Genomic DNA, 57,671 nt, shown 5'->3' on the forward strand with positions numbered 1-57,671 from the left:
CTCCGTGCCATCGGTATCGGGAAGGTCATTGGCAGGGTCGTCGATCTCGTCGTTCACATCGTAGCCGTCATCCACATCGCCGCCCTCGTAACCGTCGTCCAGTCCGTCGTCGTCCGTGTCGGTGCCCGTAAAGGACTGGTCCGGGACACCGTCGAAATCGAAGTCGTTCCCCTCGTTGTTGTCCGCAACAAGGTCGTTGTCGCTATCGTCGTCCAGGTAGTCGGGATCGTCCCCGCCGTCCGTGTTCACCGGGTCCAGCCCGCCGATATAGGCACTGTTCACACCGTCGTTGGACGCATAGGTCGCGGCATCGTCGTCGTTAGGGGCGATATAGCCCGCAGTGCTCTGCCCCTCCACGTTGTCGGGGATACCGTCGTCGTCACTGTCGATGTCCAGGTGGTCGGGGCGGCCATCGCCGTCACTGTCCAGGCAAACAAATGGCATTACGTTTAATCTAATGAAGTTTTTAAAAGTAACGTCTGTTGTGAAAAATTTTATGCCTGAGACCGTCGATAACGACTGCCATTCATAATTCTCTGAATTAAATATAGCTGAAGGAGTGGTATTGGTGACAAAAAAATCATTATTATTTATTTCCTGAATAACTCCAGAATCAAGCTGTGATAAAAAATTATAATTTACTCCATCCAAAGCAGTTATACCATCCTTGTTCATAGCAGATAGTCTTATCGAATGAGTTGCTTTAACTATTACAGGAACTTTTCCCGAGAATTCAAATCTAACCGGATGATTCTTTTGCACAACAAATTCACCATTTCTAGTATTTGCACCTGAAACATTGACTAATACGCTACCATCTGGAAGACCAAATTTTGAACTTATATCATTCGTTGTTGAAGATAGATTTATACTTCTGCTTGGAAAATTAAAATCTGACGGTGCTATTTTCACAAATGAAAATGATGGCGGACACTCTATTATATCTAAAATTCCATCATTATCATCATCTATATCATCACTGTCAAGAATAGTATCACCATCGGTATCTATATTATTAATAGAATCATTATTATCTTCGGATTTGTTATCTAAAAGAAAATTAAAATCTACTCGCCATCTTTTTTCATCACCTTTAGGACCCATCCACCCCCAACCTGATAAACCATCAGCATTAACATCAGAATCAAACAGTGCTCCTCCTTCACCTACTTGAACCCCATAATTAGGGGTATCTGAATCTTCTAAATCAGGTCTATTAGATACTTTAAAGGTACCCTCATAACCACACTGAGAACCCGTAATAGAAATATAACTTTGATTGTCATCAATTCTATAATAATCTAAGGATTGTGCATTTGCTTCTGAACAACCTTCATTTTTAAATTCACCACCGTGCGACTTCCAAGTTGACCAATCTTTTTTTTCCTTTAAAACTATGTGTAATTCAGCAATACAATTGCCAGATTTTGTCTTACCTGTTATTAAAGCTGTTCCATCTTCCAATTCCTTAAACATAAGCTCATGAATATCATCTGATGCAAAAAAACCTAGCTCAGAAAACCAAAAGTTCGCTGGGTCATAATTTCCACATCTATCGGCATTCAATACTTTGTATGTGTTATCGATTTTATTAAAACTAAAGTCATCATCTTCATGTAAAAACGCCTTTACTATGGACTTTGATAACAAGACAGTATTAACCGAAATGTTTTTAAAAGATGATGCTTCAAGCAGATTAAAAAAAGAAAAAAATAAGCATAAAACAAAAATGAGTTTGAAATCCACATTTGTTTTGATGCTAAAATTTTCAAATCTAAGTTTTCCCATAAATGAATAGTTTTATTTCAACCAATCACCATGGCATGTAGTACAATATTGTCGTAAGATGTGGGGCTCTTATGAAAATATCACGCAAGATAATTTTAAAATTACAATACTCAAATTGTTTAATACCCCATTCGGACAATAAAGGCTTTGAATAGTAAAATAATTCGTTAAACTACTTGATCGGCGTTTATTGATGTATGCATATTTTGGTGAATAGGGGCGGCAAAACCCTAAGAAATTATCAAAAAAAATGCTGAAATCTATTTAATCGACCATAGAAACCATATTCACATCGAGAGGTTCTTATGTTTTATTCAGATACCGATCAATTACCCTATTTTTGCACAAATTTTAATGAATGACTTTTGAGCAGCAAATAGAAAAAAGGCGGACTTTCGGGATAATATCCCACCCCGATGCAGGTAAAACAACACTTACGGAAAAATTATTATTATTTGGAGGTGCCATTCAAGAAGCCGGAGCGGTCAAAAACAATAAGATTAAAAAAACTGCCACCAGTGACTTTATGGAAATTGAACGCCAGCGTGGAATATCCGTTGCAACCTCTGTTCTTGCATTTATTTATGGGGATAAGAAAATAAATATTCTAGATACCCCAGGACATAAGGATTTTGCCGAAGATACCTTTAGGACCTTGACGGCCGTTGACAGTGTTATTGTAGTTATTGATGTTGCCAAGGGGGTAGAGGAACAAACCGTAAAATTGGTAGAGGTATGCCGAATGCGTAATATACCCATGCTTGTTTTTATTAATAAATTGGACCGGGAAGGACAGGATGCGTTTGACCTTTTGGATGAACTGGAACAAAAATTGGGACTGTCCGTTACTCCACTTAGTTTTCCGATCGGTATGGGGTATGACTTTAAGGGTATTTACAATATCTATGAAAAGAACATTAACCTCTTTAGCGGTGATAATAAGAAGAACATTGAGGAAACCATCGCTTTTGATGATATTGAAAATCCTGGATTAGAGGAAATTATTGGTTCGGACGCTGCTAAGGATTTAAGGGAAAATTTGGATCTGGTCCGGGGGGTTTATCCTGAATTTGATAAGGAATCTTATCTAGAGGGAAAACAACAACCGGTTTTCTTTGGTTCTGCCCTTAATAATTTTGGTGTACGGGAATTGTTGGATTGTTTTATTGAAATAGCACCAGCTCCCAAATCTAAAATGGCCGAGGAAAGGCTTGTTACTGCCAATGAAAAAGAAATGACGGGGTTTGTTTTTAAAATCCATGCGAATATGGATCCCAAACACCGGGACAGACTGGCCTTTGTGAAAATTGTTTCTGGAACGTTTGAACGAAACAAACCATACCTGCATGTCCGCCAGGAAAAGAAGTTAAAGTTCTCCAGCCCCAATGCTTTTTTTGCCGAAAAGAAAGAAATCGTGGACATCTCCTATCCCGGTGATATTGTTGGGCTTCACGATACCGGTAACTTTAAAATCGGTGATACCTTAACACAGGGCGAAGTACTCCATTATAAGGGGATTCCAAGTTTTTCGCCTGAACACTTTAGGTATATTAACAATGCTGATCCCATGAAGGCAAAACAACTTTATAAGGGAATCGATCAGTTGATGGATGAAGGAGTAGCCCAATTGTTCACCCTGGAACTAAACGGACGAAAAATAATAGGTACGGTCGGCGCACTCCAATTTGAGGTTATCCAATACCGACTGGAACATGAATACGGAGCTAAATGTTCTTATGAGAATTTCCCGGTCTACAAGGCGTGTTGGGTAGGAACCGTGGATATAAAAGATGAGGAATACAAAGAATTCATAAGAGTAAAGCAAAAATTCCTGGCCAAGGACAAATCGGGAAAACTTGTTTTTCTGGCCGACTCCCAATTCTCCCTACAAATGACCCAACAAAAATATCCTTCTGTAAAACTTCATTTCACTTCAGAATTCGATTAAAAAAACCGGCTGAAAAAATAATCAGCCGGTTTTTTTATTATGCCTCACCTGTAGGCCCAAAGTTCATGGGAATAGGTGGTTGTTCATAATCCTTTATGGTCCCGTGCGCTTTTTCAAAACGGTTTACATTATCGCTTAAAGCTTTTAAAAACTTCTTCGCATGTTGGGGTGTCAAGACAATTCTACTTTTTACCTTGGCTTTTGGGGCACCAGGCATCATACTTATAAAATCGACAACAAATTCTGAAACGGAATGATTGATTATCGCCAAATTGGAATAAATTCCTTCAGCGGTTTTCTCATCCAATTCTATATTGATCTGTTGTTGTTGATTTTGATTTTTCTTTTCGCTCATTGCTTCAACATTTATTTTATTGGAAAAATAAACCCCCAATCAAGGGGGTTTACAATTTAGAATTTCAAAGCCTCTTTTCTGGCCATGATTTCATCATATTCCTCTTTGGAGCCTACGATAATATTATCATAGTCCCGCATACCGGTTCCTGCCGGAATCTTATGTCCTACGATTACATTTTCCTTAAGACCTTCCAAGGTATCCACTTTACCACTTACCGCAGCTTCGTTCAATACTTTGGTCGTCTCTTGGAAAGATGCCGCGGATATGAACGACTTGGTCTGGAGCGATGCCCTTGTAATACCCTGCAATATTGGGGTTGCCGTAGCTGCTACGGCATCTCTGGCCTCGACCAAATTCTTGTCCGCTCGCCTCAACAAGGAATTCTCATCCCTCAACTCCCGTGGACTAACAATCTGCCCTGCTTTTAAATTTTCGGAATCACCGGCTTCCATCACTACTTTCTTTCCAAAAATTTCATCGTTCTCACGGATAAAATCATCTTTATGTATCAACTGATTTTCCAAGAAGATGGTGTCTCCCGGGTCTTCGATCCTTACTTTACGCATCATTTGTCTTACAACAACCTCAAAGTGCTTATCATTAATTTTTACACCCTGCAAGCGGTACACTTCCTGAACTTCGTTCACCAAGTATTGTTGTACGGCAGACGGCCCTTTGATCGCCAAAATATCCTCTGGTGTAATAGAACCATCGGACAATGGCATTCCGGCCCTAACGTAATCATTTTCCTGTACTAAGATCTGATTGGACAATTTCACCAAATATTTCTTGATCTCGCCCAATTTGGATTCGATAATAATCTCTCGGTTACCTCTTTTGATCTTTCCAAAAGAAACTACACCATCAATCTCGGAAACAACCGCCGGGTTAGAAGGGTTCCTAGCCTCGAACAATTCGGTAACTCTTGGGAGACCTCCTGTAATATCCCCTGCTTTAGCGGATTTACGTGGAATCTTCACCAAAATCTTACCTTCTTTGATCTTATCACCATCATCTACCATAATATGCGATCCAACCGGTAAGTTGTATGAACGCAGGGTCTCGCCCTTGCCATCCTGTATTAACAAGGTCGGAATCAACTTCTTGTTCCTGGATTCGGAAATTACTTTTTCCTGGAAACCGGTTTGTTCATCGATCTCAACTTGATAGGTGACCCCTTGCTCAATATTTTCATAAGCGATTTTTCCTGGAAATTCGGAAACAATTACACCATTATATGGATCCCATGTACATACTACATCTCCTTTTTTAATTTTAGCCCCATCTTTTACGAAGATCTGTGAGCCGTAAGGAATATTGTTGGTACTTAAAACAATACCGGTCTTAGCATCTACCACCTTGATTTCCGAGGTTCTGGATATTACAATATCCGCTGGTTTACCCTCGGCATCTTCTCCTTTAACCGTTCTTAAATCCTCGATCTCGGCAACACCGGAGAATTTCACTTCCAATTTATTCTCCTCGGAAATGTTACCTGCAATACCACCCACGTGGAACGTACGCAAGGTTAGCTGTGTTCCTGGTTCACCAATGGATTGGGCAGCTACAACACCAACGGCCTCACCTCTTTGTACCATTTTATTGGTAGATAGGTTTCTACCGTAACACTTGGCACAAATTCCTTTTTGTGCCTCACACGTCAATGCAGAACGTACTTCTATTTTCTCAACGGGGGATGCTTCTACCTTTTTAACATCGGCTTCCATAATTTCCTGACCCGCTTCCAAAAGTAACTCTTCCGTTATGGGGTCATATACATCATGTAGGGAAACACGACCAAGAATCCGTTCTCCCAAGGTCTCAACAATTTCTTCATTTTTCTTAAGAGATGCCACTTCTACCCCTCTTAATGTTTCACAATCTTCGATATTGATGATAACATCCTGCGAAACGTCTACCAAACGTCTTGTCAAGTATCCCGCATCAGCAGTTTTCAAAGCTGTATCCGCAAGACCTTTACGGGCACCGTGCGTAGAGATAAAGTATTCCAAAATGGATAACCCTTCTTTAAAGTTGGAAAGAATTGGGTTTTCAATAATCTCACCACCGCCGGCAGTGGATTTTTTAGGTTTGGCCATCAATCCCCGCATACCGGTCAGCTGACGAATCTGTTCTTTAGAACCCCTGGCCCCGGAATCTAACATCATATATACCGAGTTGAACCCCTGTTGGTCCTCTCGAATACGTTTCATGGCCAATTCTGTAAGCATAGCGTTTGTTGATGTCCAAACATCGATTACCTGATTATAACGCTCGTTATTGGTAATAAGACCCATATTATAATTGGTCATAATACCATCTACCTGACCGTTGGCATCGGCGATCATATCATGCTTTTCCTTTGGAATAATAATATCTCCCAAGCTAAAGGATAGTCCACCTTTAAAGGCAAATTCATATCCCATCGTCTTGATCTTATCCAAGAAATCGGCCGTAGTAGGCACATCTGTTACCGCCAATATACCTCCAATAATATCCCGTAAGGATTTTTTGTTCAATACCTCATTGATATATCCGGCAGCTTCCGGTACTTCCATATTAAAAAGTACCCTACCTACTGTGGTCGGTATAATTTTATTGACCAACTCGCCCTCTTCATTAAAATCTTTGGCGCGTACTTTAATCCCTGCATTAAGATTTACCATGCCCTCATTAAAGGCGATTTCCACTTCTTCTGCCGAGTAAAAGGTCAATCCTTCTCCTTTTATAGGTACTTCGGGAGTTGACTTGCGTTCCTTGGTCATATAATAAAGACCCAATACCATATCCTGGGAGGGTACTGTAATTGGCGAACCGTTGGCCGGGTTCAAAATATTGTGCGAGGCCAACATTAATAGTTGCGCTTCCAAAATTGCTTCAGGTCCCAATGGCAAGTGTACCGCCATTTGATCCCCATCAAAATCCGCATTAAATGCCGTACATACCAATGGGTGAAGTCGAATGGCCTTACCTTCTATCAATTTTGGTTGAAAGGCCTGAATACCCAGTCTATGCAATGTAGGGGCACGGTTCAATAATACCGGGTGCCCTTTCAATACGTTTTCAAGGATATCCCATACTACAGGCTCTTTTTTATCGATTATTTTTTTGGCCGATTTTACTGTTTTAACGATACCTCTTTCTATCAACTTACGGATAACAAAAGGCTTATACAGTTCTGCGGCCATGTCTTTTGGAAGACCACATTCGTATAGTTTCATTTCCGGTCCAACGACAATTACCGAACGTGCCGAATAATCCACACGTTTACCCAAAAGGTTCTGACGGAAACGCCCTTGTTTTCCTTTTAAGGAATCCGAAAGTGATTTTAATGGTCTGTTGGATTCTGTTTTAACGGCCGAAGCTTTTCTGGTATTATCAAAAAGCGAATCTACGGCTTCCTGAAGCATACGTTTTTCATTACGTAAGATGACCTCGGGTGCCTTAATTTCTACCAATCGTTTTAAACGATTGTTTCTAATGATTACCCTTCTGTATAAATCGTTCAAATCCGAAGTGGCAAAACGACCTCCATCCAACGGAACCAATGGGCGCAATTCGGGTGGAATTACGGGAATCACCTTCATAATCATCCATTCGGGCAAATTCTCCCTATTGTCCTGGGACTCACGTAACGCCTCAACCACCTGAAGACGTTTTAACGCCTCTGTTTTACGCTGCTTGGAAGTTTCGGTATTCGCCTTATGTCTTAAATCGTAGGAAAGTTCCTTTAAATTGATACGACCTAAAAGATCGATCAGACATTCGGCACCCATCTTAGCGATAAACTTATTGGGATCGGTGTCCTCCAGATATTGATTTTCCTGTGGAATAGATTCTAAAATATTAAGGTATTCCTCTTCCGTCAGGAAATCCATTTTATTGATTTCCTCTCCTTCAGGTCCTTTGGCGACACCTGGTTGGATAACTACGTAGCGTTCGTAGTAAATAATCATATCCAATTTCTTGGACGGCAGCCCAAGTAGGTATCCTATTTTATTGGGAAGCGAACGGAAATACCAAATATGTGCAACGGGAACGACCAAGTTAATATGCCCTACCCTATCTCTACGGACTTTTTTCTCCGTTACTTCAACACCGCAACGATCACAAACAATACCACGGTAGCGGATACGCTTATATTTTCCACAGGCACATTCGTAATCTTTTACCGGGCCAAAGATCCGCTCACAGAAAAGACCGTCACGTTCTGGTTTGTGCGTTCTATAATTAATAGTTTCCGGTTTTAAAACTTCACCTCTGGACTCTGCCAAAATTGCCTCCGGGGAAGCTAATCCGATAGAAATTTTATCAAACCTTTTTATTGGATTATTATCTTTAATTCTTGCCATAATAGCGTGCTGATACTGATTATAATTTTGTTTTAATAGCCTTTTGACTATTCCTATTCCTCAAGTCTAATGTCCAAACCTAAACCTTTAAGTTCGTGCATCAATACATTAAAAGATTCTGGTAAACCAGGTTCCGGCATTGTTTCGCCCTTTACAATGGATTCATATGTTTTGGCCCTTCCGATAACATCATCAGACTTGACCGTAAGAATTTCACGTAAGGTAGCGGAAGCTCCATAAGCTTCCAATGCCCAAACTTCCATCTCTCCAAAACGTTGACCACCAAACTGAGCCTTACCACCCAATGGTTGCTGTGTAATCAATGAATAAGGACCTATAGAACGTGCATGCATCTTATCATCTACCATGTGTCCCAATTTCAACATATAGATAACTCCTACGGTTGCGGGCTGATCAAATCTTTGACCCGTACCTCCATCATATAAATAGGTATGACCGTATCTTGGGATTCCAGCTTCGTCCGTAAACGTATTGATTTCCTCTAGTGTAGCTCCGTCAAAAATCGGTGTCGCATACTTTCTGCCCAATTTTAATCCTGCCCAGCCCAATACGGTCTCATATATCTGACCAATGTTCATACGGGAAGGTACACCTAATGGATTCAATACAATATCCACAGGGGTCCCATCTTCCAAGAACGGCATATCTTCTTGACGTACGATCCTGGATACGATACCCTTGTTACCATGACGACCCGCCATTTTATCACCTACTTTTAACTTACGTTTTTTGGCAATATACACTTTGGCCAGTTTCATGATTCCTGCCGGTAATTCATCTCCTACGGAAATCGTGAACTTGTCCCTTCTCAGGTTTCCTTGAAGGTCGTTCAACTTGATCTTATAGTTATGAAGCAAATCCGCAACAGAAGCATTGGTCGTACTGTCCGTTGTCCAGCTTCCACCTACCAAATGCGCAAAGTCATCTACGGAGTTCAACATCTTCATGGTGTATTTCTTACCTTTTGGTAAAACTTCCTCACCTAAATCGTTCAATACCCCTTGGGATGTCTTTCCGTTGACGAGCGCAAACAGTTTTTCAACTAGAATATCCTTTAGTTCCTGGAATTTTACTTCATATTCCAATTCCAATTTTGAGAGTTCCTCTTTATCTTCGGAACGCTTACGTTTATCTTTTACGGATCTGGAAAATAACTTCTTATCAATAACCACACCACGTAACGAAGGTGAGGCTTTTAATGAGGCATCCTTAACATCTCCCGCCTTATCACCAAAAATAGCTCTAAGTAATTTTTCTTCGGGTGTTGGATCGGATTCTCCTTTAGGCGTAATCTTACCTATTAAGATGTCTCCGGGCTTTACTTCCGCACCAATACGGATCATTCCGTTTTCATCCAGATCCTTGGTAGCTTCTTCGGATACATTCGGAATGTCATGTGTCAATTCCTCCGCTCCCAGTTTCGTATCACGAACTTCCAACGAATACTCGTCTACATGGATGGAGGTAAAAATATCCTCGCGTACCACCTTTTCGGAGATAACGATAGCATCCTCAAAGTTATACCCTTTCCATGGCATAAAGGCCACCGTAAGGTTTCTACCCAATGCCAATTCTCCTTTTTCGGTAGCATAACCTTCACAAAGGACCTGGCCTTTCTTCACCTTATCGCCACGTTGAACGATCGGTTTCAAGTTGATACTTGTACCTTGATTGGTTTTTCTGAATTTTACAAGAGAATACGTCTTTTCATCCTCATCAAAACTGATCAGTCGTTCAGCATCGGTACGTGTATATTTTATCGTAATCTTTTCGGCATCTACGTACTCTATTACACCATCACCTTCCGCATTGATCAGCACCCTGGAATCCGAGGCAACCTGCCTTTCCAAACCGGTACCTACAATTGGGGACTGGGGTTTTAACAATGGAACTGCCTGGCGCATCATGTTAGATCCCATTAAGGCACGGTTGGCATCATCATGTTCCAAGAAAGGAATCAAAGAGGCCGATATTGAGGCAATTTGATTCGGGGCAACATCCGTATATTGAATCTCGGAAGGATCTACTACCGGGAAATCCCCTTCTTCCCTTGCAATTACCTTATCCGTATCAATCTGTCCGTTTTCCTTCAGAGGAATATTCGCTTGCGCTATTTTCATTCCTTCTTCCTCTTCGGCACTCAAATATATATACTCTTCCGTATTTACTTTAGTGTTATCCACTTTTCTATAAGGTGTCTCCAGGAATCCCATAGGATTCACTTTGGCAAATACCGAAAGTGATGAAATCAGACCAATATTGGGCCCTTCAGGTGTTTCAATCGGACAAAGACGACCGTAATGTGTATAATGGACATCACGAACCTCAAAACCGGCTCTTTCTCTTGAAAGTCCACCTGGTCCCAATGCCGACAACCTTCTTTTGTGTGTTATTTCCGCCAATGGATTGGTTTGATCCATGAACTGGGACAATTGGTTGGTACCAAAGAATGAATTGATAACGGAAGACAGGGTCTTTGCATTGATCAAATCAATGGGTGTAAACACCTCATTGTCACGAACGTTCATTCGCTCACGAATAGTACGTGCCATACGTGCCAACCCAACGCCAAATTGGGAGGATAATTGCTCGCCTACTGTTCTCACACGACGATTGGAAAGGTGATCAATATCATCAATCTCAGCTTTTGAATTGATCAGCTCGATCAAATACTTGATTATAGTGATGATATCCTCTTTGGTCAGGACCTGCTTGTCCATGCCGATATCCAACCCTAACTTTTTATTCATCCTATACCGTCCAACTTCACCCAAATTGTAACGTTGATCGGAGAAGAACAATTTATCTATAATGCCACGTGCGGTTTCCTCATCTGGTGGTTCCGCATTACGTAACTGACGGTAAATATGTTCTACCGCTTCTTTTTCAGAGTTGGTAGGATCCTTTTGAAGTGTATTATGAATAATGGCATAATCCGATTGCGCATTATTTTCCTTGTGTAAAAGAATGGTCTTTACATCCGCATCAATAATTTGGGCAATGTGTTCTTTTTCAAGAATGGTATCCCTATCCAGAATAATTTCATTCCGTTCAATGGAAACTACTTCACCTGTATCTTCATCCACAAAATCCTCGTGCCAGGTATTCAAGACCCTAGCGGCCAATTTACGGCCCATTACTTTTTTAAGTCCGGCATTGGAAACTTTTATTTCTTCCGAAAGATCAAAGATTTCCAAAATATCCTTATCGCGCTCAAAACCAATGGCCCTGAACAAGGTAGTAACCGGTAATTTTTTCTTTCTATCGATATAGGCATACATTACGCCATTGATATCGGTAGCAAATTCTATCCAAGAACCTTTGAACGGTATTACCCTGGCAGAATACAATTTAGTTCCATTGGCATGGAAAGACTGGCCAAAGAAAACTCCTGGAGAACGGTGTAATTGGGATACAACAACACGTTCGGCACCATTGATGACAAATGTACCACTAGGGGTCATATAGGGAATGGTACCTAAATATACGTCCTGTACAATGGTTTCAAAATCTTCATGTTCCGGATCGGTACAATATAATTTTAACCGCGCTTTTAAAGGAACGCTATAGGTAAGACCTCTTTCAATACATTCTTGAATGGAATATCTTGGCGGATCTATGAAATAATCTAAAAATTCTAGTACAAACTGATTTCTGGTATCAGTTATCGGGAAGTTTTCCATGAAGGTATTGTACAAACCTTCATTGCCCCTTTCATCAGATTTGGTTTCAAGCTGAAAAAAGTCTTGAAAGGATTTAATCTGAATATCCAAGAAATCCGGGTAGTTTGGAGTATTCTTGGCCGAAGCGAAATTTATTCTTTCAGTCTGATTTGTGAACATCTACGGACAGTGTTTTGATCGTGAGTACTAATGGGTAGTGCATTTCTTAATACACTTAATTCTATAAAAAGGCTTAGGTCTAACCGCTAAAAAGCGAAAAGACCTAAACCAAATGTGCTATGGTCGTTGTTCTTATTTAAGCTCAACTTCCGCTCCTGCTTCTTCCAAAGATTTTTTGATTCCTTCAGCTTCGTCTTTAGCGATACCTTCTTTTACAGCTTTAGGTGCGCTATCAACGATATCCTTAGCATCTTTCAATCCTAAACCAGTCAATTCCTTAACCAATTTAACGACTGCCAATTTGGAAGCTCCGGCCGCTTTCAAAATTACATCGAATTCTGTTTGCTCCTCAGCAGCTTCACCGCCTTCGGCAGCTCCACCACCAGCGGCAACTGCAACTGCGGCAGCAGCTGGTTCAATACCATATTCTTCTTTTAATATATCGGCCAACTCATTTACTTCTTTTACCGTAAGGTTAACCAATTGTTCTGCGAAATCTTTTAAATCTGCCATTTTCTATCGTTTAATAAAATTTTAAAATATTTAGTTTTTAGTGCGTACTTATTTTTCGGATAATGTCTTTAGGATCCCGGCCAGTTTACCTCCACCGGATTTAAGTCCAGAAATAACATTTTTGGCAGGGGATTGTAACAATCCGATTATTTCGCCAATCATCTCTTCTTTAGACTTAATGCTTACCAAAGCATCCAGGTTTTCATCACCTATATAAACCGCCTCTTCTACAAAAGCACCTTTTAATAAAGGTTTATCCGACTTCTTTCTGAAGTTCTTGATCAATTTTGCAGGAGCGTTTCCAACTTCTGAAAACATCAAAGAGGTATTTCCCTTTAACACTTCCGGAAGCTCTCCAAACTCCTTTTCAGAGGCTTCCATTGCCTTTGCAAGCAATGTATTTTTAACTACCGCCAGTTTAACATTGGCCTTAAAACAAGCTCTTCTCAAATCTGAAGTAGTTCCGGCATCTAAACCGGAAATATCTGTTAGATATATTGTAGAGCTATCCGCCAACTGCGCAGTCAAATCTTGTATAACCGTTGCTTTTTCTTCTCTTGTCATAATATAAATTATTAACTAGCAGTATATTAAACTGATTTTGGGTCCAATTGAACACTGGGACTCATGGTACTGGACATGAAAATACTTTTCATATACACACCCTTTGCGGCCGTAGGTTTCATTTTATTCAATGTATCCAATAACTCTTTAGCGTTACCCGCAATTTTATCGGAAGAAAAAGAAGCCTTTCCAATAGCGGCGTGAACGATACCGGTTTTATCTACCTTGAAATCAATTTTACCCGCTTTAACCTCGGATACCGCTTTGGCGACATCCATGGTTACGGTTCCCGTCTTTGGATTGGGCATTAAACCCCTTGGTCCCAAAACCCGGCCCAAAGGTCCTAATTTACCCATGACACTTGGCATTGTGATGATAACATCAACATCTGTCCAACCGCCTTTTATTTTCTCCAAATATTCATCCAACCCAACATAATCCGCACCAGCATCCTTTGCTTCCGCTTCCTTATCCGGGGTTACCAAAGCCAAAACCTTAACATCCTTACCTGTTCCGTGTGGTAAGGTTACCACACCACGAACCATTTGATTCGCTTTTCTAGGATCTACCCCCAAACGAACAGCGATATCTATGGATGCATCGAATTTTGTATTGGTTATCTCTTTTACTAAAGCTGAAGCCTCCTCCAAGGAATATAATTTATCCTTTTCAATTTTGGAATGGGCCTCTTTTTGCTTTTTTGTCAACTTTGCCATTTAAATTGCTTTATAAGATTTTAAAAAGGTCTTTTTCCTGCTACTTTAAGACCCATTGATCTAGCTGTACCAGCGACCATACTCATTGCGGATTCTATGGTAAATGCGTTTAAATCTACCATTTTATCCTCTGCGATGGTCTTCACCTGATCCCAAGTAACATTACCTGATTTTACTCTGTTAGGTTCGCCAGATCCTTTTTTAATCTTAGCTGCTTCCAATAGCTGAACTGCCGCTGGTGGTGTTTTTACGACAAAGTCGAAAGACTTGTCCTTATATACCGTGATAACAACTGGTAAAACCTTACCTGGTTTGTCCTGCGTACGTGCATTAAATTGCTTACAGAACTCCATGATGTTAACGCCGGCAGCACCTAAGGCGGGTCCAACCGGTGGCGATGGATTCGCTGCACCTCCCCTAACTTGTAGCTTAACTACTTTACCTACTTCTTTTGCCATTGTTTAAAATTAAATTGAAAGTGTGTCAATGGAAGCAACACAACTTTTAAATATGTAACAATTATCTTTAAATCTTTTCTACTTGCATATAACTGAGTTCCAATGGTGTTTTTCTTCCGAAAATCTTCACCATTACCTCCAGCTTACGCTTTTCTTCATTAATTTTTTCGACCGTACCGTTGAAACCATTAAATGGACCATCTATTACTTTTACGGTCTCCCCAAATACAAAAGGTATGGCCACACTATCCGTATTCACGGCCAACTCATCAACCTTACCGAGCATTCTATTTACCTCTGATTTTCTCAAGGGTACGGGATCACCTCCCTTTGTCTCACCTAAAAAACCAATTACATTGGTAATGGAACGAATAATATGAATCATTTCCCCTCCCAAATTGGCCTTTATCATAATATATCCAGGAAAGTAAACCCTTTCCTTATTCATCTTTTTCCCGTTCCTTATCTGGATAACTTTTTCCGTCGGAACCAGAACATCTTCTAAATAATCGGAAAAACCATGACGCTCCACCTCACTCTCAATATAGCCCTTGATTTTATTCTCCTGACCGCTAACAGCCCTTACCACATACCATTTCTTTTCCAATACTTCTGACATAGTGATCAAAATTAGTTTAGGACGTAATTGAAATACACTTTTATAATCTTACTGAAAACAGTGTCCACACCCCACGTAGCAAGAGCGAACAAAATAGAAAAAACAGCAACCACGACCATTAAGTTTGAAGACTCCGCACGAGGTGGCAATGTTACATTATTCCTTAACTCTTCGTAAGATTCCTTTATATATGTTAACATTTCAACTGTTTTTAATTTAGCTTCAGATGGTTTACATCTTTTACTTAAAATTAGCACGGGAGGAGAGACTCGAACTCCCGACACCTGGTTTTGGAGACCAGTGCTCTACCAACTGAGCTACACCCGTTTTTACAATGTACTATCTCCCGATAACCATCAAGAGAATCGCATCTTCATTATGATGAGCAAACTTTTTAAAAGCACACTCCTTTATATTTACATCGAAAGGTATCCGCCAATGGCGGACACCCTTTAGATGTAACACTATTTTAATACCGAAAGATATTAATCCAAAATCTTGGTTACCTGACCGGCACCTACCGTTCTACCACCTTCACGGATAGCAAAACGCAGACCTACACTTAATGCAATAGGCTGAATCAATTCTACGGTAATCGTTAAGTTATCACCAGGCATAACCATTTCAACTCCGCTAGGAAGTGCAATGTTCCCTGTTACATCCGTTGTCCTAACATAGAACTGAGGACGATAGTTGTTATGGAACGGTGTATGACGACCACCTTCTTCTTTTTTCAAGATGTATACCTCTGCTTCAAATTTAGCATGCGGTTTAACGGAACCTGGCTTACAGATTACCATTCCACGGCTAATTTGCGATTTTTCAATACCTCTCAACAAGATACCTACGTTATCACCAGCTTCACCCCTATCCAATATTTTACGGAACATTTCAACACCTGTAATGGTAGAAGCTAATTTTTCGGCCCCCATACCAATGATATCAACAGCATCACCTGTATTTGCAATACCAGTTTCAATACGACCCGTAGCAACTGTACCACGACCAGTAATGGTAAATACATCTTCAACAGGCATCAAGAAATCCTTATCCACATCTCTTTTTGGAAGCTCGATCCAATCATCGACCGCGGCCATCAATTCCATAACCGTATCAACCCATTTTTGCTCACCGTTCAATGCACCCAAGGCAGAACCGGAAATCACAGGTCCATTATCCCCATCATATTCGTAGAAAGAAAGCAATTCCCTTACTTCCATTTCAACTAGCTCCAAAAGCTCATCATCATCCACCATGTCAACTTTATTCAAGAAAACAACAATTCTTGGAATACCGACCTGACGACCCAACAGGATGTGCTCACGGGTTTGAGGCATTGGACCATCCGTAGCGGCCACAACAAGGATAGCACCGTCCATTTGGGCAGCACCGGTAACCATGTTCTTTACGTAATCCGCGTGACCAGGACAGTCAACGTGCGCATAGTGACGGTTAGCCGTTTGGTACTCAACATGAGACGTGTTGATCGTAATACCTCTTTCTTTTTCTTCAGGGGCATTATCAATCGAGTCAAAGCTTCTAAGCTCAGACAAACCTGCATTTGCCAATACTGTAGTAATAGCAGCAGTCAATGTAGTTTTACCGTGATCTACGTGTCCAATGGTACCAATATTTAAGTGCGGTTTGGAACGATCAAAAGTTTCCTTTGCCATTTTTATTGAATTTTAATCTTAGTTTATATTAGTGTACAAATTTATACCTTAATTGAGCCAATGACGAGATTTGAACTCGTGACCTCTTCCTTACCAAGGAAACGCTCTACCCCTGAGCTACACCGGCATGCTGTGTTTCAGGTTCATAGTTTAATGTTGCAAGCTAGTCCATCGAACTTTAAACTTTTACAACTTGAAACCTTAAACTTCAAATTTTGAGCGGGAGACCGGGTTCGAACCGGCGACATTCAGCTTGGAAGGCTGACGCTCTACCAACTGAGCTACTCCCGCTTATTTTATTATCAATATTTCAATTCAATACCACCTTCTTAATGTTAAAGTGGGGAGAGCAGGATTCGAACCTGCGAAGACATAGTCAGCAGATTTACAGTCTGCCCTCGTTGGCCGCTTGAGTATCTCCCCCGATAACCAGTATTTTCAGAACTTTCGAGCCGATGGAGGGACTCGAACCCACGACCTGCTGATTACAAATCAGCTGCTCTAGCCAGCTGAGCTACATCGGCAATTTTTACACTTTTTAAGCATAAAAAAGTCCGCTATTTCTAACGGACTGCAAATGTATTGATTTATTTGTTTAATCAAAATAAATTTTAAAAAATTTTACTTAGATCTATAAACGCAATTTTTCCTTTCTTTTTATCAACTTTCGTTCCAATGAATTACAGGCCGAATCTACCGCTTCTTCAAAAGATTTGCATTGCTTTTTAACAATGAACTTATCTTTGGGCACATTCACCTTGATCTCCACGATCTTATTTTCCTTTGCACTTGTATTTTCAACTTTAAGATAAACATCGGAACTTATGACCTTATCGTAAAAAGTCTCCAACTTATCCAATCTGTTCTGTAAGAAATTAATCAATTTTACATCTGCATTGAAATTCACGGATTGTGCATTTACTTTCATAGGTTGAAATTTTAAGGTCTTAATAATTAAGACAGGTTATACAAATACAATTACTTTTCTTTATTCCTTGGATGCGATGCCGCATGCACCCTTTTTAGTTCCGCTATACTATTATGTGTATAAATCTGAGTAGAGGCCAAACTTGAATGGCCCAATAACTCTTTAACCGAATTCAAATCCGCACCTTTGTTTAAAAGATGCGTAGCAAAGGTGTGCCTTAAAATATGTGGACTCCTTTTTGTCTTTGTGGACACCTCTCTAAAGTACTTATTAATAATTCTATAAACAAGGGTTTCGTATATTTTATTCCCCGATTTTGACAGAAAAACAAAATTTGCACCTGATCCTTTTTGAAGTTTATCTCGTTCTTCCAGATAATCCATAAGCAATTCCTTTGTTTCTTCCAACATAGGTACCATGCGCTCCTTATTTCTTTTTCCCAGCACTTTTATGGTATCGGCGGACAGATTAAAATCCGCCAACTTCAAGTTTATGAGTTCCGCCCTACGCATCCCCGTACCGTATAGGATATGAATTATAAGTCTATCCCGCTTACCTTCAAAGTCATCGGCATATACTATTGAAAACAGCACCTGCTCCATTTCTTTTTCGGAAAAGGGGGTTTCAATTTTTTTTGAGGTCTTTAATGCTTTGTGTTTGGCCAATGGACTAATTTCGATATCGCCTATTTTCTGAAGAAACTTATAATATGCTTTAAGTGAAGCTATTTTCCGATTTATGGTCCTATTGGAAATAGCATTCCCCGACATGGATACTACCCAACTTCTTATCACGCTATAGGGTATTTTAGCAATATCTTCCTCATTGTAATTTTTTGAACAAAATTGCTGGAAGCCTTCAATATCCTTCCTATAGGCACCTACCGTATGTACGGAATAGTTCTTTTCCAAGGAGAGATATGAAATAAACTGTTCTACTACCATACTCAAAGTTACCAAACTTAATTTTCGTTTTAGGATCGGACATAAAAAAATCCCTTTCGATAGTTATCGAAAGGGATTTTATAATTTATTCGAATCAAAAATTAAATCTCTTCTTGATCTCTTAAACCTTGAATATATTGTGCTTTTTGTATTTGCGCTCTACGTTCTACTGAAGGTTTTGTAAACTGCTGACGTTTTCTCAACTGCCTCATCGTACCTGTTTTATCAAACTTTCGCTTGAAGCGCTTTAAAGCCCTATCTATATTTTCTCCTTCTTTTACTGGTATTATTAACATTGGCTACAACCTCCTTTCTTTAGTGATTAGGGCTGCAAATATAAAACGAATAAATTAATCCCCACCCAATTCATCAAAAATATTTTTGAACTCCCTATTTGTAATCCAAGATTAGGACATGGTACACCCCCAAAAACTATTTTAGCGAACCGGAAAAACGGTTTTCGCTAAAATTCCAGGACATATCAGGATCTGGGGGAACGATATTCCTTCTTATCTATAACTATTTTAGCGATAATCTCTTTTAAAATTTCACTAGTACCACCACCAATAGGGCCTAATCTGCTATCACGTAATAGTCTGGCCATTGGATAATCTTCCATATAACCATATCCACCAAGAAACTGCAAACAGTCATAAATAACCTCGTCCGCCATTTTAGTCGATTTCAGTTTTGATATGGTGGTTTCCCGAACAACGTAATCGCCCTGATCCATTCTGTCCACAACGGCATAATTATAATGTTTGCACAATTCCAAATCGGCATACAGATCAACAAAACGATGACGCAAAGCTTGATATTGGTCAATTGGTTTTCCAAAGGTCTCCCGTTCGGACATATATTGAAGTGCATATTCCAATGCATATTCAGCCCTGGCATGGGCATTGATCCCCATTATTAAACGCTCCAAGGCAAAGGCTTCCATTATAAAGGCAAATCCCTTTCCTTCCCGACCCATTAAATTAGCGGCAGGAACTTCTACATTATCAAAAGCCAACTCGGCCGTATCGGATGCCCTCCAACCCAATTTGTTCAATTTATTGGCGGAAACCCCCGGACTATCAAGATCCACGATAAACATACTAACACCTTTATTTCCTGCGGCCGGATCTGTTTTGGCAGCCAGGATTATATAATCACCATACACCCCGTTGGTAATAAAAGTCTTGGAACCATTTATAATATAAGAATTTCCCTTGCGCGTAGCCGTTGTTCGCATTCCCGCTACATCACTACCACCAAAAGGCTCCGTAATCCCTAAACATCCTATTTTCTCACCATTGACACTAGGCGTTAAATATGTGTCTTTTTGTGCATCATTAGCATTCTTGTTCAAATGGGTCATTGCGAGATAGGCGTGTGCCCAAATTGCAGCAGCAAAACCACCTGAATTGATTTTCTGCAGTTCTTCAAGCAAAATAACGGTATAGAAAAGATCCAATCCTAAACCTCCATTGGTTTCAGGGGTTGCCAAACCAAAATAACCCATCTCCCCGAACTTTTCCCAAATAAACCGATCAATGGCACCCGTGGATTCCCATTTCTCAATATGGGGAACTACTTCTTTTTGTAAAAAATCCTTTAAGCTTTGTCTAAATAATTGATGTTCTTCAGTGAAGTACATACTTTGCATAACATTATTTTTTGAGCGTCAAATATAGTTTAATTCTCTCAATCTTATCAACTGGAAAATCCTTAATCTTTAGCAATTCATCAAAAGAATTGATGGTTTTATTAACATTTCTATAATTAATTATAGCTAATGCAACTTGTTTTTGAATATATAACAATTTTGACAGTTCTTCTACTGTTACCTCATTCAAGTTCATTTTTGTTATGGATGGAACCTTAAGAACTTTAAATTTCAATAAAACCCTATCCGCAACTTCTTTTTCTAGCGCATAGGTATCATACAACTGTTCATTGATTATAAAACCTCCTAAACGATTTCGAAATTTTATGATCCTGGAGGACAATTTATCCCCTATTCCCCTTACACTTTTTAATTCTTCAGCGGTGACCGAGTTCAAATCCCTTATTTCAATCACTGCATTTGTGGTCTTCCTGGATTTGTTTTTCACCCGATTATCGTTGACCACGATTTGCCTATTCTTAAGAATCCAATCCGGAAACTTAAAATAAGGTGCAATACGATGTAGGAGCGCATCCGAAATATGGGTAACCTTCTGAAATTCTTCTGCAGAATTGACGAATTTATCCTTAGCCCTAAAAGCCTTTAATCTATCTATCTCCCCCAAACTCATTCCCAAAGTATATCCCTTGTAATCCGAAATGAAATTAGGATTGAAAGGATACATCCGAACGGTATCCTTAGCGGCCGCTATCTTCAGCTCGTCTATCTCCCGTTGTGTCTCGGTCTGCAATACCAATTGTCCTTGATCGGTATACCGATATTTCTGATATAGAAAATAAGTTGTTTGCACAAGAACAAGTAACAAGAGTAAATAGAAAATCCCACTCCGTTCCTGTTTATTGAACTTAAAGTGGGACAATTTCATCTATCTCTGAAAAATCAGTTTTATGAATGTATATTTTTTATGGCCTTCAAATATTTGTTAAGCTCATCCTTTACCTTTGGGGCCAAAATTATTATTCCGACCATATTAGGAACCATCATGGCAAAAATCATAGCATCCGAAAATCCGATTACCGAGCCCAAACTCGCCGCAGCACCTATGATCACAAAAATGCAGAATATGATCTTATAGGTGTATTCCATTTTTTTTGATCTTCCAAATAAATATGCCCAACCTTGAAAACCGTAATATGACCAGGAAATCATAGTGCTGAACGCAAATAAAACTACCGCAATAGTAAGTACATATGGGAACCAAGAGATAACAGATTCAAATGCTCCCGATGTGAGCAAAATTGCTTGCGCATCGTTCAAGGTAGCGTTATCAGCTGATACGTTCCCGGTAATGATCAATACCAACGCCGTCATAGTACATACCACGACCGTATCAATAAACGGCTCCAACAAGGCCACCATACCCTCACTTGCAGCATATTTGGTTTTAACGGCAGAGTGTGCAATCGATGCAGACCCAACACCCGCTTCATTTGAAAATGCCGCACGCCTAAATCCTTGGACCAAAACCCCAACGGCTCCCCCCAAAACACCTTCTGGACTAAAGGCTCCATTAAAAATTTGCAGGAACGCATCTCCGATCATATCATATTTTGCAATAAGCACAAAAAGAGATGCCGCTACATAAACGACCACCATAAATGGCACGATCTTATCCGTTACTTTCGCTATTTTCTTAATACCGCCGATTATGACTATACCTACCAATATGGCCATAACAACGCCAAACAACCAACCTTTACCATACAAGATAGAATTTTCCCCTCCGGTTATATTTTCCACTAATTGAAAAGCCTGGTTTACTTGAAACATATTGCCTCCTCCAAAAGAACCACCTATTACAAAAATGGCGAAAAGACTCGCTAAAACTTTTCCTAAACGAACTAGCCCCTTGGATTTCAATCCCTTGGTAAGGTAATACATAGGTCCGCCATATACAGTACCATCTTCGGCAATGTCACGATACTTGACCCCTAGCGTACATTCCACAAATTTAGAAGCCATTCCCAATAGCCCCGCTACTATCATCCAAAAGGTCGCACCGGCACCACCGATCGATACGGCAATTGCAACACCTGCAATATTCCCAAGACCAACCGTAGCCGATAATGCCGCAGTCAAAGCTTGAAAGTGCGAAACTTCACCATCATGACCTTCAACCGCTATGGTCTCAATAGCATCTCCACCCGGTGTGGAATCACCGGCCGCAATTAACGATTCATGATGATCTATGGCATCATACTTGCCCCGAACAATATTGACAGAAGTAAAAAAACCTCTAAAATTTATAAACTTGAAATATATTGTAAAGTAAGTAGCTCCTAAAATCAATGGAAATAAAACCCAATAAACTTTAATTTCTTCCGTGAAGGGAATCTGATAAAAAATGAAATTCACAAACCAACCCGTGGCATTACCAAAGGCCTGATCTATTTTTTCATCAACACCCATTTCCGCAGCCTCTTGGGCAATACTTAAAAAAGGCAAAAACAGTGTAAAAAGAGTAAGAAGTCTATACTTCATAAATTTAAGTTTAAAGTCAGTAATTAGTCCGTAAAACTGGCAATATCCTAAAAATTATGTAGGCAATCAAAAAAATCTTCAAAAGATGCCTATCCAATGTGGAACATTTCATTAAGCTTTTTTATCTGTTCGGGCCTTCCCAACACGATAACCTTACTTTTGGGCTGTAGTTTTAAATCCGCTTCGGGATTTATAATATACTCACCATCTGGTGCTATATAACCTATGATGGTGCATCCCGTTCTTTTTCTTAAATCCAAATCCCTTAAGGAATTACAATCCATCTGATCTGTAAAGTCCTCTATGGAAACTTCTTCCAGATTAATGGTATGTTCGCCTTCCATGGACAGTTTATCCATAAACGTTATCAAATCGGGCATCAAGACCAGGGAAGCCATATGATCACCTCCAATTTTATCGGGCATGATCACCTTATTAGCACCGGCGAGTTGTAATTTCTTTTGCGAGGTCACTAATGATGCCCTACTGATAATAAACAGTTCATTGTTCAATTGTCTGGCGGACAGGACTACGAACAAATTAACGGCATCATCGGGAAGGGCCGTAATCAAATATTGGGCACGGTTTATTCCACTGGACAACAATACATTGTCATCATTGGCATCGCCCTCTACGAACAGCACCTCATCCTCATACTTTTGGATCAGTTCTTTATTCCGCTCAATAACAACAAATGGCCTTTTATAGGCTGTTAATCTTTCGGCGGCCTGCATCCCGTTACGTCCAAAACCACAGACAACCACATGACCGGACAGGTTTTTAATTTTATTCTTCACTTTTTTCTTTTTTAGGATTTGAAGGGAATTTCTGCTCATTACATACTCCGTAAGTACCGAAATGGCAAAACCCAATATAAACACACTCGCCAAGATTAAAAATACCGTAAAGATCTTGGCCGTATCATCTAACGGCTGCACTTCTTTAAAACCTACCGTAGCCATGGTTATAACCGTCATGTATAGCGCGTTTATCCAAGAATAATCGGAAATATAACGGTATCCAAAAACCCCAAAAACAACGACTGCGGCCATTAAGAACAAAGCCAGGTAAATCTTGGAACGGAAAAGTTTTATCATATTTTAAAGGTCAAAAACGGAAGTTCGTTTGGTATAGATCAAATCCTTGATTTTTAGCCAGAAAGCAAGAAAAAGATATAATGCGAATCCAAAGCCCAGGGTCACAAAGGTCAGGTAAATAAATGATGTACGAACTATGCGCGCCCTTATCCCCAATCTTTCCGCTATTCTACCACAGACCTCAAAGCCTCTTTTTTGGAGATAATGCAGTAAATCATAAAACCTGTTCATAGTTATAAAATTAAGATTTTAAATTCAATAATTCCGAACCCACTGCACATTGCAAACATTTATTTTTAGAACAATATTGATTGTACAACTGTAACAATGACTGGCTATCTTTAGCACTTTTTACAGGTACTCCCAACTCTTCATAACCCTTAACAATACTATTGTCCTCACTGTTCACACCCTCAATTAGCGTAAGCAATTCCCACTCCCGGGCAATTCCCCTGCTCTTTAAATAACAAAATCTCAAAGGAAGTATCGTATTGATAACCAATAGGTCTATAAACTTTTGGGAAATGTTCTTTTTCCTTTTTTTAGATCGTTTCCCAAAGGTATAATGGTCATCCCAAAATATGTGTGTTTCCGTCTTGAAGATGAATTTCAAATCTTCATCATTGTTTACAATAGCCGAATTGAACAAATTGTTATTGGCAGCATACAGACCGGCCAACTGCGCCAAACGCAAGGTGGGAAAATTAGACGGCCTCAATTTAAAAAAATCCGGAGGCCCCATAGGTACCGTAGCCAGTTGAAATTTATTTTTCAAGAATTTAAATTCTTCCTTCAATCGTATATAATGGGAATCTATAATTTCATCGGATTCGAGTAATCCTGATACGCCCATAAGGAGAGCTTCCATCTGGATCGGTTTCCGATACAGTTTCCGAACGATAGAAAAATCTAGGGAGTTTCCCACCTCAAAAAATAAATCACCATTAATTTTGGATCCAAAATTTTTCAGCAATAAAACGAACAAAACTTTTTCCCAATCATTTTTAGAGGCTTTCAACAGCTTTAAGATGACCTTTGCTTTTTGTTCCAAGCGTTCAAAAAAAAGTCGTTCCATCCAATTGGCAAAAGTAAATTCCGGTATGCCATTTATCTCTTTTCCGCAAGCAATAAACCGCTGTTCTTTATTCTCAAATAGGTTTTTATAGGTTTGTAACAATTTTTCGGGAATACAATCTTTAAGTTGTAGCGCAGGTATTTCCGAGTTATCTTTTCTAAAAACGGAAACATCATTTTCCCAGACTACATGAAGAATAACATTATCATAATTTTCATCATTTTCATGTTTATGCGCGTACCAATCCGATGATTTTATATGAACCTCCACGTTCCCTGCCCACAATTGACCTCCAATCTTTAATTGTGCATTAAAGAAATCAGGGCCGCTCAAATGGTTATGGTTTCCAACATGGAGAACTTCAATGGTTTCGTTCTCGGAAGTCATAAGGCCATTTACAGGAAATTTTTTATACTTCCATATATAATGTAACAATTCTTCCCTCACGGCCTAAAAATAAAAAACCCGCTGCAAAGCGGGCAATTATTGTCGTATTTAAAATATTTTATTCGGCTACCTCACCTGTCCAGTTCATAAAACCTCCTTCTAGATTATAGGCATTTTCAAAGCCCATATCATCCATAATAACGCAAGCCTGACCACTACGGTTACCACTTCTGCAATACACGTAATAGTTCTTTGTCTTGTCCAATTTCCCCAATTCATCAACAAATTCCTCGCCCAGATAAAAATCAATATGGACGGCATTGGGAATATAGCCTTCTTCTATTTCCTCTTCCGTCCTAACATCGAGTATAACCGCATTGTCATCATTTTCTAATTGCTCCTCCCATTCTTCCTGTGATAAATCTGCCATAGTTTTCTGTTTTAGCATCACAAAAATAATCGATTTTAAACAAATGGGGCATTTAAAACTTTTAACAAATTTTTAATCCCCATATATGGCTAATGTCCATTTCATCCACTTACATTTGTATGTACAATTGTTGTAACAACATGAATGTTGAGAAAATTATAAAGACAAATTCCGAAATTCCTTTAAAAAAGAGGACAATTATTCATTTGGCCCTGGTATCCAACAAAATAAACGAAGCGGTTACCAATGCCCTAAAGCCCTTTGAAATTTCGACACAACAATTTAATGTATTACGTATCTTAAGGGGGCAACAGGAGAAACCGGCCAATTTGTCGACCATAAATGAACGTATGGTTACCAAAATGAGCAATACCACAAGATTGGTAGATAAGTTATTGTCCAAAGGTTATGTAAACAGAACGATTTGTCAACACAACAGGAGAAAGGTAGAAATACAGATTACAAAAGAGGGACTAACACTTTTAAACAGATTAGACGGCATATTATATGAGACCGAAGAAAGGGTTTTAAGGCGTTTTAAGGAAACCGAACTTATAGAATTAAACAGATTATTGGATAAATTTTAATACATTATGAACAAAATACTTGACAAATTAAATTGGCGTTACGCTACAAAGAAATTTGACAGCTCCAAAAAAGTAAGCAATAGCGATTTGAATACTTTGTTGGAAGCAACACGTTTAAGTGCTTCTTCCTATGGCCTGCAACCTTATCATATTTTTGTTGTGGAACAAAAAAACATAAGGGAACGACTAAAACCTGTGTCCTGGGAGCAGTCTCAAATTACAGATGCGTCCCATTTGATCATATTTGCCAACAAACCGGATTTCGGCGAGGAATTGGTAGACAATTACCTAAATAACGTAAGCGCCGTTAGAAGTGTACCCCAAGAAGACCTGAAGGGATATTCGGATTTTATGAAATCTAATTTAATGGGACTTTCCCATGCCCAAAAAGATGCATGGACGGCAAAACAAGTATACCTGGCATTGGGAAATGCCATGACCATTGCAGCGGAGCTAAAAATAGATACCTGCCCTATGGAAGGTTTTGAAGTGGACAAATATGATGAAATTTTAGGTCTTGCGGACAAAAATCTAAAAACCTCCGTAGTGTTGGCCATAGGATACCGTTCAGGTGAAGACGACACCCAACATTATCCTAAGGTGCGCTATGCCCAGGAAAAGCTTTTTACACACTTATAAATTAACTATAACACAAAATGAATATCATGAAAAAAGTAGCTTTAAATGTGGTTTTAACCTTTATATTCGGGGTTACGGCCAATGCGACAACCCCTGTAGACGGGGAGAAAAAAGAAGTAAACGTAAGCAAGAGTACCATTACCTGGAAAGGGTATAAGGTAGGTGGATCCCATGAGGGGACCATAGCTTTAAAATCCGGCCATTTAATGGTGGAGGGTAAAAAATTGACCGGTGGGGAATTCGTTGTGGATATGTCCACAATTTCCAATTCCGATATGACAGCGGGGAACGGGAAAGAAAAACTGGAAGGACACTTAAAATCAGATGATTTCTTTGGTGTGGAAGCACACCCCACAGCAAAATTGGTCTTTGCCTCTGCCAAACCGTTTAACAAAAATTCCTATACCGTAACCGGTAATCTCACCATTAAGGGAATTACAAAACCGGTTACCCTGGTAGTTTCCCTATTTGAAAATAAGGCTACGGCCACTTTAAAAGTGGATCGGGCCAAATACAATGTCAAGTATAACTCAGGAAGCTTTTTTGACAATCTTGGCGATAAATTAATTTATGATGAATTTGACCTTGTAGTTAATTTGGCCCTATAACAACAAATTATGTTAACAGGAACCAAAGCATACTTTCAGGTCATGGTTAGTGTTTATTTATCCCCTTGAACTTCATCAAGGGGATTTTTAATTGAAATCATTTTAAAAAGGAAAGTTTGCAAGTTAAAAATTCCTTCATATATTTGGTGACTAATGTTTTTTATAAAAGCAAATACTTGGTGGTGGAACAACTTACGACGGATATCGTGAGCTGAGCATCATTGTAGTAAAACTATATAAAGGCTTGTCATCACGACAAGCCTTACTTATTTCTAAGAATTAAAACATATTATTTTGAAATTTAAACTTGACACACACCATAAAAAAATCCTTGCGGACACTATTACTCCGGTAAGTGTCTATCTAAAGATACGGGATCGGTTTCCCAATAGTATTCTCTTGGAAAGTAGTGATTACCATGCCAATGACAATAGTTTCTCCTATATCTGTTGCAATCCTATTGCTTCGATCAAGATAGAGAACGAAGGGATACTACAGCAATTTCCGGACGGCTCATCAAAAAAAACCTCCATCGATCCACAAACAGATGTTGTAAAGATCGTTCATGAATTCAGTCAAAAGTTTGAAGTTGGCCAGAACGGTTTTAAATTTATAAACAATGGTCTGTTCGGATATATGGCCTATGATGCAGTACGGTATTTTGAGGACATTACAATAACACAGAAAGAAGATTCCGTTCAGATTCCGGATATGTACTATGCCGTATATCAAAATATTATCGCCATCAACCATTTTAAGAACGAGGCGTATATTTTTGCACATTGTTTCGAGTCCGAGAATAATATTTCAGAATTGGAGCAAATTCTGAATATCAGGAATTTTGCTTCCTATAATTTTAGTACCGAAGGGGAACCAACATCAAATTTAAAGGATGAAGAATATCGTGACCATGTAGCTTTGGCCAAAAAACATTGCCAAAGGGGCGATGTCTTCCAACTGGTACTGTCCCGTAGATTTTCCCAAGGTTTTAAAGGTGATGAATTTAATGTATATCGGGCATTGCGTTCCGTAAACCCATCGCCTTACCTCTTTTATTTCGATTACGGGGATTTTAAGATTTTTGGCAGTTCTCCAGAGGCACAGCTTATCGTAAGCGATGGAAAAGCGGAGATACATCCTATTGCCGGTACTTTTAAAAGAACGGGGAACGATGAACAAGATGCGGAACTGGCTAAAAAATTAAAGGTGGACGATAAGGAAAACAGCGAACATGTTATGCTGGTGGACCTGGCCCGAAATGACCTCAGCAGAAATGGAAGTGTCGTTCAAGTAGAGAATTATAGGGAAGTACAATTCTTTTCCCATGTTATCCATTTGGTTTCCAAGGTTACCGGGCAGAAGAAAGCGGATATCCCCACTATGAAAGTGGTAGCGGATACTTTCCCTGCGGGAACCTTAAGCGGTGCACCAAAACATATGGCCATGCAGCTCATAGAAAAATATGAAAAAACCAGTCGGGGTTATTACGGTGGCGCCATAGGTTTTATGGATTTTAAAGGCAATTTTAACCATGCCATAATGATCAGGACCTTTTTAAGTAAAAACCACCGATTGCATTATCAGGCAGGAGCAGGTTTGGTCGCGGCCTCCGATCCGGAAACCGAATTACAGGAAACCTACAATAAATTAGGTGCTTTGACCAAAGCATTGGAAATAGCTGAGGGGATATAATCCCTAATCCCTGAAAGGGAAATTTAAACGAGATTAAAAAAATGAGTAAAAGTAAAAATTCATATAAACAAGCTACCTCTCCTTCATTTGGGGAAGAACGTGGAACTTCCGTATTGGTCATAGATAATTATGACAGTTTCACTTATAACCTGGTGCATTATTTGGAGGATTTGGATTGTACGGTAACCGTAAAGCGAAACGATCAACTGACTTTGGATGAGGTGGATGCTTTTGACAAGATCGTACTTTCTCCGGGTCCAGGAATTCCCGATGAAGCTGGATTGTTAAAGGAAATCATTGCCAAATATGCCCCTACAAAGAAAATCTTTGGAGTATGTTTGGGGCAGCAGGCCATCGCCGAAGTTTTTGGAGGCTCGTTAATTAACTTGGAGGAAGTGTATCATGGCATTGCCACTAAAATCAATATCACGAAGAACGACGCCATTTTTAACGATATGCCTGAGGCCATAGAAGTGGGGCGTTACCATTCCTGGGTGGTACATCCGGATATGCCGGAAGTTCTAGAGGCTACTTCCTTTGACGGAAATGGGCAAATCATGTCCCTGCGCCATAAAACCTATGATGTTCGTGCCGTACAATTTCATCCGGAATCCGTGTTAACACCGGAAGGAAAAAAAATATTGGAAAATTGGTTAAAAAGCTAGAGCGGGGCATCCTGTAATCCCCTATTCAGCTGTCAGAAAATGGTCAAGTCTAAATACCGTTAAAAATGAAAGAAACATTAAACAGATTAATAAATCATGAAATTCTAGCCAAAGAAGATGCAAAACGGATATTGGTGAATATTGCCAAAGGCGATTACAATACCAGTCAGATTGCGGCATTCTTAACGGTCTATATGATGCGGAGTATCACTATAGAGGAATTGGAAGGTTTTCGCGATGCACTTTTGGAGCTTTGTCTGGCCGTGGACCTATCCGATTACAACCCTATTGACCTGTGCGGTACCGGCGGAGACGGAAAGGATACCTTTAATATTTCCACTTTAGCTTCTTTTGTAACGGCCGGTGCAGGCATAAAAGTGACCAAACACGGTAATTATGGGGTCTCGTCCAAATGTGGCAGTAGCAATGTCATGGAATTTTTAGGTGTTAAATTCAGTAACGAAGCAGATTTCCTGAAAAAATCCATAGATCAGGCAGGGATTTGTGTATTGCACGCCCCACTCTTTCACCCTGCCATGAAAAACGTAGCACCCATTCGTAGAGAACTGGCCGTAAAAACTTTTTTCAACATGCTGGGACCCATGGTAAATCCTGCCTTTCCCAAAAACCAAATGGTAGGGGTCTTCAATCTGGAATTGGCCAGAATGTATGGGTACCTATACCAAAATACGGATAAGAACTTTACTGTACTCCATGCTTTGGACGGTTACGATGAGATTTCATTGACGGGAAATACAAAGACCATTTCCAATAATTCCGAAAGTATCATAAAACCTTCGGATTTTGGACTGAAGGCCATAAAACAATCCGAAATCGTTGGTGGGGACTCCATTGAAGAATCTGCACAAATATTCCTTAACGTCCTTCAGGGAAAGGGAACCGAAGCTCAGAACAATGTAGTTTGTGCCAATGCGGGCATAGCCATAGCTACCGTAGAAGGCACTTCGGCAAAAGAGGGGTTCGAAAAGGCAAAAGAATCACTGGTAAGTGGTAACGGATTGCAAGCATTGAAAAAATTACAAACGCTAAGTGTCTAATGAATATATTGGATAAAATAATCAGGGACAAACGTAGGGAAGTCGATTTAAAAAAATCGATACTCCCTATTTCTCAATTGGAAACATCGGTGCTTTTTGAAAGGCAGACTATTTCTTTGGCAAATGCTCTAAGAAATAGCCATACGGGCATTATTGCTGAACACAAAAGGCGTTCTCCATCAAAATCCACCATAAATCAAGATACCAATGTAGCCCAAGTGGCCAAAGGTTATGAAAAAGCAGGAGTTTGTGGTATGAGCGTTCTGACCGATATTAAATACTTTGGTGGTTGCTTAGAAGATCTTCTGCTGGCCAGGGCATCGGTCAACATGCCCTTGCTCCGCAAAGAATTTATAATCGATGAATATCAGGTCGTTGAAGCCAAGGCCCATGGTGCGGACGTAATTTTATTGATCGCGGCCGTATTGACCCAAAACGAAATCAAGCTTTTGTCCCAGTTGGCCAAAAGTCTAGATCTGGACGTATTGCTGGAAGTACACAATAAAGAAGAATTGCAAAAATCCATTATGCCAAGTCTGGATATGCTAGGAGTAAACAATCGAAATCTAAAAACATTCAAGGTTAGTTTGGAAACCAGTAAGTCCCTATCCCGATTGATCCCGAACGATTTTGTAAAAGTATCCGAAAGTGGCATCAGTAGTATCGAGGCCATTAAAGATTTAAAAGAATTTGGCTATCGGGGTTTTCTTATCGGAGAAAATTTTATGAAGACGGAGAATCCGGGCAAAAGTGCAACGGAATTCATTCAAAAACTAAATTAAGGTGGATTACTATTACACCCATAAGGATAACGGATCATCAGCCAGAAAATATACATTCCCTAAGCTGAAGGTTTGTGGTATGAACAAAAATACCCGGGAGGTAGCATCCATACGGCCGGATTATCTCGGGTTTATTTTTTGGGAACCCTCAAAGAGATATTTTGACGACACTTTACCCGACATACCCCACAGTATTCAAAAAATAGGTGTATTCGTAAATGCGCCTCTAGAAGAAATTGTCAAAAAAGTAAACCGTTATGGGCTATTGTTGGTGCAACTGCACGGAAAAGAAACAAAGGAATACTGTAACGCATTACAAAAGAAAGTGCCACAAATAGAGATCATAAAGGTATTCACCATAAAAGATGATTTTAACTTTAATGTCTTAAAAGAATTTGAAGAGGTCTGCGATTATTTTTTGTTCGATACCAAGGGAAAGTTACCCGGCGGTAACGGCTATACTTTTGATTGGAAAATATTGGAACAGTATCCATCTACCAAACCTTATTTTTTAAGTGGTGGAATTGGTCTGGAAGAGATCGATGCGCTTACCGAATTTTTACGGACCCCTACTGCGAGATATTGTTATGCCATTGATGTGAACAGTAAATTTGAAACCGGACCCGGTTTAAAGAATATCAAGAAATTAAAGGAATTTATGGCATTGTTAACGGACAACAATCAACTTAACACGAACGATAATGAGCTATCACGCTGACGAAAAAGGTTATTACGGGGAATTTGGAGGGGCTTTTATTCCAGAAATGCTCTACCCTAATGTAGAAGAGCTACGCCGCAGCTATCTGAAAATCATGTACGGGGAATCTTTTCAAGAGGAATTCCATCAATTGCTCAAGGATTACGTAGGCAGGCCGTCCCCGCTCTATTATGCCGAGCGTCTTTCCAAAAAACACGGGGCAAAAATTTATCTAAAACGGGAAGACCTTAACCATACCGGTGCGCATAAGGTAAATAATACGATCGGTCAGATCTTAATGGCCAAAAGATTGGGCAAGACCAGGATTATTGCGGAAACAGGTGCGGGTCAACATGGGGTGGCAACTGCCACCGTTTGTGCTTTAATGGGAATAAAATGTGTGATCTATATGGGCGAGATAGATATTGCCCGCCAGGCACCGAATGTTGCCCGCATGAAAATGTTGGGGGCGGAAGTACGCCCTGCCCTGTCCGGCAGCCGTACCTTAAAAGATGCAACCAATGAAGCCATCCGGGATTGGATCAATAATCCTGTAGATACACATTACATTATTGGTTCCGCTATCGGGCCGCACCCATATCCGGATATGGTGACAAGGTTCCAATCCGTCATTTCAGAAGAGATCAAATGGCAATTAAAAGAAAAAGAAGGGCGTGAAAATCCAGATTACGTTGTTGCCTGTATCGGTGGCGGTAGTAATGCGGCCGGTACCTACCATCATTTTTTAGATGACCCAAGGGTAGGCATCATCGCCGTTGAAGCTGCGGGAAAAGGTGTAGAATCCGGTGAAAGTGCCGCTACCTCTGCATTAGGCAAGATAGGAATCATACACGGTTGTAAAACCATGCTTATGCAAACGGCCGATGGTCAGATTACGGAACCTTATTCTATTTCGGCAGGTTTGGATTATCCCGGTGTTGGTCCAATGCACGCACATTTGCACAAATCCAGCAGGGCGGAATTTTATTCCGCTACGGATGATGAAGCGATGACCGCCGGTCTGGAATTATCCCAATTGGAAGGAATAATCCCAGCTATAGAAACAGGCCATGCCTTTGCTATTTTTCAGCATAAAAAATTCGCCCCCAATGATGTTGTGGTGATTAGTTTGTCCGGTCGCGGGGACAAGGACCTGCAAACGTATATCGATTATTTTAAACTCTAAGTTAGAAAATGAACAGAATCAATCAAAAACTACAAGAGGACAAAAAACTCCTATCCATATATTTTACGGCCGGTTATCCGTCTTTGAACGATACCGTGAAAATCATCCAGGATTTGGAACTAAACGGTGTGGACATGATCGAAATAGGCCTCCCCTTTAGTGACCCCTTGGCAGATGGTCCGACCATTCAAGAGAGCTCTACCGTAGCCTTAAAAAATGGAATGACCACGGATATTCTTTTTGATCAATTATCGGATATCCGTAAATCTGTTTCCATTCCTTTGCTGATTATGGGGTATTTTAATCCCATACTACAATATGGTGTAATGGATTTTTGTAAAAAATGCCGCGAGATAGGCATTGATGGATTGATAATACCAGACCTGCCCTTAGACGTGTATGAGGAAACGTACGAAGATATATTTAAGGAGTACGGACTTATCAATGTTTTTCTGATCACCCCTCAGACCAGCATTGAACGTATCCATCAAATTGATAATGCCTCGGACGGATTTATCTATATGGTGAGTTCAGCAAGCACTACAGGAGCAAAATCAGGTTTTGGAAACGAACAAGAAGACTATTTTAAAAGAATCGCATCCTTAACGCTTAAAAATCCACAAATTGTCGGTTTTGGCATTAGCAATTCTGAGACCTTTCAAGTTGCCACCAAAGCGGCAAAAGGAGCTATCATCGGTTCCGCATTCATTAAACATATAATGCAATATGACGTAAACGCTATTTCAGGATTTATTAAAAAGATTCGATAGCATTAATTATCCGGTAACATTCAAGTTTTTATTCGGTGAATAAAAACTTGATTTTCCTATTTTTTCAGTTTAATCTTAATGACTCCATTGCCCCCACGAATACCGTATAAAGTAGAATTGACACTTTTCAGGATTTGGATGGACTTCACCCGATTTGGGGGAATAGAAGCAATACTGGATACTATAGACCCATCTACTTCATACAAAGGCTCATTACTCACCCTGTCAGAAATCGAAGAATTTGCAGAACCTCTAATGCTTACAGTTTCACCTATTACATTAACCCCTGAAAAACGTACCCTGAGTAATTGAAAAATAGAACTGTAACCATTTACGGAAGGGTCATTTTCAAAGTTAATTTCCCCCGAACCACTTACCAATTTTGGGGGATTTCTATAACCAAGTTCAAGTACATATGCCTCGCTAACTATTTTATCCGAATGTTCAGGAAAGGAAAAATTCATTTCTTGTTGCCCTTCATAAGTCATATTATAAATACCGTGTTCGGAGGAATAGAAAGAAATTAAATTGATTCCTCTGGTCACCCTCAATTTATAAAGCCCTTTCTTATTTGTTTTTTTATTGGTATTTACAGAATCAACGTATATAATGGTTCCTTTAACAGGTTTTCCATTAAAATCCGTAACCAATCCTCTAAGTCCTATTTTTTTAGAATCAATTTCTTGAGCAATAGATATATCACAACACATTGCAAATAATACAAAAAGTAATGTAAAGCTTTTAGCCATGAGGTTTGTTTTTTCTGAAATCATAAGATACGAAGTATTTTAAAAATCAGGCGTATGAACTTCTATCCATTCCTTAACATTCCATAAAAAACCTCATGAGGTTCTTTCAGAAAAACCGGATTTGAAAGTGGCAGGTTATATGTTGAACCCATATTGACAAAAGGCATAGAAAAAATTATCGAACACCCATTAAAATCTTAAACCCAAAAGGAGGCATAATTTCATTTTTTTATTCATAGGATACTTCTCACAATCACTGAAAATGCCACGATCCCGTTTCCAATATATCCTGAAAATATCACGGTAAATATCACAAAATGTTTACAACGTCGTGACTTTTCTGTTATGCAATCTTTCTTCATTTGTTTAGAACCTTTAAAAACAGAACTATGAAAAAATTCAAACTCTTTTTTATTCCCATGCTCTTGCTTTTACTGGCAGGTTGTGTGGACGATGACAGCGATACAACAGTGGCAAGAACCATTGTTCCCGCATCAGGAACCATTGCCGGTGGCCCCTTTGTCTTTTGCGTAGATGGTGAAGCCGACATGGTATCGGGCATTACTATTGACAATTCCGAAAGTGCTGGCACCAATAGTACTTGGGTAATTACGGATGCGGACAGGAATATTCTTGGACTGCCCTCCACCCTAGAAGCGTTGGAAGGTGTTAATTTTGATGAAGCCGGGGCAGGAACCTGTTTCATTTGGTATTTACGCTATGAGGATGGATTGGAAGGAGCAGAGGTAGATATGAATACAGATGATCTTTCTGGTGAATTTGATTTGTCCAACTCTATTGAAGTCGTAAGAAATGAAACCAATGCAGGTGAAATTTCGGGCGGCCCTTATGAATTTGTAGTGGACGGCAATCCTGATTTTGTTACTGAAATTACGCTCAATTCGGAAAACGCCAAAGGTACAAACAGTACTTGGGTCATTACGGATGACGAGCGTAATATACTTGGGCTCCCTCCTACCTTGGATGCCGTAAAAGAAGTAGATTTTGACCAGGCCGGAGCCGGTGTTTGCCTTATTTGGTACTTGCGCTACGAAGATGGCCTGGAAGGGGCGGAAACAGGGAAAAATGCGGACGACCTTTCCGGATGTTTTAGTCTTTCCAATTCTATTCAAGTTACAAGGTTAAAGGCCGCCAATGCAGGTACAATAGCAGGGGGACCTTTTAACTTCTGTGTGGATGGCACTGAGGATTTTGTATCGGATATTACTTTAGATGCGTCCGAGGCATCAGGTAGCCTTAGTACCTGGGTAATCACCGACGATCAAGGGAAAATCCTAGGTCTGCCACCAACTTTGGAGGCCGTTAAGGGCGTAGATTTCGATGCCGCCGGGGCAGGTACCTGTTTCATTTGGTATTTACGTTATGAGGACGGGCTGGAAGGACTGGAAGCCGGCATGAACACCAATGACCTAAAGGGCAACTTCGGGCTGTCCAATTCCATAGAAGTGGTACGGAGCAAAACCGAGGCCGGAACGCTTTCAGGCGGTCCCTATACTTTCTATGTTGATGGAGAGGCGGATTTTGTAAGCGGGATTTCCCTGGATAGTTCAGAAGCGTCCGGAACCAATAGCACTTGGGTAATCACCGACGATCAAGGGAAAATCCTAGGTCTGCCACCGACCCTAGAGGCCGTTAAGGGCGTTAATTTCGATGCCGCCGGTGCCGGGACCTGCTTGATCTGGTATTTACGATACGAGGACGGACTGGAAGGGGCGGAAATGGGCATGAACGCCAATGACCTCAAGGGCTGCTTCGACCTTTCCAACTCCATTGAAGTCACAAGGTTAAAGGCCGCCAATGCAGGTACAATAGCAGGGGGGCCTTTTAACTTCTGCGTGGATGGCACTGAGGATTTTGTATCGGATATTACCCTAGATAGTACGAATGCATTTGGAAGCGGGAGTACCTGGGTAATCACCGACGATCAAGGGAAAATCCTAGGCCTGCCACCAACTTTGGAAGCCGTTAAGGGCGTAGATTTCGATGCCGCGGGGGCAGGTACCTGTTTCATTTGGTATTTACGTTATGAGGATGGGCTGGAAGGACTGGAAGCCGGCATGAACACCAATGACCTAAAGGGCAACTTCGGGCTGTCCAATTCCATAGAAGTGGTACGGAGCAAAACCGAGGCCGGAACTCTAAGTGGCGGTCCCTATACTTTCTATGTTGATGGAGAGGCGGATTTTGTAAGCGGGATTTCCCTGGATAGTTCAGAAGTGTCCGGAACCAATAGCACTTGGGTAATCACCGACGATCAAGGGAAAATCCTAGGTCTGCCACCAACTTTGGAGGCCGTTAAGGGCGTTAATTTCGATGCCGCCGGTGCCGGGACCTGCTTGATCTGGTATTTACGATACGAGGACGGACTGGAAGGGGCGGAAATGGGCATGAACGCCAATGACCTCAAGGGCTGCTTCGACCTTTCCAACTCCATTGAAGTCACAAGGTTAAAGGCCGCCAATGCAGGTACAATAGCAGGGGGACCTTTTAACTTCTGCGTGGATGGCACTGAGGATTTTGTATCGGATATTACCCTAGATAGTACGAATGCATTTGGAAGCGGGAGTACCTGGGTAATCACCGACGATCAAGGGAAAATTCTAGGTCTGCCACCAACTTTAGAGGCCGTTAAGGGCGTAGATTTTGATGCCGCCGGGGCAGGTACCTGCCTTATCTGGTATATGCGCTATGAAGGAGAGTTAAATGGTCTTGAGGCCGGAAACAACACTGCAAATCTCTCTGGAAACTTTGATCTTTCCAATGCATTGACCGTGGTGCGGAACAAACCCAATGCCGGAACCCTTTCAGGTGGCCCTTTTAAATTTATCGTAGATGGAACCGCAGATTATGTTTCAGGAATTACATTGGACAGCTCCGAAGCATCCGGTTCCAACAGTTCTTGGATCATAACCGATGAATCTGGAAAAATCTTGGGATTACCACCAACATTAGCTGCTGTTGAAGGTGTTAATTTTGATGCTGCCGGAGAAGGTACATGCTTTATCTACTATATTAGATATGAAGACGGATTGACCGGTTTAAAGACAGGGTGGACATTTGATGAGTTCAATGGTTGTTATGATATTTCCAATGCGATTAAAGTAGTACGAAAAGTACACTGATAAAATTCGGATTTGATTTGTATCATTGTTTGCAAAAGGCGGCAGAGGAGATTTCCCTGCCGCCTTTTATTTTAATTTAAGCGGAATTTCTACTGGCGTTTATGTTACCATATAGAGATCGGGTCACGATCTTCTCATAAAGTTCCCTATAATCATTGTTCTCTCCAATTTTTTGCAAAGCATATTGTTGAATTACCAACAGCGGCAGCACTATATTTTCCCTGATTTTTATGGACTCCCTGGAAACGGCTTCTTTCTCCATTAAAATTTCCATACCGGAAAGTTCCAACAGCATCTTTTTGGATAACTGATATTCCTCATGTAAAATATTCCAAAATTCACCGTATTCATCATTCTCCTTCATATAACTCGTAAGTTCAAAATAGCACTTGGAAAGGCTCATCATACTATTCATCATAAGGGCCTGAAAAAATGGGACATCATTGTATAATGCCACGGCCTCTTCAAACCTACCTTGGTCCTTAAGATACTTTAGAGCGGTACCTATGCCAAAATAACCGGGCACATTTTGTTTTAATTGGCTCCACGAACCCACAAATGAGATTGCCCTAAGATCGGTCAATTCCAATTTGGCCTTGTTGCCACGTTTTCCGGGCCTACTGCCAATATTTGCCTTTGTATAATATTTGAGCGTACTCATATGCTCCAAATAGGGCATGAATTTTTCATGATGCTTTAAGGCATCGTACTTTTCAAAACTCCGTTCGGACAATTCCTCGATCAGTTCTCTAGAAGCTTCTGAAATGGTTACTTCTTTTTTTAGAATGGTATTGGACAGACCGGCCGTGAGCAACTGCTCGCTATTATTAATAAACTGTTCTTTTGTACCATAGGTACTGGTAATGGTCTGCCCTTGAATGGTCAATTGAATTTCATTATTGGCCACATTGTCCGTTTGCGCCGCATAAAAACGATGTGTTTTACCACCGCCCCTTGCCGGTGGGCCTCCCCTACCATCAAAGAAAATAGCGGAAATAGCATTCTTTCCACACACTTTGGACAATACTTCCTTGGTCTTTAATATGGACCAATTGGCCTTTAAATAACCACCGTCTTTGGTCCCATCGGAAAAGCCGAGCATAATCGTTTGTTTGTCCTCCCTGTTTTTTAAATGGCCCCTATACTCCTTTAAGTTGAATAGTTTCTGCATAGTAACCTCGGCATTCTCCATGCCGTTCATTGTTTCAAAAAGCGGTACAATGTCAAACGTAATGTTCTTGTCGTTCCAACCACACCAACGGAACAGTCCATACACGAACAGGATCGAGTAGATATCTTCGGAATTACTAATAATATACCGGTTACACCCTTCTTCCCCGTTACGTCGTTGAATAGTCTGCAGTTGACCTATATTCTTAATGGTATCTTTTACAATGTCCTCATCATAATCCTTGGGCGACAGTGAAATATCTTCGTTCAATAAAATGGAAACCAGCTTATCCTCGGAAAGTTCGGAAAGATCCTCTTTTACAAAACCGTTCTTTTTTAGGACCTCACAAACCACTTTGGTATGAATACTGTGATCTTGCCTAATATCTATGGTGGCAAAATGGGTCTTAAAGATTTTTACTTTATCTATAAAACGATCTAAATCCTTTAGATATAAGTTGTGGTATTTCTCCTTTAACAACGCCCTGATTTGGTTCAGTGGCCCAATAATCTCATCGTATCCTACTTCCTTCGTAGTATCGAACATAGATGTATAAAGATTGGACCGTAGTTTGTTCAACGGGGCCTGAACTTCTTTAAAGGTCAATTTATGCTGTAATACCTTTAGATCATTATAATAACATTTCATGAGGGTCACCCGTAGTTCATTCATTACATCCTCAGTAATATCTGCTGTAACAAAGGGGTTTCCGTCTCGATCTCCTCCCGGCCAAAATCCTAATTTTACAATATCATGATTTTCAAATTCAACATTGTTTATGCTGCTTTTTATGTATGCGTATAAATCCCCGATGGCATCATAATATACATGTCTTAACGTATAGATAATATTTTTGGCCTCGTCCAATGGCGTGGGTTTTTTGGCATTGATCAAGGAAGTAAGGCCTAACTGCTGTAACGCAACATCGATCTCGTCTATCCTGTCCTCTAAGATCAATGACCTAAGGTTGGTAATAATATCCAATATTGCCGGGGTATAAAATTGGGTAGGGTGCGCCGTAAGTACTATTCTGGCACTAAAGGTGGCCAACTTATCCGCTATATCGTCCCAGGTGTTGTTCTTTTCTACAATTTGAAAATAATCTTTTAAGGACAATGAACTGGTATGCCGATGCAGTTTGGGGAAAGCCGCATCTTCAACACTATCATAAAGCACTACTTGGCGCTCTACATATTGTATAATACGGAACATAAAATCTATCCTGTCTTTTTCGGATTCGATATTTACATAGTTCTGAAAAAAGCCTTCCAGAATTTCCTTTGGATTCAGACCGGATTTCAAGCCTTTTTCCGATTGGTCCATCAACAATGGAATCAACATTCCCACATTCTCTATATTCCTATATGGTAAGTTTAAAAAGAGACTGTTGTAAACATTGAATTTATTCTGTACCGATTTTTTGAATTCCTCTAATCTTTCTAACTGCTGCATACATCAATTACTTTAACATTGGGGTCATATAAATGAATAATCAGATAACCCCTCTAGATTTCGGTTGTAAATATCGGTATTCTTATAGAATGGAGAACATCAATTTATCTAAATAACAAAATAGGTCTGGTACGCCACAAAAACAACAGCATTGACAACAAAAGATTATAGGGTTCAAAAGGAAAATATATTTTTATACCATAAATAAGCAATTAAATTTTTTCATTTTCATATAGTGTTCTCGTAAAAGGGTCTTGTTTCTAAAGCAGGGCTCTTTTTGGTTTAACGTAAATGGGAATGTATCGATTCAATGGCATATCATGTATAGAATTGACGAATTTTGTACATCCGGAGGAAACATAATCACCTTTGATCGGCTTTAGAAAAACTCCCGATACTGCATCACCCTATAATCCAATGTATTGAATGTTGGATTTTCCAACTTCATTTTCTTATATGCCATTAAACTGCCCACAGCCCTATTGGCCGCACCCGAAGGTGCAATTAAGGAAACAGTGCTGATTTTCTTTTTGCCGGTTGGATGGACGAATTCATGAATTCTCGGAATTTCAGAAGAGATTACCTCTAAGGAAATCCCATATTCCCTTATATGTCTCCTAAAAAAATATTCCGGTCCGTTTTTACTGTTTCCTCCCATAAACAATAAGGTTTTAATACTTGGATACCGGGATAGGTGATGAAGCAAGTTTCGCAATTTCACGTGCTGCATTCCTAAATCCGAAGCATCTATTTTATCCCTTTCGGCGGAGGCAACAATGTCACAAACGCCAATTTTTCTTTCCAATAGAAAATTCCTTCTTTGGGTTACGGCATATTCGGTAGTTTCATATTTTAAATCAAGATTAAAAATCCTATCCAAAATAGGCCACAACAGCCCATTTCTACTGCCATAACAAAAATCCACATCATCGGGCTTTAAGTCCCCAGTTGTAAACCTTGGTGGTGGCAACGTGCCCACGATCAGTTTCGTAGCTTCAGGAAAAAGAAAAGGTTTATAGGGATGGGTATGAAGAAACATTATACGTTAGCTGCCAAAATCTCCCTGGCTTTTTTTATCCATACTCTATTTTGGCGATAACCGGTTTTGGACATTCCCTCGGATTCTTTTATTATTTCTTCCAAAATAGTTTTTGATTCATCCGTTTTTCCAGCTCTAACATAGAATTTTGCCAACTCCAACCTTTCCCGATATCTGCTGTAGGGGGTATCAAACTGCATCAAATACTCTTCCGCCATCTCCTTGGAACCACCACTCTTTTCAATGGCCAGGGCAAATAAGAATGCGGTCTCGGATTTTTTGAACTTTGAATTATCCTTAATTTTATTGGAAATATGGATTGCCTTATCAAAATTCGATGAAAAATAATAGGCCCCGACCAGTTTTGAGTGGACATAAAAATCATTTTCAAAAACGTCCTTTAAGGATGCTTCATAATTTTTAATCGCTTCTTCGTACATCTGCCCCTCTAAATAAGCATCTGCCAAGGCCACTTGATTTTCAAAGGTATCCGAAAATTTGAATTTTTTTTCAAGGTCTTTTATCTTTTTTGAGGGATTTAAAACAGAAACCACCCCATCTTGAAGCTGTTCAATATCCTTTTTTTGAAAAACATGCACAAAAAGATAAATTGCCGACCCTATAACGGGTAAAAATATAATCAGGAAAATCCAATAATAATCGTTCTTATGGGTATAACAGTGATAGACACAAAAAACCTGCAAGGCCAATATGAGATAAAAATACATGGCCCTAAAATACGATCTTAATTTCTATTTGATCAATTACAACTTGCAGAATTTACCATAGTCGTACATAAAACGCTTGACGGTATTATGAAATTGGATCTGGTTCTTTAAAAAAGGATCAAGACGGGGAAAAGAGTATATTAATCGTCCAATTTAAACGTAAAGGTAATTTCACCTTCTTCCGTTATATCCAGTTCATAAGTGTATAACCCGATAGGCAGTGGGTCTGAAGTTTCGGAGGGAACAAAATTAAATTGTCCCGAATCCGTATCTATTTCAATAGAGTCCGATTCAAAAGCCACTTCAAATTCCAAATAATCGGAAAAACTATCCGCCGCTACATTTTCAAAGACCAATGAGTCTACCCGTACCTGAACACGATTGAAATTTATGTTGCTTTTATTGCTTATCCTAATATTCGCCCTAGTAAGATTATCATCCCGATCTTCACAGGCAAAGAGCAATATAGCGATCAATAAAAAAGAAAGTATTCCATTTTTCATCATTATGGTCTTTAAAGTAAAAAACGTGGAAAAAGAAAAATTATTCTGAACTCGTTTAAACTTTTAGGGTTTAAGCGAACCCACCTGCCAGACGGACAGATAGCACTACGGAATGAAAAAAACAAATGCCAGGTGCAAAAGGGCAATTTTATGCCAATTAAAGAAAGTTTAAATAGATTCTCTATCTAACAAAAACGGGTTCGTTTTCTTTTAACGTATGTTCTTCGCTAAATTGATAATCGTCCAAATTGAATCCTTTAAGATCATCTAAAGTACTGGCATTGGAATCCAGAATATAACGGACCATAGAACCCCTGGCCTTTTTGGCAAAAAAACTCACAACCTTTAATTTATCATTCTTCCAATCCTTAAAAATTGGAGTTATAACAGGGACTTTCAAGGATTTTGCATCAATGGCACCAAAATATTCGTTACTTGCAAGATTAACAAAAAGTTCCCCGTTCTCCAATTCGGCATTTATATGGTCGGTCAAGGTTTTCTTCCAAAACTCATATAGGTTTTTCTTGCGACCTATCTTTAAATTGGTCCCCATTTCCAGTCGATAGGGCTGTACCAGATCCAAAGGCTTCAACACACCGTACAGTCCGGAAAGTATGCGCAGGGTGTCCTGCAAATCATCCAGTTTATTTTCCGGTATGGAATAGGCATCCAGCCCCTGATAGACATCCCCATTAAAGGCATACATTGCAGGTCTGGCATTTTCGGCGGTAAAAGGAACCGTAAATTTTTGGTTGCGCTCCCAGTTCAATTGCGCCAATTTATCTGAAATATCCATTAAACTGGACAATGCCTTGGGCTTTTTCTTCACTAATACTTTGTTCAGTTTTTGTGCTTCTTCTAAAAAAAGAGGTCGGGAATACCTGGAGCTTGGCAGTTGGCTCTCAAAATTCAGCGACTTAGCAGGAGAAATGACAATTTTCATTTAGCAATTATTTTAGGTAAAGTAAAAATAAAAAGGTTTTGGGGCAATACCTATTTTGACCTAAAAAGAGTTCCAATAGTTGTATTGGAAAAAACTATTCTAATGGTCGCTCTTACTATAATTTTGCCATTTTTCAATACAATCGGACATATCTTTCGGAATTTCAGAATCGAATTGCATTTGTTTCCCCGTAACCGGATGCACAAATCCCAGGGTTTTAGCATGCAATGCCTGTCTGGGAAGAATTTTAAAGGCATTTTCAACAAACTGTTTGTACTTGGTAAATGTAGTTCCTTTTAAGATCCTATCTCCACCATAACGCTCATCATTAAAAAGGGTATGCCCAATATGTTTCATATGTACCCTTATCTGGTGTGTTCTTCCTGTTTCCAATTTACAGGAAACCAAAGTAACATACCCCAAACGCTCCAAAACCTTATAATGGGTCACGGCATCTTTGCCTTCGTTTCCTTCTGGAAATACGGACATCTGGAGTCTGTTTTTTGGGTTTCTTCCTATATGGCCTTCCACGGTTCCTTGATCTTCTTCAACATTGCCCCAAACCAATGCAATGTATTCACGTTCCGAGGTTTTATCAAAAAATTGTTTGGCCAAATGGGTCATGGCCATCTCCGTCTTGGCAATAACGAGCAATCCAGAGGTATCCTTATCTATGCGGTGTACCAAACCTGGCCGTTCATTGCTATTACTTGGTAGATTATCAAAATGGTAGATCAAGGCATTGATCAACGTTCCCGAATAATTACCATGACCTGGATGCACCACCATTCCCGCCGGTTTGTTTACGACCAAAAGTACATCGTCCTCATAAACAATATCCAAGGGAATAGCTTCGGGAACCAATAGATATTCATGAGGTGGATGTTCAAATAATACCTTTACCTCATCTTCGGCCTTTACCTTATAATTGGATTTTACAATGGTATCGTTAACCCATACATGACCGTCCTTTGCCGCTTTCTGGATTTTGTTACGCGTGGCATTTTCAACAAAATTCATTAAAAATTTATCTACCCGCAACGGTTCCTGCCCTTTGGAAGCTTTAAAACGGTAGTGTTCAAAAAGTTCGTTTTCTTCCGGTTCCCGATTTTTTTGAGAAGACATATTTATTCGGAATCGGCTTTAATGATCGCTCTCTCGGGAATATTCCCATTACCACAAATTAATTCTATTTTTGAAGTCTTGGGCAATTTGTCTCCCGGCTTAATGTATTTCCCCTTATACTTTAATTGATAGACCATATCCTTTCCTAATTCATCCACATAAGTAACGCGCCGCACATCAAGTCCTACCGCTTTGAGCATAGATGAGGCATTGCGTTTGGTTACCTGGATTATTTTAGGAACGGTAACTTTTTTATAGCCAGAAGGGTTTACCGTAAAATATATTTTTCTATTGGTCTTTACTTTAGAGCCGGCCAATGGATTTTGCTCAATGATGGAAAACCTGGGATAGTCGGGATCATAATTGGCAGAATCCAAAACTTCATAACGCAAACCGGCATCCTCGATAGTTTTACGCATTTCCATAACGGACAATTTAGAGAAATCCGGTACTTCTACAAATTCACCGTGATTGGTACTTTGTTTCAACCATTTCAGAACACCAAAGACCAAGACAATGAAAACTATCAGGGCCAAACCTATTTGGATCAAAAAAGTCCTGCTTCTTAAAAAGTTAATGAAATTGCGCATCGTTACGTTTTAACGGACAAATATATGAAATGCCATTTTATCGGGTAATCCCGTTCAATAATTCTTATCCCTAAAAAGATATGGTAAAATAGACCGCTCAATAACGGGAATCCCTTTTTTCTTTGAACGGAATACCACATCTTTGTAGGAACAAGGTTGTTGTATATACGATGAAAAAACGAATAGCGATTATCATGGGGGGGTACTCTAGCGAGTACAAGATATCACTAAAGAGCGGAAATGTTGTCTACCGGTATTTGGATCATGATAAATTTGATCTATATCGCATCCATATTTTTAAAGATAAATGGGTATATGTAGATGACCTTGAAAAGGAGCATACGGTTGACCGCCATGATTTTTCCATCGTTTTAAGAGGAACTAAAATCTCTTTTGATTGTGTATTCAACGCTATTCATGGTTCTCCCGGTGAGGATGGTCTAATGCAATCCTATTTTGAATTATTGGAAGTTCCCCAAACTTCATGTGGATTTTATCAGGCCGCACTTACTTTTAACAAAAGGGACCTTTTAAGCGTTTTAAGACCATATGGTATTAAATCGGCTCCGTCCTATTATCTGAACAAGGGCGACGAAATAAATGAAGATGCCATTATTGAAAACGTAAAACTGCCTTGTTTTGTAAAAGCGAATAAATCCGGAAGCAGTTATGGCATTACCAAGGTCTATAAAAAAGAAGAATTGAAAAAAGCCATAGAAGTGGCCTATAAGGAGGATGATGAAATTATTATAGAAGGGTTTTTGGATGGTATCGAAGTTTCTGTAGGCGTAATCAAGTATAAGGGAAAAATCAAGGTATTGCCCATTACGGAGATCGTTACGGAAAATGATTTCTTTGACTACGAAGCCAAATATGAAGGAAAGTCCCGGGAGATTACCCCGGCCAGAATATCCCAAAAACAGGAAGATAACGTTATAGGGGTTGCAAAAAAAATGTATGCTCTTCTAAAAATGAAAGGTTTTACCAGAAGTGAATTTATTTTCTTGGGGAACGAGCCCTATCTGTTAGAAATGAATACCACACCAGGATTGACTACGGAAAGTATTCTGCCCCAGCAAGCACAGAAGGCCGGGATATCTTTAAACGAACTTTTTGAAAATGCCATAAATGAAGTTTTACCTTAAATTACCTATCTTACAATTGATTATCATACAACTATGAGACGTGCAATTTTCCCCGGTTCTTTTGACCCATTAACGTTGGGCCATCATGATATTATTTTAAGAGGTATTACGTTGTTCGATGAACTGGTCATCGCCATCGGAAAAAATGCCGAAAAAAAATACATGTTTTCTTTAGAACAACGTATGCGGTTCATTACCGATGCATTTAAAGGCGAATCAAAGATCAAAGTATTGACCTATGAGGGCCTAACAGTGGATTTTTGCAAAAAAATAGAGGCTAGTTTTATTCTCAGGGGACTAAGAAATCCGGCGGATTTTGAATTTGAAAAAGCCATTGCCCATACCAATCGCAGTTTGTCCGAAATCGAAACCGTCTTTTTATTGACTTCCTCGGGCAAATCCTTTATAAGTTCCTCTATTGTACGGGACGTCATTAGAAATGGGGGGGACTACAAAGGTCTGGTTCCGGATTCCGTTAGAATTATTTAAAAAATTCTCTTTACTTTATCTCACGGTACTCCAACAGTACTTTTAACATTTATTTTATGGCAAAGGGTACATACGGATTAAAGATGGGAAACTATGAACCTGTGTTCCGTAAAGAATAAAATAAGGACATACGACGTTTTTATAACAAATAACCCTTTAGAGTTTAATTCAACATATTTTGATTATTTCAAATTTACAAATCCACGTAATACAACAATATTTGGAACATTCACAACAAAGATAGATGCAAGTTAGATAATCTTCATATTTTAGTAGGAAATTACAACAAATGTTAAAAGACCCCCAAATTTTTTCAACATCATATCTCATAAAGCAGCTCCCTACTTGCGCTATCTTTATAGATAAAAAGTTTAAAATAATACATGCATCGGATAAATGGATAAATACATTTAGCCAACACAAAATAGATGTATACGGCAAAAGTCTTTTTAGAATATTCCCCGATCTCGATAAAAAATGGAAAGTAGTTATAGAAGATTGTTTTAAAGGCCAGCCCAAGCCCTTGGGACTGCAAAAAGCGCTAGAGGAACACAACAATGAAAGATGGTATGAATGGACAGGGACCCCCTGGTTCGATACGGATGAAAACGTTATTGGATCCATTATTCAAATAAACGATGTTACGGATCAAATAAAAACCGAAATAAAACTAAAAAAAACAGAGACGCTTTTAAATCATCAATCGGAAATATCAAAAATAGGATGCTGGGAATATGATGTGATCCACAATAAGCTAAAATGGTGTAGTATGATCAATACTATACATGAGGTAGGGCATGATTATGAACCCACTGTAGAAACAGCCATGCAATTTTATAAAGAAGGTCATAGTAGAAATGCCATTTCCATGGCTTTTTATGAAGCTGTGGACAAAGGGGTCCCATGGAACTTAAAGCTACAGATAATCACGGCCAAGGGTAATGAAAAATGGGTTATAGTCGCTGGAAAACCTATTTACGAAAAAGGGAAAATGATCAGTATTCTAGGAACTTTTCAAGATGTTCATGAACAAATGGCAGCGGACATAAAGACCAAGGAGAATGAAAAACTGCTAAAAACCCTCATAGACAATCTACCCCTAAACGTATACATAAAAGACAGCGAATCCAAAAAAATACTGGCAAACAAATCCGAATGCGATTATTTGGGGATAAATGATTCCAATAAAATCTTGGGCAAAAGTGACTTTGACCTATATCCTCATGAATTTGCTATAATATCAAGAGAAGAAGATTTAAAGGTAATGGAAACCTTAGAACCTATTCTGGGCAAAGAAACTGTAATTACTAAAAAAGATGGTACAGAAACCACATTTTTAACTTCTAAAATCCCCCTTGTAGATTCAGAAGGGACCGCCAATGGACTTGTGGGCATAAGTCTAGATATTACCAATCTGAAACAAAAAGAAAGGGAATTAAGAAATTTAATCAACGTTACATCATTACAGAATAAAAAACTCATAAATTTCGCACATATAGTATCACACAACCTAAGATCTCATACAGCAAATTTCTCGATGTTATTGAGCTTTTTGGTCGACGAAAAAAACGAAAAGGAAAAAGCCAAAATAATAGGTATGCTCACCAGCGCTTCCGATGATCTATTGGAAACATTGGACAACCTAAATGAGGTAGTCGCCATTAGCACAAATGCTATTGGAGAAAAAGAGCCCGTTCATTTAAATAAAAAAATCAATTTTGTGCAACGCAACCTCTCCAATCTCCTGATAAAGAGTAGAGCCAAAATAATCAATACTATTACCGATGATGTATACCTTCAAGTAATACCGGAATATTTGGAAAGCATTCTTATGAACTTCCTGACCAATAGTATAAAATATAAACACCCCGATCGAGACCCCATCATAAGACTAAGTACAAAAAGAGAAGATAATTATGTTATATTATATATAGCGGACAACGGATTGGGAATAGATTTGCAAAAATATGGCAACAAGCTTTTTGGCATGTACAAGACCTTTCACACTCATGGAGATGCCAGGGGTATGGGACTCTATATTACCAAAAATCAAGTAGAAGCCATGGATGGGAAAATAAAAGTAGAAAGTGAAGTTGGGAAGGGGTCTAGATTTAAGATTTATTTTAATGAAAAAAATTAACTTAATAGGCATTGTGGACGATGATCCAATTACGGTTTTTGGGATACGAAAAATGCTAAGCCTTTCAATAAACTGTAAAACCATCGAATCGTATGCCAATGGCAAATTGGCCTTTGATAGCATTGTCCAAAAAATCAAAGATAGCAAACCGATACCCGAGATTATCTTCTTGGATATTAATATGCCCATTATGGACGGTTGGCAGTTCCTTGATGAATTTATAGCACTTCCAATTGAGCAAAAAGTGCGGATAAATATTGTCACCTCTTCTATTGATCCACGGGATAAACAGAATTGGGAGTCTTATAGGGACAGAACGCATCATACGATTACTTTCAACCACAAACCCATCAAAAAAACGGATATAGAACAAATTACCAAAGTAGCGTAATTGGTTTTATTCCAAATAATTACCAAATAGCCCCTATACCTGGTGAAGTTCGGGTCTTGCTTCCCGTAAAAGGGGCAAAATGGGTCTTCCACAATTTATGGTTCCAGTCTAGGAATACTCGGTTTCAAGAAATTTTTTATTTATTTTTATCCTTGATTTTTTTAAACCGAAGTGGTTCAATATATGAGACCTTTACTCCTGTTAATTTTAATTCTGTTGATTTCATGTGAAAAGAAGACAGCGGAAGCAGAAATTGACTTTCCGACCCCTTTTGAAACTTCAAAAGGTAAACATACGGCCAATTATACCGAGACCATTGAGTTCTATATGCAACTCGCCAAGGAATTCCCTGAAATTAACATACAAACGATCGGAGAAACGGACAGTGGAAAACCGTTACATATAGTGACCTATAATATTGAAGGCAATTTTAATTTTAAAAAAATAGGAACGGATAAGACCATTGTTTTAATCAATAATGGTATCCATCCAGGTGAAAGTGATGGTATAGATGCCACTATGCTCATGTATAGGGATTTGGCCAGTGGAAAAATTACCGCCCCAAAAAAGACTGTCCTTGTTACCATTCCAATATACAATATAGGTGGGGCACTTAACAGAAATTCTACTTCGAGGGCAAATCAAAATGGCCCCAAATCTTATGGGTTTAGGGGAAATGCCCGTAATTTTGACCTTAATCGGGATTTCATTAAAAACGACACCAAAAATGCGAAGACCTTTTCCCAAATCTATCATTTGACCAATCCCGATATTTTTATTGACAACCATGTAAGCAACGGTGCCGATTATCAATATACATTGACCCATTTATTTACCCAACACGATAAGCTTGGTGGAGATTTGGGCAGATATTTATATGAAACCCTAATGCCCGCATTACAGGATTCCCTGGCCAATAACAATTGGGATATTACACCCTATGTAAATGTTTTTAATCAACCTCCAGAAGTAGGATTTGACCAATTTATGGACCATCCCAGATACTCTACGGGCTACACCACATTATGGAATACATTTGGGTTAATGGTAGAAACACACATGCTCAAACCCTATAAAAAACGAGTGGAAGGCACCTATGAACTCATGAAGAAGGTTATGGCCATTGCCGAACTGGAAGGTGCCACGATCAAAACCTTACGAAAGAAAGCGTTTAAGAGGCATGAAGACTGGAAATATTACCCCACTTCATGGAAAATAGATACCACCAGAGCATCCATACTCAACTTTAAAGGATTTCGAGCGGATACCGTTACCAGTAAGGTTACAGGTTTACCAAGGTTAAAATACGATAAGGACAAACCTTTTACCGAAGAAGTAACGTATTATGATCATTACATTCCTTCGGATTCTGTTAAAATCCCCAAAGCCTATATTATCAAAAAGCCCTGGTCCAAGGTAATAGAACTATTGGAACTGAACAATATTCGTTATAAAATCATAAAGAAAGACACGCTTATTCCGGTAGAATCCTATAAAATAAAGGATTTTGACACCAGTAAAAATGCATACGAAGGCCATTATGTACATTCCAACACAACCGTGGATAGGAATCAAAAAGAAATGATTTTTAATCCAGAAGATATTTTGGTGCCAACCGATCAGGCCGGGTTTAGATATATTATGGAAACTTTAGAACCACAGGCTATGGATTCTTTCTTCAACTGGAATTTTTTTGATTCCATCCTGCAGCAAAAAGAGGGTTTTTCTCCCTATGTTTTTGAGGATACCGCCCTAAGGCTTTTAGAAAACGATAGTTTGCTCAAACACGAATTTCTGAAAAAAAAGAAAGATGAGTTACAGTTTTCCAAAAATTGGTATGCACAACTGGATTGGCTCTATAAAAAATCGGCACATTATGAAACGGCCCATTTACAGTATCCTATTTATCGGATTGCCAAATAATAACGATTCCTAAGCCCAATTTTAATCTCCCTCGAATAAAATTTTGATATTGGCATAAGAATTCTGTAGTGCTTTTTGGATTTTTTTGGGACCTTTCCATCTTGCCTTAACAATGCCCTCCTTTTTTTCAGGTTTTAGTTTACCCTCAAATTCGGTTTTCATAGCATACCAATGCACTTGTTTTAACGTATAGATATCGCTATTGACAATAACGTGATAGGTCGTTCTTAAAAAATTTTCGATCCGCAGGTCTTTCACTCCCGTTTCCTCCATAACTTCCCTTATGGCGCAATCCTCTATAGATTCCCCTTTATCCAATTTACCTTTTGGCAAATCCCATTTATCATTTCTATAAATAAAAAGTACCTTCCCCTCAGCATTGGTCACAACACCACCTGCCGCCACTACTAGAGGTATTTCCTGAGTGAATTTTTTTAATATCTCCTCATGGTTGGGATGATATATGTACGCTTCTAAAAGTTTCTTCTTCCTCAAGGATCGTATCGCGGTCCGTATCGCATCTTTATTGAGCAAGAAATACTCGCCATTAGCCGTTTCCGAAACTTTATTTGTTAAGATCAGGGGCAACTCATTAACAAAAACTTTATACATTTGCGTCATGGTTTTAGACAAGCATACAGCTAAAAAAACAGCGGAGCTTCTGCTGCAAATTAATGCAATAAAATTGAAACCGGAAAATCCTTTTACTTGGGCTTCCGGATGGAAATCGCCCATATATTGCGACAATAGAATCCTTCTCTCCTATCCCATAATCCGGAACTTTGTAAAAGATGAAATGGCAAAGCAAGTTGAAACGCTCTATGGGAAACCGGATGTAATAGCCGGGGTAGCGACAGGTGCTATCGGGATGGGCGCTTTAGTAGCGGATGCCCTGGGCCTTCCTTTTATTTATGTGAGGCCCCAACCAAAATCGCATGGCCGTAAAAACCAGATCGAGGGCCATTTGGAAGCCGATCAAAATGTTGTGGTAATCGAGGATTTGATAAGTACAGGTATGAGCAGTCTCAATGCGGTGGAAGCCTTAAGGTCCGGGAATGCAAATATTAAAGGTATGTTGGCTATATTTACTTATGGTTTTGAAATTTCAAAATCCAATTTTGAAGAAAAAAATATTGAACTGCACACCTTGAGCAATTATGAATTTCTCATAGAACAGGCGTTGGAAACCGGCTATATAAAAGAGGATCAATCCATGACCTTAACAGCATGGAAAAAAAATCCGTCCCAATGGCAACAATAGAATTATGTTTATAGAAACACCCGCTACAAGCGTGTCCAAAAACGGACAGGAAACTTTCGATTTTTTAATCGATTTGGCCAACTTTGAAAAGCTAATGCCAGAAAACATAGCTAAATTCGAGGTACTTGATGCGGACAAGTTTCTTTTCGCATTAAAGGGAATGCCGGAAATTGTTCTGGAACGCAAAGAACAGGTTCCAAATAGTAAATTGGTATTGGGAGCCGTAAATGACAAATTACCCTTTACCCTTACCGCAGATATTTCCGAGATGAATGAAAATACCAGCAAAGTCGTTTTGAGCTTTCAAGGGGAATTTAATGCCATGATGGCCATGATGGTCAAAACGCCCATTGCCAATTTCATGAATACATTGTCACAAAATCTCGGGAAGCTTTAATACAGCAATTTCACTTCTTTAAAATTGAATTCTAGCCGTTCATCATTTTCCAAGTGTATTTTTAACATGCCGTTCTGTGTAATCCCCTGAATTATACCGGTAAAAAAAGAGCCGTCGGGCTTTTGGAAAGTAGAAGGCATATCTTTCCTGAACATTTCTTTTTGATAGCGTTCATATAAGGATTTCCATTGATGAACATCAACTTGGGAGAGTGATTCCTTTAGCATACTCAAAATTAACTCCAATAACTCTTCTTTATTTACTTCCATACCCAACTGAAGTTTTATCGAGGATGCGTTCAGCCCTTTTGAAAAGACAGTTTGGTTTACATTAAGTCCAATTCCGATAATGGTTGATTTTATTTCCTGTCCAGAAATCAGATTTTCAATAAGAATACCACAAATTTTAGAAGCACCTGACAGAATGTCGTTGGGCCATTTTATCGAAAGTCTTGGCACTCCTACCGCAGCCAAGGCATCATAGATTGCCAATGACACACAAACATTAATGAGAAATTGATGTTGTGGCCCAATGCCATTAAAAAACTTCAAAACACTGAAAGTTAGGTTCTTACCCGGTTCAGACGACCAAGATGCATTGATTTGTCCCCTGCCTTTCGTCTGATTATCGGTCAACACCACTGTAAAATCCCCGAGTTCATCATGACCCAATAATCCCTTCAAATAACTATTTGTAGATTCCGTGGCATCAAGTTTGATTAACTGCATATATCCAAGCTTTTGGCAATCTTTAATCTATTGTTAAAAACTAGACCTAAAAGAACAAAAAAATAATAACTTTGTAGAAACTAAAATTTTTGAATGCAGAAAAGGAAAGCTAGTGCAGATGAGCTGATTGCATTAATTTTACAGGGAATAGAAGAAGTAAAAGGGCAACATATAAATTTACTCGACCTAAGGGAAATCGAAAATACCGTTTGTGACTACTTTATAATTTGTAATGGTACTTCCAATACACATGTGAGTGCCATTGTAGGATCTATCCAAAAAACAGTTAGCAAGGCAATTAAAGATAAGCCATGGCATGTTGAAGGTGAAGACAATGCCGAATGGGTTTTAATGGACTATGTGAACGTAGTAGTACACGTATTCCAAAAACAAACCCGGGAATTCTATGATATTGAAGGGCTATGGGGAGATGCAAAGTTTACGACTATAGAAAGTAGCATAAATCAATTAAAAAACTAAAATGGCAAAAGACAATAATTCAAATCCTAAAAAACCAAGGTTTAGTTCATGGTGGATATACGGGTTGATAGCGGTATTACTCATCGGCTTTCAACTTTTCAACAGTGAGGATTTGGCAAGTACCGATAAGACTACTACCTCAGATCTACAGGACTACTTGCGCAATGGGGATATCGAAAAAATATTGATTATCACCAACACCAATCAGGCCAAAGTTTTCCTTACGGACGAAGCACTGGCCAAAGATGTCCATAAAGAAGTTACGGACAGGTCCATTCTTCCTTCAACGGGCAGTGTACCCCAATATATTTTGGATTACGGGGACCTACAGATTTTTCAAAATGAAATCACCGAAATAAAAAAAGAGAATAATCTGGACACCATTGTGGAGTTCGATAAGGAATCGACCGCAATTTTCGATTTCCTCTTATCCTTACTCCCATTTGTCCTAATTATAGGAATATGGATTTATTTGATGCGGAGAATGTCCGGTGGCGGCGGTGGCGGTGCCGGAGGTCAGATTTTCAATATAGGAAAATCCAAGGCCAAACTTTTTGATGAAAAAACGGACACCAGAACTTCTTTTAAAGATGTTGCAGGACTAGAGGGCGCCAAAGAAGAAGTGGAGGAAATCGTGGAATTCCTGAAAAATCCGGACAAATATACATCCTTAGGAGGTAAAATTCCTAAAGGTGCCCTATTGGTGGGCCCTCCGGGAACAGGTAAAACCCTATTGGCCAAAGCAGTTGCCGGTGAGGCCAAAGTACCTTTCTTTTCACTTTCAGGATCGGATTTTGTTGAAATGTTCGTAGGTGTAGGTGCATCCAGGGTGAGGGATCTTTTTAAACAGGCCAAGGATAAATCACCAGCCATTATATTTATTGATGAGATAGATGCCATAGGCCGTGCCCGGGGCAAAAACAATTTTACGGGTTCCAATGACGAACGTGAAAATACCCTGAACCAGTTATTGACCGAAATGGACGGTTTTGGCACCAATACCAATGTTATTGTACTAGCGGCCACGAACCGGGCCGATGTTCTGGACAAAGCTCTGATGAGAGCAGGTAGATTTGATCGTCAGATCTATGTTGATCTTCCGGATATTCGGGAGCGAAAGGAAATATTTGAAGTACACCTAAGACCTATCAAAACCTCCGAAACCTTGGATCTGGATTTCTTGGCAAGGCAAACACCCGGATTTTCAGGAGCGGATATTGCCAATGTCTGTAACGAAGCTGCCCTGATCGCCGCTCGTAAAGAGCAAAAGGCGGTAAACAAACAGGACTTTCTGGATGCGGTAGATCGGATAGTAGGTGGTTTGGAGAAAAAGAACAAAATAATCACCCCGGGAGAAAAAGAGACCATTGCCTACCACGAAGCCGGCCACGCCACGGTGAGTTGGATGCTGGAACATGCTGCGCCCTTGGTCAAAGTAACCATCGTCCCTAGGGGGCAATCATTAGGTGCCGCATGGTACCTTCCGGAAGAACGTCTTATTGTAAGACCCGAACAAATGTTGGACGAAATGTGCGCTACCATGGGTGGTAGGGCAGCGGAAAAAGTGATTTTTGATAAAATATCTACAGGTGCGTTGAGCGATTTGGAAAAAGTCACGAAACAGGCACGGGCCATGGTCACCATTTACGGTTTAAATGACGAAATAGGCAACCTTACCTATTACGATTCTTCAGGTCAGGATTCTTATGGTTTTTCAAAACCCTATAGTGAGGAAACCGCCAGAAAAATAGACGAGGAAATTTCCAAAATTATCGAGGCGCAATACCAACGTGCAATTCAGGTACTCATGGATAACAAGGACAAACTTACAGTTTTGGCAGAACGCCTATTGGAGAAAGAAGTTATCTTTAAAGAGGATTTGGAAAAAATCTTTGGAAAAAGACCTTTTGAAAAAGATTTTTTGGAAGAGAAACAAAAGGGAGAGGAGACTAAAACGGCAGCTACTGTAGATGATGGGGAGAAAGAGGTAACGGAGAAATAATTGAGCGATTTCTACGTTGTGATTTTTGATGAACGGATATAACAACAGTATTTTTAATAATTAATGGGGCTTTTAAACTTATTATTTGGTGGCGGGAAAAAGAAAGTTTCAAAAGAAACCGTAGAGACCCGAGGCCAACATATGCCCGATTTAAATATCCCGGTGGACGAAAAGTTTACCATTCATTTTAAAAAAAATGGCGGGAAATTCCTTTATTGCATCTCCCAAGAAGAGATTTCAAAGACCCTTAGGAATATTATTGAAGAAAATAATTGGGAGGACCAACCTTTCTTTGCAATGGATGAGCGGCTTGTTCAAAAATTCAATGAAGAAAATATTTCTTTTACGGACCGGGTCAAAGAAAGTGAAGTCTTCTTTACGACCTGTGAGCATTTGGTGGCCCAAAATGGGAGTATCCTAGTATGCTCCAATCAACTTAATGAAAGAAAAATAAATGAACTGCCAAGTAACGTAGTGGTCTATGCGACCACAAGCCAATTGGTAGAGTCCATAGGTGAAGGGTTAAAGACCATCAAGAAAAAGTATGGCCCAAAAATCCCTGCCAATATTACCACCCTAAAACATTTTAAAGCAACAAAAGAAAATTCCGATGATTTCCTGACTTACGGAAGTAGCACCAAAAATCTTTATCTTTTACTTCTGGAAGATTTATAATATGAAGGAAATTTTACGCAGGGCATTGACTGGAGCGGTTTATATTA

At 39.5% G+C, this 57,671-nt stretch carries 53 protein-coding genes, 5 tRNA genes and 1 pseudogene (1 of these 59 running past the window's edge); 23 read left to right on the forward strand and 36 right to left on the reverse strand.

All coding sequences use genetic code 11. The features are described 5' to 3' along the window. Positions 1-1,788, reverse strand: a pseudogene (locus tag ACKWB9_RS13955) (hypothetical protein); the annotation flags it as partial. A 358-nt stretch (positions 1,789-2,146) separates the two neighbouring features. On the opposite strand from ACKWB9_RS13955, the gene ACKWB9_RS13960 reads away from it, so the two are divergent. Beyond that, positions 2,147-3,736: a peptide chain release factor 3 gene (locus tag ACKWB9_RS13960; RefSeq protein ID WP_414003639.1), complete on the forward strand. Its 1,590-nt coding sequence runs from the start codon at positions 2,147-2,149 to the stop codon at positions 3,734-3,736. 37 nt (positions 3,737-3,773) lie between these two features. On the opposite strand, the gene ACKWB9_RS13965 is transcribed toward ACKWB9_RS13960, so the two are convergent. The 25 genes from ACKWB9_RS13965 to ACKWB9_RS14085 all read right to left on the reverse strand — a co-directional run bounded on the left by ACKWB9_RS13965 (position 3,774) and on the right by ACKWB9_RS14085 (position 25,866). Next, a complete protein-coding gene (locus tag ACKWB9_RS13965) occupies positions 3,774-4,091 on the reverse strand; it encodes a DUF3467 domain-containing protein (protein WP_414003640.1) in 318 nt (105 codons plus the stop codon). A 56-nt stretch (positions 4,092-4,147) separates the two neighbouring features. Then, entirely contained in the window at positions 4,148-8,446 is a 4,299-nt protein-coding gene (gene rpoC, locus ACKWB9_RS13970; RefSeq protein ID WP_414003641.1) for a DNA-directed RNA polymerase subunit beta', read from the reverse strand. 53 nt (positions 8,447-8,499) lie between these two features. Next, positions 8,500-12,309: a DNA-directed RNA polymerase subunit beta gene (gene rpoB, locus ACKWB9_RS13975; protein ID WP_414003642.1), complete on the reverse strand. Its 3,810-nt coding sequence runs from the start codon at positions 12,307-12,309 to the stop codon at positions 8,500-8,502. 132 nt (positions 12,310-12,441) lie between these two features. Continuing rightward, positions 12,442-12,822 carry a 50S ribosomal protein L7/L12 gene (gene rplL / locus ACKWB9_RS13980; RefSeq protein WP_414003643.1) on the reverse strand — a complete coding sequence of 127 codons (381 nt, stop codon included), beginning with the start codon at positions 12,820-12,822 and terminating at the stop codon, positions 12,442-12,444. 48 nt (positions 12,823-12,870) lie between these two features. Then, positions 12,871-13,386: a 50S ribosomal protein L10 gene (rplJ, locus tag ACKWB9_RS13985; RefSeq protein WP_414003644.1), complete on the reverse strand. Its 516-nt coding sequence runs from the start codon at positions 13,384-13,386 to the stop codon at positions 12,871-12,873. Positions 13,387-13,412: 26 nt separating this feature from the next. After that, complete coding sequence (gene rplA, locus ACKWB9_RS13990; RefSeq protein ID WP_414003645.1) at positions 13,413-14,102, reverse strand: 50S ribosomal protein L1; 690 nt, start codon at positions 14,100-14,102, stop codon at positions 13,413-13,415. A 20-nt stretch (positions 14,103-14,122) separates the two neighbouring features. After that, positions 14,123-14,560, reverse strand: a complete 438-nt coding sequence (gene rplK, locus ACKWB9_RS13995) for a 50S ribosomal protein L11 (protein ID WP_414003646.1) — start codon at positions 14,558-14,560, stop codon at positions 14,123-14,125. Positions 14,561-14,627: 67 nt separating this feature from the next. Then, complete coding sequence (gene nusG, locus ACKWB9_RS14000) at positions 14,628-15,179, reverse strand: transcription termination/antitermination protein NusG (protein WP_414003647.1); 552 nt, start codon at positions 15,177-15,179, stop codon at positions 14,628-14,630. An 11-nt stretch (positions 15,180-15,190) separates the two neighbouring features. Beyond that, on the reverse strand, positions 15,191-15,379 hold the full coding sequence (gene secE, locus ACKWB9_RS14005) for a preprotein translocase subunit SecE (protein ID WP_414003648.1): 189 nt from the start codon (positions 15,377-15,379) through the stop codon (positions 15,191-15,193). A 54-nt stretch (positions 15,380-15,433) separates the two neighbouring features. Continuing rightward, positions 15,434-15,506, reverse strand: a tRNA-Trp gene (locus tag ACKWB9_RS14010). A gap of 158 nt (positions 15,507-15,664) precedes the next feature. After that, positions 15,665-16,852, reverse strand: coding sequence for an elongation factor Tu (gene tuf, locus ACKWB9_RS14015; protein WP_414003649.1), 1,188 nt, complete (start codon positions 16,850-16,852; stop codon positions 15,665-15,667). A 55-nt stretch (positions 16,853-16,907) separates the two neighbouring features. Further along, positions 16,908-16,979 (reverse strand) — tRNA-Thr (locus ACKWB9_RS14020). 91 nt (positions 16,980-17,070) lie between these two features. Next, positions 17,071-17,143: transfer RNA gene (locus tag ACKWB9_RS14025), tRNA-Gly, on the reverse strand. A 50-nt stretch (positions 17,144-17,193) separates the two neighbouring features. Next, positions 17,194-17,275: transfer RNA gene (locus ACKWB9_RS14030), tRNA-Tyr, on the reverse strand. 27 nt (positions 17,276-17,302) lie between these two features. Beyond that, positions 17,303-17,376: transfer RNA gene (locus ACKWB9_RS14035), tRNA-Thr, on the reverse strand. Positions 17,377-17,483: 107 nt separating this feature from the next. After that, positions 17,484-17,780: a ribosome hibernation-promoting factor, HPF/YfiA family gene (hpf, locus tag ACKWB9_RS14040; protein ID WP_414003650.1), complete on the reverse strand. Its 297-nt coding sequence runs from the start codon at positions 17,778-17,780 to the stop codon at positions 17,484-17,486. A gap of 50 nt (positions 17,781-17,830) precedes the next feature. After that, positions 17,831-18,724, reverse strand: a complete 894-nt coding sequence (locus ACKWB9_RS14045; RefSeq protein ID WP_414003709.1) for a tyrosine-type recombinase/integrase — start codon at positions 18,722-18,724, stop codon at positions 17,831-17,833. A gap of 101 nt (positions 18,725-18,825) precedes the next feature. Beyond that, positions 18,826-19,020: a 30S ribosomal protein S21 gene (rpsU, locus tag ACKWB9_RS14050; RefSeq protein ID WP_047244701.1), complete on the reverse strand. Its 195-nt coding sequence runs from the start codon at positions 19,018-19,020 to the stop codon at positions 18,826-18,828. A gap of 185 nt (positions 19,021-19,205) precedes the next feature. Continuing rightward, positions 19,206-20,375, reverse strand: a complete 1,170-nt coding sequence (locus ACKWB9_RS14055) for an acyl-CoA dehydrogenase family protein (RefSeq protein ID WP_414003651.1) — start codon at positions 20,373-20,375, stop codon at positions 19,206-19,208. A gap of 4 nt (positions 20,376-20,379) precedes the next feature. Further along, complete coding sequence (locus ACKWB9_RS14060; RefSeq protein WP_414003652.1) at positions 20,380-21,261, reverse strand: ComEA family DNA-binding protein; 882 nt, start codon at positions 21,259-21,261, stop codon at positions 20,380-20,382. 20 nt (positions 21,262-21,281) lie between these two features. Further along, the gene (locus ACKWB9_RS14065; RefSeq protein WP_414003653.1) at positions 21,282-22,877 is read right to left on the reverse strand and encodes an alanine/glycine:cation symporter family protein; all 1,596 of its coding nucleotides are present in this window, start codon (positions 22,875-22,877) and stop codon (positions 21,282-21,284) included. 89 nt (positions 22,878-22,966) lie between these two features. Next, the gene (locus tag ACKWB9_RS14070) at positions 22,967-23,974 is read right to left on the reverse strand and encodes a potassium channel family protein (RefSeq protein WP_414003654.1); all 1,008 of its coding nucleotides are present in this window, start codon (positions 23,972-23,974) and stop codon (positions 22,967-22,969) included. A gap of 3 nt (positions 23,975-23,977) precedes the next feature. Then, a complete protein-coding gene (locus ACKWB9_RS14075; protein WP_414003655.1) occupies positions 23,978-24,205 on the reverse strand; it encodes a PspC domain-containing protein in 228 nt (75 codons plus the stop codon). Positions 24,206-24,215: 10 nt separating this feature from the next. Continuing rightward, a complete protein-coding gene (locus tag ACKWB9_RS14080) occupies positions 24,216-25,496 on the reverse strand; it encodes a DUF2851 family protein (protein WP_414003656.1) in 1,281 nt (426 codons plus the stop codon). A 58-nt stretch (positions 25,497-25,554) separates the two neighbouring features. After that, on the reverse strand, positions 25,555-25,866 hold the full coding sequence (locus tag ACKWB9_RS14085; RefSeq protein WP_414003657.1) for a rhodanese-like domain-containing protein: 312 nt from the start codon (positions 25,864-25,866) through the stop codon (positions 25,555-25,557). A gap of 140 nt (positions 25,867-26,006) precedes the next feature. Here ACKWB9_RS14085 and ACKWB9_RS14090 point away from each other — a divergent pair, with 140 nt between their 5' ends. The 10 genes from ACKWB9_RS14090 (at position 26,007) to trpA (ending at position 34,550) form a co-directional block, all read left to right on the forward strand. Next, complete coding sequence (locus ACKWB9_RS14090; protein ID WP_414003658.1) at positions 26,007-26,453, forward strand: MarR family winged helix-turn-helix transcriptional regulator; 447 nt, start codon at positions 26,007-26,009, stop codon at positions 26,451-26,453. Positions 26,454-26,459: 6 nt separating this feature from the next. Then, on the forward strand, positions 26,460-27,092 hold the full coding sequence (locus ACKWB9_RS14095) for an NAD(P)H-dependent oxidoreductase (RefSeq protein WP_414003659.1): 633 nt from the start codon (positions 26,460-26,462) through the stop codon (positions 27,090-27,092). Between the two features lie 26 nt (positions 27,093-27,118). Continuing rightward, entirely contained in the window at positions 27,119-27,700 is a 582-nt protein-coding gene (locus ACKWB9_RS14100) for a YceI family protein (RefSeq protein ID WP_414003660.1), read from the forward strand. Between the two features lie 294 nt (positions 27,701-27,994). After that, a complete protein-coding gene (locus ACKWB9_RS14105) occupies positions 27,995-29,392 on the forward strand; it encodes an anthranilate synthase component I family protein (RefSeq protein WP_414003661.1) in 1,398 nt (465 codons plus the stop codon). 41 nt (positions 29,393-29,433) lie between these two features. Then, the gene (locus tag ACKWB9_RS14110; protein WP_414003662.1) at positions 29,434-30,057 is read left to right on the forward strand and encodes an anthranilate synthase component II; all 624 of its coding nucleotides are present in this window, start codon (positions 29,434-29,436) and stop codon (positions 30,055-30,057) included. Positions 30,058-30,122: 65 nt separating this feature from the next. After that, entirely contained in the window at positions 30,123-31,115 is a 993-nt protein-coding gene (trpD, locus tag ACKWB9_RS14115) for an anthranilate phosphoribosyltransferase (RefSeq protein ID WP_414003663.1), read from the forward strand. Beyond that, positions 31,115-31,897 (forward strand): indole-3-glycerol phosphate synthase TrpC, encoded by a 783-nt coding sequence (trpC, locus tag ACKWB9_RS14120; RefSeq protein ID WP_414003664.1) that lies wholly within the window; start codon positions 31,115-31,117, stop codon positions 31,895-31,897. Before trpD ends, trpC begins: the two co-directional genes overlap by 1 nt. Before the next feature lie 79 nt (positions 31,898-31,976). Continuing rightward, a complete protein-coding gene (locus ACKWB9_RS14125) occupies positions 31,977-32,615 on the forward strand; it encodes a phosphoribosylanthranilate isomerase (RefSeq protein ID WP_414003665.1) in 639 nt (212 codons plus the stop codon). Then, entirely contained in the window at positions 32,599-33,780 is a 1,182-nt protein-coding gene (gene trpB, locus ACKWB9_RS14130) for a tryptophan synthase subunit beta (RefSeq protein WP_414003666.1), read from the forward strand. Before ACKWB9_RS14125 ends, trpB begins: the two co-directional genes overlap by 17 nt. A gap of 8 nt (positions 33,781-33,788) precedes the next feature. Beyond that, on the forward strand, positions 33,789-34,550 hold the full coding sequence (gene trpA, locus ACKWB9_RS14135; protein ID WP_414003667.1) for a tryptophan synthase subunit alpha: 762 nt from the start codon (positions 33,789-33,791) through the stop codon (positions 34,548-34,550). 56 nt (positions 34,551-34,606) lie between these two features. Here trpA and ACKWB9_RS14140 read toward each other — a convergent pair whose 3' ends face one another. Then, a complete protein-coding gene (locus ACKWB9_RS14140; protein WP_414003668.1) occupies positions 34,607-35,299 on the reverse strand; it encodes a TonB-dependent receptor plug domain-containing protein in 693 nt (230 codons plus the stop codon). Between the two features lie 389 nt (positions 35,300-35,688). Here ACKWB9_RS14140 and ACKWB9_RS14145 point away from each other — a divergent pair, with 389 nt between their 5' ends. Next, a complete protein-coding gene (locus ACKWB9_RS14145; RefSeq protein WP_414003669.1) occupies positions 35,689-38,442 on the forward strand; it encodes a hypothetical protein in 2,754 nt (917 codons plus the stop codon). 76 nt (positions 38,443-38,518) lie between these two features. On the opposite strand, the gene ACKWB9_RS14150 is transcribed toward ACKWB9_RS14145, so the two are convergent. The 7 genes from ACKWB9_RS14150 to ACKWB9_RS14180 form a co-directional block, all read right to left on the reverse strand. Next, positions 38,519-41,065 (reverse strand): phosphoenolpyruvate carboxylase, encoded by a 2,547-nt coding sequence (locus ACKWB9_RS14150; RefSeq protein ID WP_414003670.1) that lies wholly within the window; start codon positions 41,063-41,065, stop codon positions 38,519-38,521. A gap of 379 nt (positions 41,066-41,444) precedes the next feature. Further along, a complete protein-coding gene (locus ACKWB9_RS14155) occupies positions 41,445-42,104 on the reverse strand; it encodes a uracil-DNA glycosylase family protein (protein ID WP_414003671.1) in 660 nt (219 codons plus the stop codon). After that, positions 42,104-42,832 carry a hypothetical protein gene (locus ACKWB9_RS14160; RefSeq protein ID WP_414003672.1) on the reverse strand — a complete coding sequence of 243 codons (729 nt, stop codon included), beginning with the start codon at positions 42,830-42,832 and terminating at the stop codon, positions 42,104-42,106. Before ACKWB9_RS14160 ends, ACKWB9_RS14155 begins: the two co-directional genes overlap by 1 nt. Before the next feature lie 140 nt (positions 42,833-42,972). Beyond that, entirely contained in the window at positions 42,973-43,335 is a 363-nt protein-coding gene (locus tag ACKWB9_RS14165; RefSeq protein WP_414003673.1) for a hypothetical protein, read from the reverse strand. A 181-nt stretch (positions 43,336-43,516) separates the two neighbouring features. Further along, entirely contained in the window at positions 43,517-44,278 is a 762-nt protein-coding gene (gene yaaA, locus ACKWB9_RS14170) for a peroxide stress protein YaaA (protein WP_414003674.1), read from the reverse strand. Positions 44,279-44,377: 99 nt separating this feature from the next. Then, a complete protein-coding gene (locus tag ACKWB9_RS14175; RefSeq protein WP_414003675.1) occupies positions 44,378-45,403 on the reverse strand; it encodes an RluA family pseudouridine synthase in 1,026 nt (341 codons plus the stop codon). Positions 45,404-45,405: 2 nt separating this feature from the next. After that, positions 45,406-45,993 (reverse strand): PASTA domain-containing protein, encoded by a 588-nt coding sequence (locus ACKWB9_RS14180; protein WP_414003676.1) that lies wholly within the window; start codon positions 45,991-45,993, stop codon positions 45,406-45,408. Positions 45,994-46,163: 170 nt separating this feature from the next. On the opposite strand from ACKWB9_RS14180, the gene ACKWB9_RS14185 reads away from it, so the two are divergent. From ACKWB9_RS14185 to ACKWB9_RS14205, 5 genes are all read left to right on the forward strand, one after another. Next, positions 46,164-47,138, forward strand: a complete 975-nt coding sequence (locus tag ACKWB9_RS14185) for a D-alanine--D-alanine ligase (RefSeq protein WP_414003677.1) — start codon at positions 46,164-46,166, stop codon at positions 47,136-47,138. Positions 47,139-47,171: 33 nt separating this feature from the next. Beyond that, positions 47,172-47,627, forward strand: coding sequence for a pantetheine-phosphate adenylyltransferase (gene coaD, locus ACKWB9_RS14190; RefSeq protein WP_414003678.1), 456 nt, complete (start codon positions 47,172-47,174; stop codon positions 47,625-47,627). A gap of 289 nt (positions 47,628-47,916) precedes the next feature. After that, on the forward strand, positions 47,917-49,767 hold the full coding sequence (locus tag ACKWB9_RS14195) for a PAS domain-containing sensor histidine kinase (RefSeq protein WP_414003679.1): 1,851 nt from the start codon (positions 47,917-47,919) through the stop codon (positions 49,765-49,767). Further along, on the forward strand, positions 49,754-50,158 hold the full coding sequence (locus ACKWB9_RS14200) for a response regulator (protein ID WP_414003680.1): 405 nt from the start codon (positions 49,754-49,756) through the stop codon (positions 50,156-50,158). Before ACKWB9_RS14195 ends, ACKWB9_RS14200 begins: the two co-directional genes overlap by 14 nt. A gap of 183 nt (positions 50,159-50,341) precedes the next feature. After that, positions 50,342-52,081 (forward strand): M14 family metallopeptidase, encoded by a 1,740-nt coding sequence (locus ACKWB9_RS14205; protein WP_414003681.1) that lies wholly within the window; start codon positions 50,342-50,344, stop codon positions 52,079-52,081. A gap of 21 nt (positions 52,082-52,102) precedes the next feature. On the opposite strand, the gene ACKWB9_RS14210 is transcribed toward ACKWB9_RS14205, so the two are convergent. Continuing rightward, a complete protein-coding gene (locus tag ACKWB9_RS14210) occupies positions 52,103-52,693 on the reverse strand; it encodes an NUDIX hydrolase (RefSeq protein WP_414003682.1) in 591 nt (196 codons plus the stop codon). Between the two features lie 7 nt (positions 52,694-52,700). Between ACKWB9_RS14210 and pyrE the strand changes: the two genes are divergently transcribed. Continuing rightward, positions 52,701-53,342 carry an orotate phosphoribosyltransferase gene (pyrE, locus tag ACKWB9_RS14215; protein ID WP_414003683.1) on the forward strand — a complete coding sequence of 214 codons (642 nt, stop codon included), beginning with the start codon at positions 52,701-52,703 and terminating at the stop codon, positions 53,340-53,342. Between the two features lie 4 nt (positions 53,343-53,346). Further along, a complete protein-coding gene (locus tag ACKWB9_RS14220) occupies positions 53,347-53,739 on the forward strand; it encodes an SRPBCC family protein (protein WP_414003684.1) in 393 nt (130 codons plus the stop codon). On the opposite strand, the gene ACKWB9_RS14225 is transcribed toward ACKWB9_RS14220, so the two are convergent. After that, on the reverse strand, positions 53,736-54,467 hold the full coding sequence (locus ACKWB9_RS14225; RefSeq protein WP_414003685.1) for a biotin--[acetyl-CoA-carboxylase] ligase: 732 nt from the start codon (positions 54,465-54,467) through the stop codon (positions 53,736-53,738). The two genes, ACKWB9_RS14220 and ACKWB9_RS14225, sit on opposite strands and share 4 nt — an antisense overlap. Before the next feature lie 93 nt (positions 54,468-54,560). Here ACKWB9_RS14225 and rsfS point away from each other — a divergent pair, with 93 nt between their 5' ends. From rsfS to ACKWB9_RS14245, 4 genes are all read left to right on the forward strand, one after another. Beyond that, complete coding sequence (rsfS, locus tag ACKWB9_RS14230) at positions 54,561-54,947, forward strand: ribosome silencing factor (protein ID WP_414003686.1); 387 nt, start codon at positions 54,561-54,563, stop codon at positions 54,945-54,947. 1 nt (position 54,948) lies between these two features. Then, positions 54,949-56,949, forward strand: coding sequence for an ATP-dependent zinc metalloprotease FtsH (gene ftsH, locus ACKWB9_RS14235; RefSeq protein WP_414003687.1), 2,001 nt, complete (start codon positions 54,949-54,951; stop codon positions 56,947-56,949). Positions 56,950-57,012: 63 nt separating this feature from the next. Further along, complete coding sequence (locus tag ACKWB9_RS14240; RefSeq protein ID WP_414003688.1) at positions 57,013-57,624, forward strand: LUD domain-containing protein; 612 nt, start codon at positions 57,013-57,015, stop codon at positions 57,622-57,624. A gap of 1 nt (position 57,625) precedes the next feature. Continuing rightward, a protein-coding gene (locus tag ACKWB9_RS14245; RefSeq protein WP_414003689.1) for a phosphatidate cytidylyltransferase crosses the window boundary here: on the forward strand, positions 57,626-57,671 show its 5' portion. The gene runs 758 nt beyond the window's last position; only the first 46 of its 804 coding nucleotides appear in the window; its start codon is at positions 57,626-57,628; its stop codon lies off the right edge, out of view.

This window comes from Maribacter spongiae (genome assembly GCF_047345125.1).
GTDB lineage: Bacteria > Bacteroidota > Bacteroidia > Flavobacteriales > Flavobacteriaceae > Maribacter.

Coding starts and splice junctions, on each gene's coding strand:
- ACKWB9_RS14095 (WP_414003659.1), top strand. CDS start 26,460: ATGAACAAAATACTTGACAAATTAAATTGGCGTTACGCTACAAAGAAA.
- ACKWB9_RS14155 (WP_414003671.1), bottom strand. CDS start 42,104: ATGTTTCTTCATACCCATCCCTATAAACCTTTTCTTTTTCCTGAAGCT.
- ACKWB9_RS14205 (WP_414003681.1), top strand. CDS start 50,342: ATGAGACCTTTACTCCTGTTAATTTTAATTCTGTTGATTTCATGTGAA.
- rsfS (WP_414003686.1), top strand. CDS start 54,561: ATGCAGAAAAGGAAAGCTAGTGCAGATGAGCTGATTGCATTAATTTTA.
- ACKWB9_RS14125 (WP_414003665.1), top strand. CDS start 31,977: ATGAACAAAAATACCCGGGAGGTAGCATCCATACGGCCGGATTATCTC.
- ACKWB9_RS14070 (WP_414003654.1), bottom strand. CDS start 23,974: ATGATAAAACTTTTCCGTTCCAAGATTTACCTGGCTTTGTTCTTAATG.
- ACKWB9_RS14180 (WP_414003676.1), bottom strand. CDS start 45,993: ATGCGCAATTTCATTAACTTTTTAAGAAGCAGGACTTTTTTGATCCAA.
- ACKWB9_RS14100 (WP_414003660.1), top strand. CDS start 27,119: ATGAAAAAAGTAGCTTTAAATGTGGTTTTAACCTTTATATTCGGGGTT.
- tuf (WP_414003649.1), bottom strand. CDS start 16,852: ATGGCAAAGGAAACTTTTGATCGTTCCAAACCGCACTTAAATATTGGT.
- ACKWB9_RS14065 (WP_414003653.1), bottom strand. CDS start 22,877: ATGAAGTATAGACTTCTTACTCTTTTTACACTGTTTTTGCCTTTTTTA.
- trpD (WP_414003663.1), top strand. CDS start 30,123: ATGAAAGAAACATTAAACAGATTAATAAATCATGAAATTCTAGCCAAA.
- ACKWB9_RS14185 (WP_414003677.1), top strand. CDS start 46,164: ATGAAAAAACGAATAGCGATTATCATGGGGGGGTACTCTAGCGAGTAC.
- ACKWB9_RS14055 (WP_414003651.1), bottom strand. CDS start 20,375: ATGCAAAGTATGTACTTCACTGAAGAACATCAATTATTTAGACAAAGC.
- ACKWB9_RS14150 (WP_414003670.1), bottom strand. CDS start 41,065: ATGCAGCAGTTAGAAAGATTAGAGGAATTCAAAAAATCGGTACAGAAT.
- rplL (WP_414003643.1), bottom strand. CDS start 12,822: ATGGCAGATTTAAAAGATTTCGCAGAACAATTGGTTAACCTTACGGTA.
- secE (WP_414003648.1), bottom strand. CDS start 15,379: ATGTTAACATATATAAAGGAATCTTACGAAGAGTTAAGGAATAATGTA.
- ACKWB9_RS14140 (WP_414003668.1), bottom strand. CDS start 35,299: ATGGCTAAAAGCTTTACATTACTTTTTGTATTATTTGCAATGTGTTGT.
- ACKWB9_RS14160 (WP_414003672.1), bottom strand. CDS start 42,832: ATGTATTTTTATCTCATATTGGCCTTGCAGGTTTTTTGTGTCTATCAC.
- ACKWB9_RS14110 (WP_414003662.1), top strand. CDS start 29,434: ATGAGTAAAAGTAAAAATTCATATAAACAAGCTACCTCTCCTTCATTT.
- ACKWB9_RS14200 (WP_414003680.1), top strand. CDS start 49,754: ATGAAAAAAATTAACTTAATAGGCATTGTGGACGATGATCCAATTACG.
- ACKWB9_RS14145 (WP_414003669.1), top strand. CDS start 35,689: ATGAAAAAATTCAAACTCTTTTTTATTCCCATGCTCTTGCTTTTACTG.
- rplJ (WP_414003644.1), bottom strand. CDS start 13,386: ATGACAAGAGAAGAAAAAGCAACGGTTATACAAGATTTGACTGCGCAG.
- coaD (WP_414003678.1), top strand. CDS start 47,172: ATGAGACGTGCAATTTTCCCCGGTTCTTTTGACCCATTAACGTTGGGC.
- ACKWB9_RS14220 (WP_414003684.1), top strand. CDS start 53,347: ATGTTTATAGAAACACCCGCTACAAGCGTGTCCAAAAACGGACAGGAA.
- ACKWB9_RS14090 (WP_414003658.1), top strand. CDS start 26,007: ATGAATGTTGAGAAAATTATAAAGACAAATTCCGAAATTCCTTTAAAA.
- pyrE (WP_414003683.1), top strand. CDS start 52,701: ATGGTTTTAGACAAGCATACAGCTAAAAAAACAGCGGAGCTTCTGCTG.
- rpoB (WP_414003642.1), bottom strand. CDS start 12,309: ATGTTCACAAATCAGACTGAAAGAATAAATTTCGCTTCGGCCAAGAAT.
- ACKWB9_RS14165 (WP_414003673.1), bottom strand. CDS start 43,335: ATGAAAAATGGAATACTTTCTTTTTTATTGATCGCTATATTGCTCTTT.
- ACKWB9_RS14060 (WP_414003652.1), bottom strand. CDS start 21,261: ATGAAATTGTCCCACTTTAAGTTCAATAAACAGGAACGGAGTGGGATT.
- rpsU (WP_047244701.1), bottom strand. CDS start 19,020: ATGTTAATAATACCAGTAAAAGAAGGAGAAAATATAGATAGGGCTTTA.
- yaaA (WP_414003674.1), bottom strand. CDS start 44,278: ATGAAAATTGTCATTTCTCCTGCTAAGTCGCTGAATTTTGAGAGCCAA.
- rpoC (WP_414003641.1), bottom strand. CDS start 8,446: ATGGCAAGAATTAAAGATAATAATCCAATAAAAAGGTTTGATAAAATT.
- ACKWB9_RS14210 (WP_414003682.1), bottom strand. CDS start 52,693: ATGTATAAAGTTTTTGTTAATGAGTTGCCCCTGATCTTAACAAATAAA.
- ACKWB9_RS14225 (WP_414003685.1), bottom strand. CDS start 54,467: ATGCAGTTAATCAAACTTGATGCCACGGAATCTACAAATAGTTATTTG.
- nusG (WP_414003647.1), bottom strand. CDS start 15,179: ATGTCAGAAGTATTGGAAAAGAAATGGTATGTGGTAAGGGCTGTTAGC.
- ACKWB9_RS14045 (WP_414003709.1), bottom strand. CDS start 18,724: ATGGTAGTAGAACAGTTTATTTCATATCTCTCCTTGGAAAAGAACTAT.
- ftsH (WP_414003687.1), top strand. CDS start 54,949: ATGGCAAAAGACAATAATTCAAATCCTAAAAAACCAAGGTTTAGTTCA.
- ACKWB9_RS14195 (WP_414003679.1), top strand. CDS start 47,917: ATGTTAAAAGACCCCCAAATTTTTTCAACATCATATCTCATAAAGCAG.
- ACKWB9_RS13960 (WP_414003639.1), top strand. CDS start 2,147: ATGACTTTTGAGCAGCAAATAGAAAAAAGGCGGACTTTCGGGATAATA.
- ACKWB9_RS13965 (WP_414003640.1), bottom strand. CDS start 4,091: ATGAGCGAAAAGAAAAATCAAAATCAACAACAACAGATCAATATAGAA.
- hpf (WP_414003650.1), bottom strand. CDS start 17,780: ATGAAAGTAAATGCACAATCCGTGAATTTCAATGCAGATGTAAAATTG.
- ACKWB9_RS14175 (WP_414003675.1), bottom strand. CDS start 45,403: ATGTCTTCTCAAAAAAATCGGGAACCGGAAGAAAACGAACTTTTTGAA.
- ACKWB9_RS14085 (WP_414003657.1), bottom strand. CDS start 25,866: ATGGCAGATTTATCACAGGAAGAATGGGAGGAGCAATTAGAAAATGAT.
- trpC (WP_414003664.1), top strand. CDS start 31,115: ATGAATATATTGGATAAAATAATCAGGGACAAACGTAGGGAAGTCGAT.
- ACKWB9_RS14075 (WP_414003655.1), bottom strand. CDS start 24,205: ATGAACAGGTTTTATGATTTACTGCATTATCTCCAAAAAAGAGGCTTT.
- rplK (WP_414003646.1), bottom strand. CDS start 14,560: ATGGCAAAAGAAGTAGGTAAAGTAGTTAAGCTACAAGTTAGGGGAGGT.
- ACKWB9_RS14240 (WP_414003688.1), top strand. CDS start 57,013: ATGGGGCTTTTAAACTTATTATTTGGTGGCGGGAAAAAGAAAGTTTCA.
- trpB (WP_414003666.1), top strand. CDS start 32,599: ATGAGCTATCACGCTGACGAAAAAGGTTATTACGGGGAATTTGGAGGG.
- trpA (WP_414003667.1), top strand. CDS start 33,789: ATGAACAGAATCAATCAAAAACTACAAGAGGACAAAAAACTCCTATCC.
- rplA (WP_414003645.1), bottom strand. CDS start 14,102: ATGGCAAAGTTGACAAAAAAGCAAAAAGAGGCCCATTCCAAAATTGAA.